At 63.0% G+C, this 41384-nt stretch carries 35 protein-coding genes (1 of these 35 only partly in view); 20 read left to right on the forward strand and 15 right to left on the reverse strand.

Annotated features, from left to right (window positions below):
• The 3 genes from gap to QZ190_RS00380 all read left to right on the forward strand — a co-directional run.
• A protein-coding gene (gene gap / locus QZ190_RS00370) for a type I glyceraldehyde-3-phosphate dehydrogenase (protein ID WP_291912194.1) crosses the window boundary here: on the forward strand, positions 1-917 show its 3' portion. It extends 82 nt beyond the left edge of the window; the window shows 917 of its 999 coding nt (coding positions 83-999); its start codon lies beyond the left edge, outside the window; it ends in the stop codon at positions 915-917.
• Between the two features lie 101 nt (positions 918-1018).
• Positions 1019-2953 (forward strand): sigma-54-dependent Fis family transcriptional regulator, encoded by a 1935-nt coding sequence (locus QZ190_RS00375; protein ID WP_291912196.1) that lies wholly within the window; start codon positions 1019-1021, stop codon positions 2951-2953.
• 177 nt (positions 2954-3130) lie between these two features.
• Positions 3131-4939 (forward strand): NAD(P)/FAD-dependent oxidoreductase, encoded by a 1809-nt coding sequence (locus QZ190_RS00380; protein ID WP_291912198.1) that lies wholly within the window; start codon positions 3131-3133, stop codon positions 4937-4939.
• Positions 4940-5029: 90 nt separating this feature from the next.
• Here QZ190_RS00380 and QZ190_RS00385 read toward each other — a convergent pair whose 3' ends face one another.
• From QZ190_RS00385 to QZ190_RS00395, 3 genes are read right to left on the reverse strand one after another with little or no spacing between them, the layout of a single operon-like run.
• A complete protein-coding gene (locus tag QZ190_RS00385; RefSeq protein WP_291912200.1) occupies positions 5030-6442 on the reverse strand; it encodes an amidase family protein in 1413 nt (470 codons plus the stop codon).
• Between the two features lie 5 nt (positions 6443-6447).
• Positions 6448-7650 (reverse strand): M20 aminoacylase family protein, encoded by a 1203-nt coding sequence (locus tag QZ190_RS00390; RefSeq protein ID WP_291912202.1) that lies wholly within the window; start codon positions 7648-7650, stop codon positions 6448-6450.
• Entirely contained in the window at positions 7647-8633 is a 987-nt protein-coding gene (locus QZ190_RS00395; RefSeq protein WP_291912205.1) for a tripartite tricarboxylate transporter substrate binding protein, read from the reverse strand. The genes QZ190_RS00390 and QZ190_RS00395 overlap by 4 nt, the downstream gene beginning before the upstream one ends.
• A gap of 116 nt (positions 8634-8749) precedes the next feature.
• Here QZ190_RS00395 and QZ190_RS00400 point away from each other — a divergent pair, with 116 nt between their 5' ends.
• Positions 8750-9673 carry a LysR substrate-binding domain-containing protein gene (locus QZ190_RS00400; protein ID WP_291912207.1) on the forward strand — a complete coding sequence of 308 codons (924 nt, stop codon included), beginning with the start codon at positions 8750-8752 and terminating at the stop codon, positions 9671-9673.
• A gap of 96 nt (positions 9674-9769) precedes the next feature.
• On the opposite strand, the gene ctlX is transcribed toward QZ190_RS00400, so the two are convergent.
• A complete protein-coding gene (gene ctlX / locus QZ190_RS00405; RefSeq protein ID WP_291912209.1) occupies positions 9770-10741 on the reverse strand; it encodes a citrulline utilization hydrolase CtlX in 972 nt (323 codons plus the stop codon).
• 29 nt (positions 10742-10770) lie between these two features.
• Positions 10771-11853, reverse strand: coding sequence for an ornithine cyclodeaminase (locus tag QZ190_RS00410; protein WP_291912211.1), 1083 nt, complete (start codon positions 11851-11853; stop codon positions 10771-10773).
• Positions 11854-12027: 174 nt separating this feature from the next.
• Between QZ190_RS00410 and QZ190_RS00415 the strand changes: the two genes are divergently transcribed.
• The 6 genes from QZ190_RS00415 (at position 12028) to QZ190_RS00440 (ending at position 17031) form a co-directional block, all read left to right on the forward strand.
• Positions 12028-12447, forward strand: a complete 420-nt coding sequence (locus QZ190_RS00415; protein ID WP_291912212.1) for an Lrp/AsnC family transcriptional regulator — start codon at positions 12028-12030, stop codon at positions 12445-12447.
• Positions 12448-12459: 12 nt separating this feature from the next.
• Complete coding sequence (locus tag QZ190_RS00420; RefSeq protein WP_291912214.1) at positions 12460-13803, forward strand: leucine-rich repeat-containing protein kinase family protein; 1344 nt, start codon at positions 12460-12462, stop codon at positions 13801-13803.
• 215 nt (positions 13804-14018) lie between these two features.
• The gene (locus tag QZ190_RS00425) at positions 14019-14801 is read left to right on the forward strand and encodes an ABC transporter substrate-binding protein (RefSeq protein WP_291912216.1); all 783 of its coding nucleotides are present in this window, start codon (positions 14019-14021) and stop codon (positions 14799-14801) included.
• Between the two features lie 27 nt (positions 14802-14828).
• The gene (locus QZ190_RS00430) at positions 14829-15527 is read left to right on the forward strand and encodes an ABC transporter permease subunit (RefSeq protein ID WP_291912218.1); all 699 of its coding nucleotides are present in this window, start codon (positions 14829-14831) and stop codon (positions 15525-15527) included.
• Positions 15528-16244, forward strand: a complete 717-nt coding sequence (locus QZ190_RS00435) for an ABC transporter permease (RefSeq protein ID WP_291912220.1) — start codon at positions 15528-15530, stop codon at positions 16242-16244. It begins immediately after the preceding gene.
• 16 nt (positions 16245-16260) lie between these two features.
• Positions 16261-17031: an ABC transporter ATP-binding protein gene (locus QZ190_RS00440; RefSeq protein ID WP_291912222.1), complete on the forward strand. Its 771-nt coding sequence runs from the start codon at positions 16261-16263 to the stop codon at positions 17029-17031.
• 39 nt (positions 17032-17070) lie between these two features.
• On the opposite strand, the gene QZ190_RS00445 is transcribed toward QZ190_RS00440, so the two are convergent.
• Together QZ190_RS00445 and QZ190_RS00450 are read right to left on the reverse strand one after the other, a co-directional pair.
• Positions 17071-17964 carry an NAD(P)-dependent oxidoreductase gene (locus tag QZ190_RS00445; protein ID WP_291912225.1) on the reverse strand — a complete coding sequence of 298 codons (894 nt, stop codon included), beginning with the start codon at positions 17962-17964 and terminating at the stop codon, positions 17071-17073.
• Between the two features lie 149 nt (positions 17965-18113).
• Positions 18114-18587 carry an Lrp/AsnC ligand binding domain-containing protein gene (locus QZ190_RS00450; protein ID WP_291912227.1) on the reverse strand — a complete coding sequence of 158 codons (474 nt, stop codon included), beginning with the start codon at positions 18585-18587 and terminating at the stop codon, positions 18114-18116.
• A 198-nt stretch (positions 18588-18785) separates the two neighbouring features.
• Here QZ190_RS00450 and putA point away from each other — a divergent pair, with 198 nt between their 5' ends.
• On the forward strand, positions 18786-22529 hold the full coding sequence (gene putA, locus QZ190_RS00455) for a trifunctional transcriptional regulator/proline dehydrogenase/L-glutamate gamma-semialdehyde dehydrogenase (RefSeq protein ID WP_291912229.1): 3744 nt from the start codon (positions 18786-18788) through the stop codon (positions 22527-22529).
• 84 nt (positions 22530-22613) lie between these two features.
• Here the strand turns inward: putA and QZ190_RS00460 are convergent, their stop codons facing one another.
• Positions 22614-23588 carry a threo-3-hydroxy-L-aspartate ammonia-lyase gene (locus QZ190_RS00460; protein ID WP_291912231.1) on the reverse strand — a complete coding sequence of 325 codons (975 nt, stop codon included), beginning with the start codon at positions 23586-23588 and terminating at the stop codon, positions 22614-22616.
• A gap of 114 nt (positions 23589-23702) precedes the next feature.
• Here QZ190_RS00460 and QZ190_RS00465 point away from each other — a divergent pair, with 114 nt between their 5' ends.
• Positions 23703-25598 carry an acyl-CoA synthetase gene (locus tag QZ190_RS00465; RefSeq protein ID WP_291912232.1) on the forward strand — a complete coding sequence of 632 codons (1896 nt, stop codon included), beginning with the start codon at positions 23703-23705 and terminating at the stop codon, positions 25596-25598.
• Positions 25599-25674: 76 nt separating this feature from the next.
• Here QZ190_RS00465 and QZ190_RS00470 read toward each other — a convergent pair whose 3' ends face one another.
• Positions 25675-28614, reverse strand: coding sequence for a DNA topoisomerase III (locus QZ190_RS00470; protein ID WP_291912234.1), 2940 nt, complete (start codon positions 28612-28614; stop codon positions 25675-25677).
• Positions 28615-28709: 95 nt separating this feature from the next.
• On the opposite strand from QZ190_RS00470, the gene QZ190_RS00475 reads away from it, so the two are divergent.
• The 4 genes from QZ190_RS00475 (at position 28710) to QZ190_RS00490 (ending at position 31183) form a co-directional block, all read left to right on the forward strand.
• Positions 28710-29243, forward strand: coding sequence for an SET domain-containing protein-lysine N-methyltransferase (locus QZ190_RS00475; RefSeq protein ID WP_291912236.1), 534 nt, complete (start codon positions 28710-28712; stop codon positions 29241-29243).
• A gap of 159 nt (positions 29244-29402) precedes the next feature.
• Positions 29403-30164, forward strand: a complete 762-nt coding sequence (locus tag QZ190_RS00480) for a biotin--[acetyl-CoA-carboxylase] ligase (protein WP_291912237.1) — start codon at positions 29403-29405, stop codon at positions 30162-30164.
• A gap of 14 nt (positions 30165-30178) precedes the next feature.
• Positions 30179-30499, forward strand: a complete 321-nt coding sequence (locus tag QZ190_RS00485) for a hypothetical protein (protein WP_291912238.1) — start codon at positions 30179-30181, stop codon at positions 30497-30499.
• A 24-nt stretch (positions 30500-30523) separates the two neighbouring features.
• The gene (locus QZ190_RS00490) at positions 30524-31183 is read left to right on the forward strand and encodes a glutathione S-transferase N-terminal domain-containing protein (RefSeq protein ID WP_291912241.1); all 660 of its coding nucleotides are present in this window, start codon (positions 30524-30526) and stop codon (positions 31181-31183) included.
• A 25-nt stretch (positions 31184-31208) separates the two neighbouring features.
• Here QZ190_RS00490 and QZ190_RS00495 read toward each other — a convergent pair whose 3' ends face one another.
• From QZ190_RS00495 to QZ190_RS00505, 3 genes are all read right to left on the reverse strand, one after another.
• Positions 31209-32648: a sensor histidine kinase gene (locus QZ190_RS00495; RefSeq protein WP_291912268.1), complete on the reverse strand. Its 1440-nt coding sequence runs from the start codon at positions 32646-32648 to the stop codon at positions 31209-31211.
• A gap of 56 nt (positions 32649-32704) precedes the next feature.
• On the reverse strand, positions 32705-33379 hold the full coding sequence (locus QZ190_RS00500) for a response regulator transcription factor (protein ID WP_291912243.1): 675 nt from the start codon (positions 33377-33379) through the stop codon (positions 32705-32707).
• 138 nt (positions 33380-33517) lie between these two features.
• The gene (locus tag QZ190_RS00505) at positions 33518-34021 is read right to left on the reverse strand and encodes a MarR family winged helix-turn-helix transcriptional regulator (RefSeq protein WP_291912245.1); all 504 of its coding nucleotides are present in this window, start codon (positions 34019-34021) and stop codon (positions 33518-33520) included.
• A gap of 141 nt (positions 34022-34162) precedes the next feature.
• On the opposite strand from QZ190_RS00505, the gene recA reads away from it, so the two are divergent.
• Positions 34163-35200 (forward strand): recombinase RecA, encoded by a 1038-nt coding sequence (gene recA, locus QZ190_RS00510; RefSeq protein WP_291912247.1) that lies wholly within the window; start codon positions 34163-34165, stop codon positions 35198-35200.
• Positions 35201-35224: 24 nt separating this feature from the next.
• Complete coding sequence (gene recX / locus QZ190_RS00515) at positions 35225-35695, forward strand: recombination regulator RecX (RefSeq protein ID WP_291912249.1); 471 nt, start codon at positions 35225-35227, stop codon at positions 35693-35695.
• A 73-nt stretch (positions 35696-35768) separates the two neighbouring features.
• On the opposite strand, the gene QZ190_RS00520 is transcribed toward recX, so the two are convergent.
• Both QZ190_RS00520 and moaC read right to left on the reverse strand, forming a co-directional pair.
• Positions 35769-37163: an ATP-binding protein gene (locus QZ190_RS00520; RefSeq protein WP_291912251.1), complete on the reverse strand. Its 1395-nt coding sequence runs from the start codon at positions 37161-37163 to the stop codon at positions 35769-35771.
• Positions 37164-37209: 46 nt separating this feature from the next.
• Positions 37210-37707, reverse strand: coding sequence for a cyclic pyranopterin monophosphate synthase MoaC (moaC, locus tag QZ190_RS00525; RefSeq protein ID WP_291912253.1), 498 nt, complete (start codon positions 37705-37707; stop codon positions 37210-37212).
• A gap of 80 nt (positions 37708-37787) precedes the next feature.
• Here moaC and QZ190_RS00530 point away from each other — a divergent pair, with 80 nt between their 5' ends.
• The gene (locus tag QZ190_RS00530) at positions 37788-39374 is read left to right on the forward strand and encodes a M48 family metalloprotease (protein ID WP_291912255.1); all 1587 of its coding nucleotides are present in this window, start codon (positions 37788-37790) and stop codon (positions 39372-39374) included.
• A 71-nt stretch (positions 39375-39445) separates the two neighbouring features.
• Positions 39446-39907 (forward strand): DUF3717 domain-containing protein, encoded by a 462-nt coding sequence (locus tag QZ190_RS00535; protein ID WP_291912257.1) that lies wholly within the window; start codon positions 39446-39448, stop codon positions 39905-39907.
• A gap of 43 nt (positions 39908-39950) precedes the next feature.
• On the opposite strand, the gene QZ190_RS00540 is transcribed toward QZ190_RS00535, so the two are convergent.
• A partial coding sequence (locus tag QZ190_RS00540; protein WP_291912260.1) for a YDG domain-containing protein occupies positions 39951-41384 on the reverse strand: 1434 nt, incomplete at its 5' end.

Here is a 41384-nt window from a genome sequence, read left to right on the forward strand (position 1 = left end):
TCGAGATCGTCGGCATCAACGACCTGCTGGAGCCCGAGTACCTGGCCTATATGCTGGAGTACGACAGCGTGCATGGCCGCTTCCAGGGCACGCTGTCGGTCGAGGGCAGCACCCTGATCGTGAACGGCCAACGCATTCGCCTCACACAAGAGCGCGACCCGGCCAACCTGAAGTGGAACGAGGTGGGCGCGGACGTGGTGATCGAAGCGACAGGCTTGTTTCTGGACAAGGACAGCGCGGGCAAACACCTGAGCGCAGGCGCCAAAAAGGTGGTGATGTCGGCGCCGTCGAAAGACGACACGCCGATGTTTGTGTATGGGGTGAACCATGCGTCCTACGCGGGCCAGGCCATCATCAGCAACGCCAGCTGCACCACCAACGCGCTGGCCCCCATCACCAAAGTACTGAACGACAAATGGGGCATCAAGCGCGGCCTGATGACCACCGTGCACGCCACCACCGCGACCCAAAAAACCGTGGACGGCCCGAGCAACAAAGACTGGCGCGGGGGGCGCGGCATTCTGGAAAACATCATCCCCAGCAGCACGGGCGCAGCCAAGGCGGTGGGCGTGGTGATCCCCGAGATCAAGGGCCGGCTCACAGGCGTGGCGGTGCGCGTGCCCACCAGCGATGTGTCGCTGGTGGATTTGACGGCCGAACTGAACAACCCAGCCACCTATGCCGAAATCTGCGCCGAGATGAAGGCGCAAAGTCAAGGGGCGCTCAAGGGGGTGTTGGGCTACACCGAGGCCAAGGTGGTGTCGACCGATTTCCGGGGCGAGGTGTGTACCAGCGTGTTCGACGCAGAGGCAGGCATGGCCCTCGACAGCACCTTCGTCAAGGTGATGGCTTGGTACGACAACGAGTGGGGCTACTCGAACAAGTGCCTGGAGATGGCGCGGGTGGTGGGGCGCTGAGCAAGCTCATGGGCATGGAGGCAAGCGGGTAAATGCTGTCTTGACAGCTTGGTGCGCCCCGCACAAAGTGGGCGGCTGTTCTTTTGAAGGCTCGCCTGCCCATGAACACCTCTCAGCACGAACACATTGCCCAAGTGGTCCATGTCGCCACCTACGGCACAAACGCTGCGGCACCGCGCCATGAGCAGCTGATACGCGACTCCTGGTTTCGCTGTGTGCACGAGCACCAGCTGGACCCCACCCGCATGCAGGAAGCCATCATCTTGCCGCACACGCGCTTGCGTGAGCACCAGGACCAGATGGAAGCGTTTTTGCACATCGCGCGGCATGGCCTGGAGTCGCTCTATGCCAAAGTCGCGGGCCTCGGTTATGTGGTGTTGCTCACCGATGCCAAGGGCGTGACGGTGGATTTTCTGGGCGATCTGGTGTTCGAGCCCAGCTTGCGCAAGGCGGGGCTGTACCTGGGGGCCGACTGGAGCGAGCAGCATGCAGGCACTTGTGGCGTGGGCACTTGCATCAACACCGGGCAGGCGCTCACGGTGCATTTGGACGACCACTTCGATGCCACGCACATTCCACTGACCTGCACCTCGGCGCCCGTGTATGACAGCCGCGGCCAGCTCAGCGCCGTGCTGGACATCTCGCAACTGAGCTCGGCCCAGCCCAAGGCGAGCCAGCACCTGGCCTTGCAGCTGGTGCAGATGTACGCGCACGACATCGAGAACGCCGCTTTTTTGTACCGACATCGCCGCGACTGGATTTTGCGCTTGTCCAGTGCGCCGCAGTTTCTGGATGTGCAGCCCGAGTACCTGCTGGCGCTGGACACGCAGGGCCGCGTGGTGGGTCACAACCGCCGCGCTCAGCTGGGTTTGCAAACTGACCCGATGCAGCCCCTGCTCGGGACGCGTTTTGAGCGATTGTTTGAATTGCCCTTTGCCGATTTGGGGCGTTATGTGCAAACGCGCCCCTCGGACCAGCGCGCGGTATTGCACGCTGGCGGGCGGCAATTGCTGTTTTTGTCAGCCACCCCGCCGCCCAAACAGCCCGCCAGCCAGAGCCTGCGCGAGACAGCGGTACCACCCGCCTTGGCGGCCCTGTCTGCAGGAGACCCGTCCTTGGATCGGCAAATCGAGCGCGTGGCGCGGCTGGTCAACTCGCCCATCAGCTTGCTGATCACGGGTGAGACCGGCTCGGGCAAGGAATACTTTGCCAAGGCCGTGCATGCCAGCAGCGAGCGCAGGCAGCGGCCCTTTGTGGCGGTCAACTGCGCCGCGATTCCCGAGACCCTGATCGAGAGCGAGCTGTTCGGGCATTTGCCCGGCAGCTTCTCGGGCGCTTCGCCCAAGGGCAAACGGGGGCTCATTCCAGAGGCCGATGGGGGCACCTTGTTTCTGGACGAAATCGGGGACATGCCGCTGGCCTTGCAGGCCCGGCTGCTGCGTGTGCTGTCCGAGCGCGAAGTCTTGCCCGTGGGGGCCACGCGGGCGGTGCCGGTCAATGTGCGGGTGATCGCGGCCACCCATGCGCCTCTGGAGACCTGGGTGCGGGCCGGGCGTTTTCGGGACGACCTGTATTACCGCCTGAATGGGGCGCACATCACGCTGCCGCCCTTGCGTGAGCGATCCGATCTGAGCGCCATGATTGACCGTCTGCTGCAGGGGCGAACGCTGGCCCCCGAAGCTCGGCAGCGCCTCTTGCAGCACCGCTGGCCAGGCAACCTGCGTGAACTGCGCAATGTGCTCGATTACGCCAGCAGCATGGGGCGTCATGACCCGATCGGGCTGGAGGACTTGCCGGAGCTGCTGGGCAGCGAAGTGATCAAGCCGGTTGTGTCCCTTGGTACCGCGCAGCCTTTGCCAGCAGGCGATGACGCCGCTTTGTTGCACGCGCTGCGCCAAGCGCAGTGGAACGTGAGCGCCGTGGCCCGCGAGTTGAAGCTGTCGCGCATGACGCTGTACCGGCGCATGAAGCGTTCAGGCATCGTGGCACCGCATCGGCAAGCTGACGGATCGGTGGGTGATGGGGCGAGTCTGTGACACCTGTCACAGGGTGGGTGTGACACCTGACGCGCTGTGACATCCGGGAAGACCCCCGTGCCATCTGGGATTGTTGAGCTCTGACAAGGACTTGCGTGTGCTGAACGGGCTGGCACGGCACTTGATTGACCCACAGACCGCGCCATGTCGTGTGCGGCACAACCAGGAGAGAAACCCATGAGTGACAAGACCCCCTCGCAGAGGGCGCAAGATTGGCTGTCGGGCTTTGAGAATGCCCTGAGCCAAGGCCAGACGGCGCAAGCCACCGCCCTGTTTGACACCGACTGCTACTGGCGGGATTTGGTGTCGTTCACTTGGAACATTTGCACCCAGGAAGGCCAAGATGCCATTGAGGCCATGCTGCAAGCGCGGCTGGCCGATGTGCAGCCCTCGAACTTTGCGCTCGAAGGCGAGGCCACCGAGGCCGATGGCGTGGTCGATGCCTGGTTCACCTTTGAAACCGGTGTCTCGCGCGGGCGTGGTCACCTGAGGCTCAAGGCCACGGCCCAAGGCGATCGGGCCTGGACGCTGTTGACCACCATGACCGAGCTCAAAGGCTTTGAAGAAAAAAAGGGCAGCCGCCGCATCAAAGGGGCCGAACACGGCGCACAAGTGGGCCGCAAAAGCTGGCTGGAGCGACGCCAGGATGAAGAGGCCCGCTTGGGCTACGACGAGCAGCCGCATGTGTTGATCGTCGGGGGCGGGCAGGGGGGCATCATGCTGGCGGCCCGGCTGCGGCGTCTGGGTGTGCCGACCATCGTGGTCGAGCGCAATGAAAAAGCCGGTGACAGCTGGCGCAAGCGCTACAAAACCCTGTGCCTGCACGACCCGGTCTGGTATGACCACCTGCCCTACATGCCTTTCCCCGACGACTGGCCGGTGTTTGCCCCCAAGGACAAGGTCGGTGACTGGCTGGAGATGTACACCAAGGTCATGGAGATCAACTACTGGGGATCGACCACGGCCAAAAAGGCCACCTTCAACGAGGCCCAAGGCGAATGGGAAGTCGTGGTGGACCGCGCTGGCCAAGAGGTGGTGCTGCGCCCCAAAGAGTTGGTGTTTGCGCTGGGCGTGTCGGGTTATGCCAACGTGCCCAAGATTGCGGGCGCTGACAGCTTTTTGGGCGACCAGCACCATTCCAGCAAGCACCCTGGCCCAGAAGACTACAAAGGCAAAAAAGCGGTGGTGTTGGGCTCCAACAACTCGGCCCACGACATCTGCGCCGCCCTGTGGGAGAACGGCGTTGATGTGACCATGGTGCAGCGCAGCAGCACACACATCGCGCCTTCGGAGTCCCTCATGGAGCTGGCCCTGGGCGGGCTCTACAGCGAAGAGGCGGTGCAAAGCGGCATCGATCACCACAAGGCCGATTTGGTGTTTGCCAGCGTGCCCTATCAGATCATGCACACCTTCCACATTCCGGTGTACGACGAGATGAAAAAGCGCGATGCCGACCTGTATGGACGGCTGGAGAAGGCGGGCTTCATGCTGGACTTTGGCGACGATGGCTCAGGCTTGTTCATGAAGTACCTGCGCCGGGGCTCGGGTTATTACATCGACGTGGGCGCGAGCGAGCTGGTGGCCAACGGCAGTGTGAAGCTCAAAAGCCACAACAACATCGAGCGCATCAACCCCAAGAGCGTGACCCTGACCGATGGCACCGAGCTGGAGGCCGATTTGCTGGTGTACGCCACGGGTTATGGCTCGATGAACCACTGGCTGGCCGACCTGATCTCTCCAGAGGTGGCTGACCGCGTGGGCAAGGTCTGGGGCTTGGGTTCGGGCACCACCAAAGATCCTGGCCCTTGGGAAGGCGAGTTGCGCAACATGTGGAAACCCACGCAGCAAAAGCAGCTGTGGATCCATGGCGGCAACCTGCACCAAAGCCGCCACTACTCGCAGTTCCTGTCGCTGCAACTGAAAGCGCGTTACGAAGGCCTGGACACGCCGGTGTACAAGCCTGCGCCCGTGCACCACTTGCGCTGAAACGGGCTCTGACCTGGCGCTGATGCTGCGCTGATCGGCACCACTGCCTGCACATTGTCCGGTGTGCGGGTGGGGTGCCGATCCCTTTTCTCAGCCCCGGCCCCTCAAATAAGCCAGCGCCGAAAAATGTGCGGCCCGCTCGATTACCTCGCCCGCCGCCAACATGCGGTCTTCGCGGAATTTGGTGCTGACGATTTGTACGCCCACAGGTAAGCCATTCACCACGCCTGTGGGCACCGACAGGCCGGGCAAACCGAGGGTTGCAGTGCTGAGCATAGGGGCTTGTGCCAGCAGGATTTGTGCAGTGCGCTCAGGTGATTGCTGGTCGTCGTCGATCGGGAACTGCCGCTCCCACGAGTTGGGCATGAGCAGCACCGGGTAACGCTCCAAAAACACCGCCCAGTCGCGGGCGATGTTGAAGCGCCGGGTCATCGCTTCCAGATATTGATCGCGGTCCCACACCGGGTTGATGGCCATGTAGTGGCTCAATGCGGTGCGCAAAGCGTCGTCGCCATGCTCCCGCATGAAGGGCTCGCCGCCCCGGCGCATGTCGTTCATGACCATGTGGAACTGCATGGCCGAAACCTCGGCAAAGTGGGGTGGCTCGGCTTCTTCGACGGTGTAGCCCGCCGCTTCCAGCCAGTGTGCCGCTTGGTCCACCGCTGCGCTCACAGTCGGGTCGACGGCCGAATGCGCCCAGCTGCGAAACACCGCCACGCGGGTGGGTTGCTTGGCATCGGCAAATTCAAGCGGGGCGGGCACCCATTGTGGGTCCAGCGGTGTGCCTTTCGACATCACCTGCAGCGCCAGCCGCGCATCGGACACCGTGCGGGTGAGCGGGCCTTGCACCGACATTTGCTGGTTGCTGATGATGCGGTTGGGGGCGCTGGCCTTGTAAGACGGCACCCGGCCCACGGTGGTGCGTAAGCCCACCACGCCACAGGCCCAAGCCGGGTAGCGGATCGAGCCGCCGTAGTCGTTGCCGTGCGCGATCGCGCCCATGCCCAAAGCGGTGGCCACGGCTGCACCGCCGCTGGAGCCGCCGGGGGTGACGCCCACGTCAAACGGGTTGAGCGTGCGGCCATGCAAGGCGTTGTCGGTGAACCAGCGCAGCGAAAAGGCGGGCGCGTTGTTGCGGCCCACCACAATGGCTCCCGCCTCGCGCATGGACTGCACCAGGGGTGAGTCGCTGCTGGCGATGTTGTGCTTGAAGTCGTGCACGCCTTCGTCGGTGGCCTCGCCCTGCACGTCGATGTTGATCTTGATGGTGACCGGCACGCCGTGCAGTGGCCCCAGAGCATCGCCCCGGGCCTGCGCGGCGTCGGCTGCATCGGCGGCTTGCAAAGCTTTCTCGGGCGTGACGCTGGCCAAGGCGTTGACCTGCGGGTTGGCCTCGGCAATGCGGGCCAACACGCTTTCGGTGGCGGCGCGTGCGGTGGTTTCGCGGCGGGCGATGCGAGCAGCCAATTCGGTGGCGCTCAGTTGCCAAAGTTCGGTGGCCATGGTGTTCAGTCTTTCAAATAGCGTTGTGTGAGCAAGGCCCAGAAGGCCGCGCCCACGGGCAGGATGTCGTCGTTGAAGTCGTAACCCGGGTTGTGCACCATGCAGGCTTGGGCGGCCGCGCTGTCACCTGTGCCTTCACCCGTGCCTTCGCCCGCACCGTTGCCAATCATGAAATAACTGCCCGGGCAGTGCTCCAGCATGAAGGCAAAGTCTTCGCTGCCCGTGAGGGGTCGGCCTTGGCGCGTGACGCGTTCTGCCCCCAGCAGCTCGGTGCCCACTTGGCGGGCCAGCTCGGTCTCAGCGGCGGTGTTCACCAACACGGGGTAGTCGCGCTTGTAGTCGATTTGCGCTTGCACGCCCAGGCTTTGGGCTTGCGCTGTGACCAGCTGGGTGATTCGTTCTTGCAGCAGGTCGCGCACCTCGCGGTCGAGCGAGCGCACGCTCAGCTCCAAGCGGGCGCTGGCGGGGATCACGTTGTTGGCCTTGCCTGCCACGAGCGATCCCACGGTGATCACGGCGGTGTGCTGCGGGTCCACATTGCGCGACACGATGGTTTGCAGCGTCATGACGATGGCGGCTGCCGCCACGATCGGGTCTTGTGCGCGGTGCGGCATGGCGCCATGCCCACCCACACCCGTCAGCGTGATGGTCACATCGTCGCTGGAGGCCATGGCCGGGCCCTCGATGAACACCAGCTGCCCGGCAGGCACGCCGGGCATGTTGTGCGCAGCAAAAATCGCATCACATGGAAAGCGCTCAAACAGGCCTTCCTCGATCATGATCTTCGCGCCGCCCGGGTGCTCTTCGGCGGGCTGAAAAATCAGGTTCAGCGTGCCCGAAAACTCGACCTCTTGTGCAAGGTATTGCGCCGCCGCCATCAGCATGGCGGTGTGCCCGTCGTGGCCACAGGCGTGCATCACGCCTTCGTGAACGCTGCGGTGCTCAAACGCATTGACTTCGTGGATCGGCAGTGCGTCCATGTCGGCCCGCAGGCCCAGGCGTTTGCTCCCGCTGCCGCGCCGCAGTTGCGCCACCAACCCGGTAGTAGCCAGGCCGCGTGTGACGTTGTAGCCCCAGCTTTGCAACTGCTGGGCCAACAACTCAGAGGTGCGGAACTCTTTCAGGCCTAGCTCGGGGTGGCGGTGCAAATCGTGGCGCAGCGCCACAAAGGGCGCGGCGCGCGTTTGCAGGGCATGCAGCACGCTCATTGGGCTTCGAGCTTGATCGATTTGGCGATGCCCTGGTACAGCTTGACCTCATCGGCATAGACCTGCTCGGTTTGGTCCAGACGCAAAGCTTCACCCACTTCCTGGCCCATGGCGGTCATGGTGTTGCGGAAGTCGGCGTCGAACATGACCTTGGTCAGCGCGCGGTGCAAGGCTTCGACGACGGGCTCAGGCGTGCCTTTTTTCACGTAGTAGCCGCTGCCAATCGTGTAATGAAAGCCCTTCAACTCTTTGGCCTGGTCGATCGAAGGCACATCCGGAATCAGGCGCTGCGGCTGGGTTGACAAGGCGGCAATGAATTTGATCTTGCCTTCTTTGGCCATGTGCACATGCGGTGCGCCGTAAGGGGTGATGAACAGGTCAATCTGGCCACCCATCAAATCCTGCGTGATGGGGCCACCGCCTTTGTAGGGCACATGCAGCATTTCAGCGCCGATCTTCTTGGCCATTTCTTCACCCAGCAAATGGTAGAAGCTGCCGATGCCCACACTGGCGTAATTGACCGGTTTGCCCGCTTTGGCGCGTTTGACGATCTCGGCCACCATCTCTTGTGGGGTGTTGCCCGGGAAGTTCTTGCTGGCGACGATGGCCATGGGGGCCATGGCCATGCGCTGGATCAGGCGAAAGTCATCGGGCTTGTGCTTGACGGCCTTCATGGCCAAGGGGGCGAGGATGAGTTCGTTGGGCGAACCCTGGAACAGGTAGTAGCCGTCTGCGGGGGCGTTGAGCACTTTTTGCGCCGCGATGGCCCCGCCTGCGCCGCCCAGGTTTTCGATGATGACGGGCTGCTTGAGCTCGGCCGCCAGGGGCACGTTGATTTTGCGCGCGATGATGTCCGACAGGCCACCAGCCGGGTAGGGCACCATCAGGTTGATGGGCTTGTTGGGATAGCTTTGCGCTTGCACGGGGGCATGCACGGCCAGGGCAGCGCCCAGCAACAGGCCCAAGGTGTTGATCAGTTTCATGGGGTTCTCCATCGTCAAAAAGATGGCCCCATGCTAGTCCTGCGAGGGGACAACTGAAAGACTGTCAATTTTCTTCATGACAACTTTGGGTAGTCACTGCTTTACACTGCTTCAGCATGAAACTGCACCAACTCCAGGCCCTGGTGGCCGCCGTCGAGCACGGCAGCATCCGCGCCGCTGCCCGAGAACTGCACCTGACCCAGGCGGCCCTGACCAAGTCCTTGCGCCAACTGGAAGAGGAGGCGGGGGTGGCCCTGCTGGTGCGCAAATCGCGTGGGGTGGGACTGACCGAGGCAGGCCTACGCTTGCACGCCCGGGCGCTGCTGGTGATGCGCCAACTGGCGCTGGCACAAGACGAGTTGCAGCAAGCCCAGGGCGACGAGGCCGGAACGGTGCGTGTGGCGCTCACGCCCTACCTGATGCTCACCGTGCTGGGTGAGGCGTTTTTGTGGTTTCGCAAACGCTACCCGCGCATCGAGTTGCGCCTGATTGAAGGCCTGGTGGCCCGTGTGTTGCCGGGCTTGCGCGATGGCACGGTGGACTTTGCCATCGTGGCCGACAGCGGCGATGTCACGCCCCAGGAGTTTCAGTGCACACGGCTGCAAAAAGACGAGCAAAAACTGGTGGTGCGCGCCGGGCACCCAGTGCTGCGCCAGCCCACTGCGGCCAAGCTGGCCGCGCTGGAGTGGGTCATGCCCGGGCCTTTTTCACAAGGGCTGGACGAGGGCTTGCTGGCCATGTTTGCGCAGGCGGGCGTACCACCACCGCAGCAGATCACACGTTGCGACGCGATGGCCGCGATGGCCTTGATTCGGCAAACCGATGCCATGAGCGTGATGCCCGCGCCTTTGCTGGCCCAGCCCGAGGGGCATGGTCTGGTGGAGTTGTCGCTGCGCAGCATGCGCCCGCCCGACATCGAGCTGGTGTTGTTGTCTCCACCCGAGGTCCCGCTCACGCCTGCGGCGGCCTATCTGGCGCGCTGCCTGACCGATGCCATTGCGGCGCGGGGCCGGTCGGATTCAGTCAATCGGGCACTCTGATGGCCCCAACCGGGATGGCATGCAGGCGGGCCCCTGTCCCTGAGCCTAGGTTCATGGCCCCTGTAAAGTCTGATATGACTGCGCTCGGCATGGGCTTCATTCTCCGAGGCTGACGGCATTTTTTGTGAGATGGTTCGTCGGCCACCTCGCTGAAAGATGCACCCCCGCCAACATGCAGCGCACCGAGCCTCCCGCCAGCTCAATGGTCGGAATGTGCAGTGGCAACAGACGGGCGCTGCGCTCGATGGCTTCGATCTGCCACGGCTGCAAAGCGGCCATGGCCCGAGTTGACAAGGCCACCACCCGACCTGTTGGGGTTTGCAGCTCGATGGCGTTGCCACAAAACTCAGCAATTTGGGCGGCGGTCAAGGCGATCACTTCGCGTCCGGTTTCGGCCAGGCGATCTTGCACTTGGGCGCGTCGTTTCACGTCCGGGATCAGGTCCAGCCCCACCAGCGCGAAATCGGTTCCGATGCACATCAGCACATTGGTGTGGTAAATCGCCCGGCCGTGCAGATCCACCGCATCAAAGGCCATGGGCTCAAAATTGAAATGGGTGGCAAACCGCTCCAGCACGATCGGGTGCGCCCGCTGCGACTGGCAGACATAGGCCACGCGGCTGATGTGATCCAGCACCATCGCCCCGGTCCCTTCGAGAAACAAGCCGTCGGGCTCCAGGCCGGAGTAATCAATGACGTCTTGCACCCGGTAATCGGCTTTGAGCGCATCGATCACGTCCTGACGCCGTTCGCGGCGGCGGTTGGGCGAATACATCGGGTACACCGCAAGGTGCCCACCGGCATGCGTAGAAAACCAGTTGTTCGGAAAGACCGAATCGGGCGTTTTTTGTTGGCCATCGTCTTCAAAAAGGTGCACCCGGACACCCGCCTGCACCAAGCTTTGGGCCGCCTGCGTGACTTCTTCAAAAGCCTGCTTGGCCACGATGGTCCGGTCTGTGGCCTCGCTGGATTTTTGAAACGCGTTGTCTGCTTGCGTCTCGGGGTTGGATTCAAAAGCATGTGGACGAATCATGACCACTGCACTTGGGGCTTGAACGGCATATCGCATAGGGGTTTCTTTCAAGGTCATATTCAATTTCAGGCGGTCATGCATTCGAGCGGTTCGATGGCTGCAAGATGTGCACCACCGAGCAAGGTGCCAAACAGGTTCTTGGGGTCGGCCATGTGCGGGATCAGCGCCAGGCGCTGGCCCAAACCCAATGTCAGCGCCGCTTCATGCATGAAGCGCAGGGCTGCAAAGTCTTCCAAGGCAAAGCCCACCGAATCAAACACCGTGATCTGGTCGTTGTGGTCGCGGCCGGTGCGGGTGCCACGGAGCACCTCCCACAACTCGGTCACAGCAAAGTCAGCGGGCATCTGCTGGATGTCGCCTTCGATGCGGGTTTGGGGTGTGAACTCCACAAACACCTTGGCCCTGTCCAAAACGGCAGCGGCCAATTCGGTCTTGCCGGGGCAGTCGCCGCCCACGGCATTGATGTGCATGCCGGGCACCAACATGTCGGCTGTGACGATGGTGGCACAGGCCTTGTCCGCCGTGACGGTGGTCACGATGTCAGCGCCTTGCACAGCCTCTGCGGTGCTGGTGCAGACCTGCAGCGTCAGGCCGCTGCCACTCAGGTTGGCCACCAGTTTGGCGGTGGCATGTGGGTCGATGTCAAACAGACGCAGGGTGTCGATGCCCAGCAGATGCTGGAAGGCGATGGCCTGGAACTCGCTCTGAGCGCCGTTGCCGATCAGCGCCATCACGCGGCTGTTCGGGCGGGCCAGGGTTTGGGCGGCCAGCGCCGAGGTGGCAGCGGTGCGCAAGGCGGTGGTCAGCGTCAGCTCGCTCACCAAAGTGGGCAAGCCTGTGGCCACATCGGCCAGCACGCCAAAGGCCATCACCGTGGGCAAACCGATGGCGGTGTTTTGGGGGTGGCCGTTGACGTATTTGAAGCTGTACGCCGTGTCGTCCGAAATCGGCATCAACTCGATTACGCCGTTTGGCGAGTGGTTGGCCACACGGGCCGATTTGTCAAAGTCCGGCCAGCGCAAAAAGTCGGCACGGATGTGCTGGGCGATGCCTGCGATGCAATGTTGAAGGCCCAGGCGGCGCACCAGGGTCACGGCATCGGGGGCGCTGAGGTACAGGGGTTGGGTGGCCAAAGGGGCCGTTGTCATGGGGGAGTGGAGGGCTTTGCTCAGTCGGTTCATCTGCAGGCTGTTTCTGGTCGTTCAGACCGGGTTGTTGATGCCTGCAGTCTCCCGGAGGCGACTGTCAATGTAAATCGGCAAAAATATACTGTTTTGCTGTATTGGTTGCCATAATGGCAGCCTTGACTGACAATTTGACGCATGGATGACATCGACCAAGGCCTGATTGGCCTGCTGCGGCAAAACGCCCGCCTGAACATCGCCGACTTGGCCCACAAGCTGGGCGTCTCGCGTGGCACCGTGAACAACCGCCTGCGCAAGCTCGAAGACAGCCAAGTCATCGTGGGCTTCACCGTCAAGCTGCGGCCCGAAGCCGAGCCCGAGCGCATCAAGGCCTGGATGGGCGTGCTGGTGGAGGGCAACACCACCCGGCAGGTGATTGCGAGTTTGTTGGGCGAGCCGGGTGTGGTGACGCTGCACGACACCAATGGCCGCTGGGATCTGCTGGCCGAAATCGAGGCCTCGTCGATGAAAGAGCTGTCTGAGGTGCTGGAGCGCATCCGCCTGATCAGCGGCATCCGCAGCACCGAAACCAACATCCATTTGACGTCCTACCGCTGAGCGCAAGGCCCCATGCACACCCTTGAACAACTGCGCAGCGGCGCACTGGCGGGCACGCGTCGCCTGGACCTGGCCTGCGGCCTGACCGAACTGCCGCACGAAATTTTTGACCTGGCCGACACGCTGGAAGTGCTCAATCTGAGTGGCAACCGCCTGCGCGATTTGCCACACCAACTGGGCCGTCTGCACAAGTTGCAGGTGCTGTTTGCCTCGGACAACGACTTCTCCGCGGTGCCCGAAGTGCTGGGTGAATGTCCTGCTTTGCAAATGGTCGGCTTCAAGGCCAATCGCATTGCGGATGTTCCCGCTGCCGCGCTGCCGCCCGCCTTGCGCTGGCTGACCTTGACGGACAACGCCATCGGCCATTTGCCCTCCGAACTGGGCCAACGCCCCGCTTTGCAAAAGCTGATGCTGGCAGGCAACCGGCTGCAGGCCTTGCCCGAGAGCCTGCAAAACGCTCAGCGCTTGGAACTGCTGCGCGTGTCGGCCAACCGCATGGAGCGCGTGCCCGGCTGGCTGACCGAACTGCCGCGCCTGGCTTGGTTGGCACTGGCGGGCAATGCCATGGGCTGGGTTTGTCCCGCAGGGCCCGAGCTGCCGGGCATGGCTTGGTCCGATTTGTCGCACGGTCCGCTGCTGGGCGAAGGGGCTTCGGGTCATATCTACCAAGTCCAAGCCTCGGCTTGGCCGCAGCCCTTGGCGCTCAAGCTGTTCAAAGGCGAGGTGACCAGCGACGGCCTGCCCGAAGACGAACTGGCGGCGTGTTTGGCAGCGGGGCAACACCCGGCACTCACCACGCCCGTGGCGCGGCTCACAGGCCACCCCGGACAGGCGCAGGGTTTGCTCATGCCGCTGATCCCGGCTGCACATGTCAATCTGGCGGGGCCGCCCAGCCTGCAAAGCTGCACCCGTGACGTGTACCCACCGGGCTTTCAGCTCTCAGCCGCTTTGGCCTTGCGCATCGCCAGTGATGTGGCCGGTGCCGTGGCACACCTGCACCAGCGCGGCGTGATGCACGGCGACTTGTACGCGCACAATATCCTGATCGACCCGGTGCACGGTCAGGCCCAGCTGGGCGATTTTGGAGCGGCCACGCGGCTGCCGACCGATCAGCCCGAACTGTGCCAAAGCCTGTTGGCGCTGGAGGTGCGTGCCTTGGGGTGTTTGCTGCAAGAGTTGGGTACTGCCGTGCAGGCACCCGCGGCCCACCCGGCAGTCCAGGCCCTACAGGCATTGGCCCGTGACTGCCTGTCAGCGCAGCCGAGTCTGAGGCCGTGCGCCATCGAAGTGGCTCAGGCCCTCCAAAGCCTCAGGTCCGGGAGAGACGCAACGGGCTGGGTTGGGCCAGGGCTTTGATCCGCTTCGTCTTGCTCGTCAAAGCCTGATCCAGGATGGAGATCAGGACGACCAAGACGTCGGCAAAGGACTGACGGCCGCTTTGGACGTTGTGGTGTTTTTCCCGGCAAGCTGATGCTATGCTTGTAGTCATTTCTAAAGTATTTAAAAAATACAAATTTGTGTTCTTTAATATCTTTTAAAGAACTTGAGTCACCACAATGGAGATTGTTTTCATGTTCAAAAAATCCTTGCTTTGGGGTGCCATGCTCATGGCCGTTAGCGGGTCTGTGTCAGCCAAAGAGTGGAAGGAAATCCGCGTCGCTATTGACCCGACCTACAAGCCCTTTACCTTCAAGACGCCCGATGGCAAGCCCACGGGCTTTGACGTGAAGATTGCACAGGCCTTGTGTGACAAGGTCAAAGCCAAGTGCGTGTTTGTCGAGCAACAATGGGACGCGATGATTCCGGGCCTGATGGCCAAGAAATACGACACCATCATTTCCTCGATGTCGGTGACACAGGAGCGCTTGCGTCAGGTAGCGTTCACGGGCAAGTACTACAACACACCCTCCAAAATTGTGGTGCGCAAGGACATCAAGACCGATGGCACCCCTGCCAGCCTGAAAGGCAAGAAGATTGGCGTGCTCAAGGGTTCGACCCAGGAAAAGTACGCCAAGGGCGAACTCGCCCCAGCGGGCGTGAGTGTGGTCGCTTATGACGCGCAGGATCAGGTTTACCTCGACATCAAAGCTGGTCGCCTCGACGGCACCGTGGCCGATGTGGTCGAAGTCCAAGGCGGATTTTTGAGCACACCCGATGGCAAAAACCATGTGTTTGTGGGCCCCTCGCTCAGGATGAGCAAGTATTTTGGCGAAGGCGTGGGCGTGGCCATGCGCAAGGGGGACAAAGAGCTCAAAAGCGCTTTGGACAAAGCCATCACGGACATCCGGGCCGATGGCACCTGGAAAAAGATCGCCGATGAATTTGTGCCAGGCGTTGACCTTTGGGGCGAATGACCCCGCATCGGCAGCACAGTCGCTGGCATGACCCCTTACCTCCTGAGCATCCTTGAAGGCTCGCTGCTCGTCCTTCAGGTCGGGCTGGCGTCCTTGTTGGTGGCAATGGTGCTCGGCATGGCCGGGGCCGTGGCCAAAATTTCAGGCCGACCAATGGCAGTCTGGGTCGCCAATGTCTATGCCACCGTGATCCGGGGCATCCCCGATCTGGTGCTGATGCTGCTGCTGTTTTACGGGGGGCAGATCGGGCTGAACGCGCTGCTGGAAGTGGTCGATTGGGACCCCATCGAGATCGACCCCTTCACCGCAGGCGTGCTGACCATCGGCTTCATTTATGGCGCCTACATGACAGAGACCTTTCGTGGGGCCATTTTGGCCATCCCCAAAGGCCAGATGGAAGCGGGCATGGCCTTTGGCATGCGGCCTTGGCTGGTGTTCTGGCGCATCACCTTGCCGCAAATGGTCCGACTGGCCTTGCCCGGTTTCACCAACAACTGGTTGGTGCTGATGAAGTCCACCGCCTTGGTGTCTTTGCTGGGTTTGCATGACATGACCTATCTGGCCAAACAAGCTGGGGCCGCAGCGCGTGGAGAAATCGCCAACGCGCCACTGCTGTTTCTGGCCTTTGCCGCCTTGCTGTATCTGGCCATGACCTCGGTCTCGATGCTCGTGCTGGGTTGGCTGGAGAAAAAATACAGCATGGGCGTTCGGCAGGAGCAAGGCTAGATGGAATTTGATGTCATCTTGCGCCCGGAAAACTTGCGTTTGTTCTGGGAGGGCAGCCTCAACACGCTGTCGCTGCTGCTGGTGTCATTGCTCGTGGGCGGCTTGCTGTCCTTGCCCATGGCGCTGGCCCGGGTGTCCAAGCGAGTCTGGTTGCGCGGGCCCGCCTGGCTATTCACCTATGTGGTGCGCGGCACACCCTTGCTGATTCAGGTGTACCTGATTTATTACGGCCTGGGGCAGATGGAATACATCCAGGCACGCTGGGACGATTCGTTTTTCTGGCGCGGCTTCAAAGAGCCTTTTTTCTGCGCCGCGCTGGCGTTTTCCCTGAACACCTGCGCCTACACCACCGAGCTGCTGGCCGGGGCCATGCGCCATGTGCCACCGGGTGAAATCGAGGCCGCACGCGCGTGCGGCCTGAGCGAATGGGCTTGTTTGCGCCGCATTGTCTTGCCATCGGCCCTGCGCCGCAGTTTGCCCGGCTACGCCAATGAAGTGATCATGATGCTGCACAGCACATCGCTGGCCAGCGCTGTACCGGCTTTGCTCGACATCACGGGCGCGGCACGCTCGATCTATGCCGATTTTTACCTGCCGTTTGAGGCCTTCATCAGCGCAGGCCTGATCTATTTGTCACTCACTCTGGTCTTGGTTCAGTTGTTCCGTCTTGCCGAAAAGCGCTGGCTGGCCCATCTGCGGCCACGACCATCCGATTAGTTCTGGAGCACACCCCATGAGCACCAAGCTCCAAGTCCATGACATCCACAAACGCTTTGGCACGCACGAGGTGCTCAAAGGCGTCTCGCTCACGGCCCAAGCTGGCGATGTCATCAGCATCATTGGCTCCAGTGGTTCGGGCAAAAGCACTTTTTTGCGCTGCATCAACCTGCTCGAGCGCCCCAACAGTGGCAGCATCAGTGTGGCTGGCGAAGCGCTGTCACTCAGCCAAGGTGCCGATGGCCTGCTGCAAGCCACACAGCCACGCCAGCTGGAACGTTTGCGCACCCGCTTGGGCATGGTGTTTCAGCATTTCAATTTGTGGAGCCACATGACGGTGCTGGAAAACGTCATGGAGGCACCCATACAAGTGCTGGGTTTGAGCCGCGCCCAGGCCCGTGAGCGAGCCCAGAACTACCTGGATAAAGTGGGCCTGAAGCCGCAAGCCATGCAGCTTTATCCAGCCCACATTTCGGGCGGCATGCAGCAGCGTGTGGCCATTGCCCGTGCCTTGGCCATGGAGCCGGAGGTGATGTTGTTTGACGAACCCACTTCGGCCCTCGACCCTGAATTGGTGGGTGAAGTGCTGCGCGTGATGCAAGCCCTCGCCCAAGAAGGCCGGACCATGGTGGTGGTGACCCACGAAATGGGCTTTGCCCGCGAGGTCTCCAGCGAGGTGATGTTTTTGCACCAAGGCCGTGTCGAGGAGCAAGGTGCACCCCGCGACATCCTGCTGCAGCCCAGCAGCGAACGCCTGCAGCAATTTCTGTCGGGCCATCTGAAGTGAATCGACAGCGGCGTCCTTCAACGCCGGGTGGACAAACCTTCAAGCCTTGACGATCGTGACCTGGTTGAGCTGGGCCTGCGCCTTGACCAGCGAGGGCACCATCTCACTGCCGTAGCCCAAAGCCACGGCCGTGTTCAGGGCTTGGTGCACGCTGGTGCCGATGATGGAGGGCACCTTCACGCTCTCGGTCAGGTGTGAGTAATAACGCAAATCCTTGGCCGCGTTGTTCAGCTCGAACTTCATCGCGCCGTAGTCGCCCTGCAGGGTTTTGCTCATCAGCTGGAACAGGCCCGAATTGACGCCCCCGGCCGAGATGACCTGCACCAGTTGGTCAAGGTCCACGCCCGCCTTGGCCCCCACCGCAAAGGCCTCTGCTGTGGCGGTGCAAATGGCCTGCGCCACAAAATTGTTGAGCAATTTGATGACGTGGCCTGCGCCCATCTCGCCCACATGGAACACGTTTTCGCTGTAGGCCCGAATCACTGGCTCGATGCGGGCGAACACCCCAGGCGTTGCGCCCACCATGGAGTTGAGCTTGCCCGCCTCGGCCTCAATGGGCGTGCGTGTGAGCGGCGCGTCCACATAAATCACGCCCTGCTCGGCGCACAACGCGGCCAAGCGGCGGGTGGATTCGGGCTCGCTGGTGGAGGTGTCGATGACGATCAGGCCCGCGCGTGCCTGGGACAAAATGCCGCCCGGCCCGGCCACCACCGCCTCGACCTGGGGCGAGCCGGTCACACAAATGAGCACCGCGTCGCATGCCGCCAAGTCGGCATAACTGTCCACCTGGCGGGCACCTGCGGCCAACAGGTCCTGCACGGGCGCGGTGCGCTGGTGCACCGAAATCGACAAGTCAAACCCCTTGGCCCGGATGTTCTTGGCCATGCCATGGCCCATCAAACCCGAAGCGCCGACAAATCCGATGTGTTGCATGTGAGTCTCTGGTATGGGGTGAAAGGAGGTGTCCATTCTGGAATGGGCTGCAGTCAGGCGCTGTCGCCTGTGTGAACCCCAAGCACCGAATTGCGGGGAGGGCGAGACTGTTGAGGTTGCCTTGGTGTGCACAGCCTTTGGGGCCATCTCTATAAAGCCAGCGCTGTCGTGTTCTTGACCTCTTCCATCACCGCGTAGGTGCGCGTCTCGCGCACGCCGGGCAGTTGCCACAGCACGGTGCCCGCAAATTCGCGGTAGGCGTTCATGTCGGCAGCGCGGGTCTTGAGCAGGTAGTCAAAACCCCCGGCCACCATGTGGCACTCCAGGATCTCTGGGCGCACCTGCACCGCCGCCTTGAACTGTTCAAACACATTGGGGCTGGTGCGGTCGAGCAGGATTTCCACAAACACCATCATCCCCGCGCCCAGTTTGAGCGGGTTCAGCCGCGCCTCGTAGCCCAGGATGAAGCCCTCGCGCGTGAGGCGCTGCACCCGCGCCAACACCGCCGTGGGCGACAGCGCCACGCCTTCGGCGAGCTTGAGGTTGCTGATGCGGCCATCGCGTTGCAGCAGGTCTAGGATGCGGCGGTCGGTGCGGTCAATGTCTGGGCTTGAGGGGTTCATCTGGATTTTTATTCGTTACATGTCGTGAATTTTGGTGAAACATTCATGCGCATATCCGGATGATAGCGATTCATGTCGCTTAAAGGTCATTGTCGGGGCTGAAGCCACCGACCTACAAGAACCTGTCTCTGTAGGTCGGCGGCTTCAGCCCCGACATGACCGCAGAACCACACCAATGGCATTTGCAAGGCCACCACCATGAACGCACCCATGACCCCAAACACCCTGCCCACGGGCGCCCACTTCACCCCCGGCGGCCCCTTGCCCGAGCGCAGCGCCCTGCGCGAAGCCATCGCCCGCGCCACCCGCCTGCCTGAAGCGCAGGCCCTGGCCCCCTTGCTGGCCGCCGCCCGCGTGAGCGGCCCCCAAGCCGAACGCACCGACGCGCTGGCCCGCCAACTGGTGACGGGCATGCGCGAAGGCCCACAGCAGGGCGGTCGTGCCGGTCGCGTGCAAAGTCTGATGCAGGAATATGCGCTGTCGAGCGAAGAGGGCGTGGCCCTGATGTGCCTAGCCGAGGCGCTGCTGCGCATCCCCGATGCGGCCACACGCGACGCGCTGATCCGCGACAAGATCGGCCAGGGCGACTGGCACCAGCATGTGGGCCGCAGCCCCTCGCTGTTTGTGAATGCGGCGTCGTGGGGCCTGCTGCTCACAGGCAAACTGGTGGCCACGCACAGCGAGGGCGCGATGCTGGCCTCGCTCACCCGGCTGATCGGCAAGAGCGGCCAACCGCTGATCCGCCAGGGCGTGCAACTGGCCATGCAGATGCTGGGCGAACAGTTCGTCACAGGCGAGACGATTGACGAGGCACTGCACCGCGCCCGCACCCTGGAGGCGCAAGGCTTTTGCTACTCCTACGACATGCTGGGCGAAGCCGCGCTCACCGAAGCCGATGCGCAGCGCTATTTCCGCTCTTATGAAAACGCCATCCACGCCATTGGCAAAGCATCGAACGGGCAGGGCGTCATTCAAGGCCCGGGCATCTCGATCAAGCTGTCGGCCCTGCACCCACGCTACAGCCGCGCCCAGCACCAGCGCGTGATGGATGAACTGTTGCCGCGTGTGTTGAAGCTCACCGAGTTGGCGAAACATTACGATATTGGCCTGAACATCGACGCCGAAGAGGTGGACCGCCTGGACATCTCGCTCGACCTGCTCGAGGCCCTGTGCCTGGCCCCCAGCCTGCAAGGCTGGCACGGCATCGGCTTTGTGATCCAGGCCTACCAAAAGCGCTGCCCCTTGGTGATCGATTTTGTGGTGGACTTGGCACGCCGCACAGGCCACCGGCTGATGGTGCGCCTGGTCAAAGGCGCGTATTGGGACAGCGAAATCAAACGCGCCCAGCTCGACGGGCAAAGTGACTACCCGGTCTTCACCCGCAAACACCACACCGACGTGTCTTACCTGGCCTGCGCCCAAAAACTGCTGGCCGCGCCGGATGCGGTGTACCCGCAATTCGCCACCCACAACGCGCACACGCTGGCGGCCATCGTGCACATGGCACAGGACATGCACGGCGACTACGCGCCGGGCCAATACGAGTTCCAGTGCCTGCACGGCATGGGCGAGCCGCTGTTCCGGCAGGTGGTGGGTCCACTGCAGCGGCCCTGCCGCATCTACGCGCCCGTGGGCACGCACGAAACCCTGCTGGCCTACCTGGTGCGCCGCCTGCTCGAAAACGGGGCCAACAGCTCGTTCGTCAACCGTATGGCCGACGCCAGTGTGTCGGTTGACGATCTGGTGCAGGACCCGGTGGTGCGCACCGAAGAAGATGCCCAGCGTGAAGACAGCAGCCCTGGGCAGCCTCATCCGCAAATCGCGCTGCCCGCGCAGCTGTATGGCGCGGCCCGCCGCAACTCCAGCGGCCCGGATCTGGCGCACGAACCCACACTGCGCCAGCTGGCCGCCGACATGCAAGCGCAGGTGCAAACGGTGGCGGTGACACCTCTGATGGCCACGCCTTTTGTGGGCGCTGAACGCATCAACCTGCGCAACCCCGCCGACCACAGCGATGTGCTGGGCACAGTGCAATACGCCAGTGCGGCCGATGTGGAGGCTGCCCTGCAAACGGCCAGCGAAGCCGCACTCAGTTGGGCCGCCACGCCACCCGCACAACGCGCTGCGATGCTGGAGCAGGCCGCCGATCTGCTGCAAGCCGATGCGCCCCGCGTGATGGCCCTGCTGGTGCGCGAAGCGGGCAAGACCTGGGGCCACGCCGTGGCCGAACTGCGTGAGGCGGTGGACTTTTTGCGTTATTACGCCGCACAGGTGCGCCGCGACTTTGACAACAACACCCACATGCCGCTGGGCCCGGTGGTCTGCATCAGCCCGTGGAATTTTCCGTTGGCGATTTTTGTGGGGCAGGTGGCCGCCGCGCTGGCTTCAGGCAACACGGTGCTGGGCAAACCGGCCGAGTCCACGCCCGCCATTGCCGCGCTGGCCGTGCAGACCTTGTGGCAAGCCGGCGTGCCCCAGGCTGCTGTGCAACTGCTGCAAGGCCAGGGCCGCGAGGTGGGCATGCAGCTGGTGCGCGATGCCCGCGTGCAAGGCGTACTGTTCACCGGCTCCACCGAGACCGCCCGCGTACTGCAAGCCGCGCTGGCCGAGCGTCTGAACGCGCATGGTCAGCCCGTGCCGCTGATCGCCGAGACCGGCGGGCAAAACTGCATGGTGGTGGATTCGTCGGCCTTGCTGGAGCAGGTGGTGACCGATGCCGTGGCCTCGGCCTTTGAGGCGGCCGGTCAGCGCTGCTCGGCCCTGCGCGTGCTGTGTGTGCAGGACGATGTGGCCGACCGCCTGATCGAAATGCTGCAAGGCGCGATGGCCGAAATCCGCATGGGTGCGCCCGCGCATCTGGCCGTGGACGTGGGGCCGGTGATCGACGAGCGGGCACGCACAGGCATCGAGGCGCATGTGAGCGCCATGGCGCAACGCGGCTGCCAAATCCACCGCGCCAAAGCGCCAGACACCTTGCCCGCAGGCACCTATGTGCAAGCCACGCTGATCCAGATCGACAGCATCGCCCAACTGAAGCGAGAAGTGTTCGGCCCGGTGCTGCACATCGTGCGCTATGCCCGCAGTGAATTGCCTCAGCTGCTGCAAAGCATCCACGCCACCGGCTACGCCCTCACGCTGGGCGTGCATTCGCGCATCGAAGAGACCATCGCGCAGGTCATTGACCACAGCCACGCGGGCAACGTCTATGTGAACCGCAACATGGTGGGCGCGGTGGTGGGCGTGCAGCCCTTTGGTGGTGAAGGCCTCTCGGGCACCGGCCCCAAAGCGGGTGGTCCGCTTTACCTTTTGCGATTGTTGGCACGTTGCCCGCAGGACGCCGCCTTGCGCAGCGTGCAGGCCAGCGGTGCGGCAGCGCTGCCTCAGGCCACCCCTGCGCTGCAAGCCCTGCACGAATGGGCGGTGGCCCAAGGCCGTTTGCCGCTCGCGCATGTGTGTGCGCAATTTGCCGCGGCCAGCCCGGCAGGTCTGCAAGCCACCCTGAGCGGGCCCACCGGCGAGCGCAACGTCTACCGTGTGCAAGCCCGTGCAAGGGTGCTGTGCCTGACGGGCGAGCAGCCCGGTGCCAATGCCGATCGCCTGACCCAACTGGCTGCCGTGCTGGCCGTGGGCAGCCACGCCGTGTGGCCGCTGTCTGCGCAGGCGCAGCACGCGCAGCTGCCTGCTGCGGTGCAAAGCCAGGTGATGCTGGAAGAGATTGCCAACGGCCACCCGGTAGACGCAGCCTTGCTGCACGGCGACGCAGCCACCACTTTGCTCTGGCAAGCGCAGCTGGCGCAGGGGCCGGGGGCCATCGTCACGCTCACGGCCTTGCGCCCGGGCGATGCCGCCGTGCCGCTGACACGCCTGGTGAGCGAGCGCAGCATCAGCACCAACACCGCCGCTGCGGGGGGCAACGCCAGTTTGATGACACTGGAGGCTTGAGCCGAACAGGCTTGTCGCAGTGCCATAGCAGTCTTTGGCTGTGGTGGTGTGGCTGTGGTGCGGAGCGGCCCGATGGCCCCGATTTCAGCCCTGTCCCAGCAGCTGCGCAAAGCGGGCCAGGTCCACATTGCCGCCGCTGACAATGATGCCCACGCGCTGGCCTTGCAATTGCCCGGTCGCTTGAAGGGCGGCCGCCAGCGACAAACAACCCGTGGGCTCGACCACCATCTTCATGCGTTCGACGTAAAAGCGCATTGCCTCAATCAGTTGCGCATCGGTCACGGTGTGCACGTCGTCCACCAGGCGACGGATGATCTCGAAGGTGATTTCGCCGACCATGGGCGTTTGCGCACCGTCGGCAATCGTCACCGGGGTGGCAATGCGCACCCGCTGGCCCTGTTGCAAGGACTGCTGCACATCGTTGCCCGCTTCGGGCTCGACGCCGTAAATTTTGCAGTTTGGCGACAGCGCCTTGGCCGCCAAGGCGCTGCCGCTGAGCAGGCCGCCGCCGCCCAGGCACACGAACAAGGCGTCGAGCTCGCCCACTTCCTGAAACAACTCCAGCGCGGCTGTGCCCTGGCCACTGAGCACATCCGGGTGGTCAAACGGTGGAATGAAGCGCCTGCCCTGTGCGGCGGCAATGCCCTGCGCAATGGCCAGTGCATCGTCCTTGTAACGGTCATAGCCCACCACCTGCGCGCCGTAGCCCCGGGTAGCGGCCAACTTGGCAGGCGAGGCGTCGTGCGGCATGACGATGGTGGCCGGGATGTCCAGAATCTGCGCCGACAAAGCCACGGCCTGTGCGTGGTTGCCCGACGAGTAAGCCACCACCCCGGCGCGGCGCTCGGCAGGTGTCAGCCGCGACAGGGCATTGAAGCCGCCGCGGAACTTGAAGGCCCCCATTCGCTGGAAGTTTTCGCATTTGATAAACGCCTGCGCGCCCAACTGCGCGTTGAGCGTGCGCGACTGCAGCACCGGCGTGCGGTGGGCATGCCCTTGCAGCCGCGCGGCAGCGGCCAGGACGTCGTCAAAAGTGGGTAGGGTGCTGGCATCGTGCATGGGGGATCCCTGAAAGCTTGCAAAGTGGACATGGTGACATGACTGGCGGATTGAAAAGCACCCGCTTGCCACTTGCGAGACAAAGTCAGCCTCAGGTGCTGGCTAACATGGGTCATGCACCTGACTGTTTCATCCCCCGTTCAAAGCCTGGCCGACATCCACCGCATCGAGGCCACGCCACTGGCCGAGGCCGCGCCTTGGACCAACACCTATGCGCTGATCCGAGCCAGCGCCTTGGTTCATGCCGAGCAGCCTGCGCTGAGCTTTTTGCACACGGGCCTGCCCGGCGGTACGGTCACCACCTGGACCTACCGCCGCTTGCTGCAAGGCATCCACCAAACCGCCAATTTGTTGCACCAGCTGGGTGTAGGTCCTCAAGACGCCATGGGGGTTTTGTTGCCCGGCGGCCTGGCTTACCACCTGGCGCTGTGGGGCGGCGAGGCGGCGGGCATTGTGCAGCCGCTCAACCCGCTGCTCAGCGATGAAAAACTGCTGTCGCTGCTGCGGGCCAGCAACGCCAAAGTGCTGATCGCGCATGGCGCTGAAGACGACAGCCAGTTGCGGTCCAAAGCCTTGCGGCTGCAAGCGCAATTGCCCAGTTTGAAGACGGTGTTGCTGGTCAATCCAGATGGAGGCCCACTTCAAGATGGTGACGCGCTGCCTGCAGGTGCGCAAGACTTCCACGCCTTGCGGGCTACGCAAGTGGCCGACCACCTGCTCAGCCAACGGACTTTTCAGCCCACGGACATCGCGGCTTACTTTCACACAGGCGGCACCACCGGCGCGCCCAAACTGGCGCGGCACAGCCATGGCGCGCAGGTCTTCACCGCTTGGGCCAATGCCACGATGCAGGGCTTTCAGGCCAGCGATGTGACGATCAATGGCTACCCGCTGTTCCATGTGGCGGGCGTGTTGCCCGGGGCTTTGTGCTCGCTGGCGGTGGGCATGCATGTGATCATTCCGACCGAGGCCTTGTTTCGCAACCGCGAGGTGGTGAAAAACTATTGGCGGCTGGTGGCGCACCACCGCTGCACGCTGATGTCGGGCGTGCCCACGGTGCTGGCTGCATTGGCGGGCGTGCCGCTGCAGGGGGCCGACATCTCCACCCTGCGTGCCGTGCGCACGGGCGCAGCGCCGCTGCCGCCTGAGCTGGCGCAGCGCTTTGAACAAGCCTTCGGTTTGCACATCAACGAGAGCCTGGGCATGACCGAAACCGCCGGTCTGAGCACCGTGGCCCCGCCGGGCTTGAGTGCGCCCGCAGGCTGCGTCGGTTGGCCATTGCCGCATGCGCGTGTGCGCATCGTCGCGCTGAACAGCGATGACCAGGCCACAACGCACGCCCTGCCCGCAGGCGACAAAGGCATGGTGCTCTACCAAGGGCCGAATTTGTTTTCTGGCTACCTGGATGCCGCGGAGACAGCGCGCAGTTTCACGCCCGACGGCTGGCTCATCACGGGCGATGTGGGCTTCATCGACACACAAGGCCGCCTGCACCTGTCGGGCCGGGCCAAGGACCTGATCATCCGCAGCGGCCACAACATCGACCCCAAAGTGATCGAAGACGCACTGGGCGCGCATCCGGCGGTGGCCTTGTGCGCGGCAGTCGGTGCGCCAGACGCCTACGCGGGCGAATTGCCTGTGGCCTTTGCCACCCTCAAACCCGGCAGCCAGGTGACCGAAGCCGAGTTGCTTGCCTTCACGGCCGAGGGTGTGGACGAAGGCCCTGCCAAACCCAAATCGGTCACGGTGCTGAGCGCCATGCCGGTGACCAACGTGGGCAAAATTTACAAACCCGAATTGCGCACCCTGGCCACTGCGGCGGTGGTGCAGAAACTGATCCACAACGCGATGTCACCCTTGCCGCTTGAGCCCGCGCAATGGCCACAGGTGCTGGCCACAGGCGATGCCATGGTGGCGGTGGACGCCCGCGCCACGCCTGCCGCTGCTTGGAACACGCTCAAACCCCTGCTGGACGCTTTGCCCGTGAAGCTGGTGTTGCACGCACCTTGAGGGTCTGAGCGGCTTGCGCATGGCCCACAAAAACGCCACGACGGGCGTGGCGTTTTTTGGGGTTCGGCTTGCGGACTCAGCTCAGGTGCTTGCCAATGATCCCTGCCAGCTCGAACATGGTGGCCTGGTCTTTGCCAAACACCGCTTGCAACTTGCCATCGGCTTTGATGGAGCGCTTGTCTGCCGGGTCCTGCAGGTTGTTGGCCTTGATGTAGTCCCAGATTTTTTTGACCACTTCGGTGCGCGCAAAGGTGCCGTCGCCAATCACGGCCATCAGGGCCGGGCTGGGTTTGAGGGTGCCCACGGCGGCTTTGCGCGGGGCTTTTTCGGCGGCAGGTTTGGCGGCTTTTTTGGCGGCTGGGGCCTTGGCGGTTTTGGCGGCCGCCGTCTTGGCTGTGGTTTTCTTGGCCGCCGCTTTGCCAAACGGTGTTTTGGTCGCAGCCGTTTTGCGCGGTGGGTATTTCTTGCCGCCTTCACGCGGCTCGAATTCGAACGTCACCTTGCCCTCTTCGGGGTTCCAGGCCAGCATGGCCTTGAAGCTGCGGCGGGTGCGGTTGCTGACGAACTTGTCGAGCACATCGGTTTTGCCGTTGGTCAGCAGTTTGACGACCTGCTCACGCTCGATGGGTTGCTGCAAGATGAGTTTGCCGGTCTTGAAGTCGCAACTCGGTGTGGGCTGTGAGTGGGTGGGCACGGCTTTGCTGCACAGGTAGTTGCTGCCGTGCTCGTGCACCGGGCTGCCGCACTTAGGGCATGAGCCCAGAGACTCGTCGGTGAACTCGACGATCTCGCCACTCTCTTCGTTCTTCTTGTCGTCACCAAAGTCGAATTCGAGCTTCCAGTTCTTTTCTTCTTCGTTGTATTTGAGCGCCATCTCGGCCACAAAAGGCCAACCCGCCTTGGAGCGGAAGCCGTCCAGCGGGCCGATTTTTTTGTCGCGCATGAACTGCTCGACTTCGGCTTGTTCAAAGGTGCGGCCCGCAGGCGACTTGCCAAACGAGAAGCCACAGCCGTCGCTCGCGCCATCGGCCCCGGTGCAGGTGTACCTGCGGTAGTTTTCTTTGACCACACCGCCGCAATTGGGGCAAGGCGTGCTCAGTGTGGTGTAGTCACCCGGCACGGTGTCGCGGTCGTACTCTTTGGCTTTTTTGACGATGTGCTCGGTCATGGCCGCGATCTCGGCCATGAAGGTGGCGCGGCTCAATTTGCCTTGCTCCATTTGCGCGAGCTTGTATTCCCACTCGCCCGTGAGTTCGGGGCGCGAGAGTTCTTCGACCTGCAAGCCGCGCAGCAGCGTCATGAGCTGGAAGGCCTTGGCCGTGGGGATGATCTCGCGGCCTTCGCGCAGCATGTATTTTTCGTTCAGCAGGCCCTCGATGATGGCCGCACGCGTGGCGGGTGTGCCCAGGCCTTTTTCCTGCATGGCTTCGCGCAGTTCGTCGTCGTCCACCAATTTGCCTGCGCCTTCCATGGCACCCAGCAGGGTGGCTTCTGAATAGCGGGCGGGCGGCCGGGTCTTCAGGCCCTTGGCCTCGACCGACTCGACACCGACTTGCTCGCCAGGCTGCACCGGCACCAGGTTCTGGCCTTTGTCACCGTCTTTGGCGTCTTCCACTTCGGCGGCGGCTTCCTTGCCGTAAATCGCCAGCCAACCCGGCTTGACCAGCACCTTGCCCACGGTCTTGAAGCTGTGGCCTGCGGCCACGCTGATGCGGGTGGTGACTTGGTACTCGGCGCTGGGGAAGAACACCGCCATGAAGCGGCGCACCACCAAGTCGTACAGCTTTTGTTCCGCCTCAGACAAGCCGCTGGGCGCTTGCAGCGTGGGGATGATGGCGAAGTGGTCCGAGACCTTTTTGTTGTCAAACACCCGTGGGATCTTGCGCACGTAGTTGTTGTTCAGGGCCGTGAGCGCGTGCGGGGCCAGGTGGCGCATGCCACTGTCGGCCAGCATTTCAAAGGTTTGTTTGGCCACGGGCACGTAGTCCTCGGGCAGGTGGCGCGAGTCGGTACGGGGGTAGGTCAGGGCCTTGTGGCGCTCGTAGAGGCTTTGGGCCAGCGCCAGCGTCGTCTTGGCCGAGAAGCCGAACTTGCCGTTGGCCTCGCGCTGCAAACTCGTCAGGTCAAACAAACCGGGGCTCGCTTGTGTGGTGGGTGTGGCCTCTTCGGTCACGTTGGCCGTCTTGCCGCGCACAGCCTCAACAATGGCTTGGGCTTCGGCAGCCGTCCACTTGCGGTCGGCTTTCTTTTCGGCGTCCTCGTCCTTTTTCCATGCGGGGTCAAACCACTTGCCCGGGTAGGTGCCTGCAGCGGCGGCGAACTCGGCGTGGATTTCCCAATAGTCACGGCTGATGAATTTGCGGATCTGCTCCTCGCGCTCGACCACCACGGCCAGCGTGGGTGTTTGCACCCGGCCCACGGTGGTCAAAAAGAAGCCGCCATCGCGCGAATTGAACGCGGTCATGGCGCGGGTGCCGTTGATGCCCACCAGCCAATCGGCCTCCGAGCGGCTGCGGGCGGCGTCGGCCAGGCCCTGCATCTGGGTGTTGGTGCGCAGGTTGTCAAAGCCATCGCGGATGGCTTGGGGCGTCATGGACTGCAGCCACAGGCGTTGCACTGGCTTGTCCAGCGCCTTGGTGCCGCCTGCGTACTGCTCGATCAGGCGGAAGATCAACTCGCCCTCGCGGCCGGCGTCGCAGGCGTTGATGAGGGCGTTCACGTCCTTGCGCTTGGCTTGCCTGACCACGGCCGTCAAGCGGCTCTTGGTTTTGTCCACCGGCTTCAAGTCAAAGTGCGGCGGAATCACCGGCAAATTGGCAAAGCTCCACTTGCCGCGTTTGACGTCGTATTGCTCGGGGGCCTGGATCTCCACCAAGTGGCCCACGGCGCTGGTGACCACATAGCGGTCGTTTTCGAAATGGTCGTCGTGTTTCTCGAACTTGCCCGAGGTCGGCGTCAAGGCTTTGACGATGTCTTGAGCCACCGAAGGCTTCTCTGCAATTACCAGTGTCTTCATGTCATTACAATCCGTTGTCTCGCGTGTGCGCACGCGCCCGGGCACACGCTCACGCGCACGCCCACATGGATTCACCATAACAAATTTTTAACGCCGTGGCCAAAACACCTGTTTCATCCCCCAGCCGCGCCAAGCCGAGCGCATCCGGCAAACGCATCCAGGTTCGCCGCTCCGGCGTGCACGGCAAGGGCGTGTTCGCGCTGCAAGACATCGCCGAAGGCGAGACCCTGATTGAGTACGTGGGCGAGGTCATCAGCTGGGACGAGGCACAAGACCGCCACCCGCACGACCCCGAAGATCCGAACCACACGTTTTACTTCCATGTGAACGAAGACCGGGTGATCGATGCCTTGTACGGCGGCAATTCTTCGCGTTGGATCAACCACAGCTGCGACCCCAACTGCGAGGCCGACGAAGACAATGACCGCATCTTCATCAAAGCCATCCGCAACATTGCAGCAGGTGAAGAGCTCAATTACGACTACGGCCTGATCATCGATGAGCCCTACACCAAGAAGCTCAAGGCCGAATACCCCTGCTGGTGCGGCAGTGCCAATTGCCGGGGCACCCTGCTGGCTCCCAAGCGCCGCCCGGCGACGCCCAAAATCCCTGGTCAGAAAAGACGCTGAACCCCGACGGCGGCTGGCGTACCCCCAGTGGGTTTCGCCTCTTTGTAGGAGCCCATCCCTGTGGGCGATGGAAGTCACGACGACAGGAGTCATCTCCCCAAAGCTGGGGTCCATACAAAGACCCGCCTCAACCACGCATGTTTGCATCCACCTTGCCCCATGATCACGCCTACCGCCTGGCCCGCTGAAACGATATGGGAGCAGGTCTACTCCCTGTTGCCCGATTTCACCGTCGAGGTGTTGCCCGAGATCGACTCGAGCAACAGCGAGCTGATGCGCCGCGCCCGCGCAGGCCAGCACGAGCCGACCTTGTTGGTGGCCGAGCGCCAAACGGCAGGCCGGGGCCGCATGGGGCGTGTCTGGCAAAGCCAGCCCGGCGACTCCCTCACGTTTTCGCTCAGCCTCCCGCTGACGCCGCAAGACTGGTCGGGTCTGTCGCTGGCCGTGGGCCTGAGCCTGGCCGAAAGTCTGCACCCCGACGTGGGCCTGAAGTGGCCCAACGATCTGTGGTTTCAGGACCGCAAGCTCGGTGGCATCCTGGTCGAGGCGGCCAGCATGGGCGGGCGCAGCCAGGTGGTGGTGGGCGTGGGCCTGAACATTCGCCCCCGGGCCTCAGACGGGCTGAATACGCCGCCAGCGGCCCTGACCGAGTTGTTGCCCGAGCTCACGGCCCCCGCTGCCTTGGGGGCAGTGGCATGGCCTCTGATCCAGACCCTGAAGGCTTTTGAAGCCCAGGGTTTCGCGCCGCTGCAAAAGCGCTTTGCCGCGCGTGACGTGCTGCAAGGCCGTGCCGTTTACACCAGCGATGGGCAGCAAGGCGTGTCGCTGGGGGTGGGCCCTGGGGGTGCGTTACGATTGCAGACAGAGCTTGGCGTGCAGGACATCCACAGCGCCGAGATCAGCGTACGCCCCAAGACCTGACGGAACTGTGCAAGATGAAATACTGGTTGGCCATTTTGCTGGTGCTCAATGCCGCTGTGCTGGCGTGGCAATGGGACGCTTTTGCGCGCTGGGGCCATGGCCCCAACCAAGAGCGCGAACCCGAGCGCTTGCAGCAGCAGGTGAGCCCCGAAGCCCTGAAGTTCGTGGTCATGCCGCCCGCTTCAAGCACGGCCGAGCCCGCCGCCGTGCAGGCCAGTGACCCAGCCAGCGCCTTGCCTCCGGATGCCAGTGCCCCGGATGGAGCCGCCCAGGACCCAACCTCGGTCGCACCCTCCGCTCCCACCTCAGCAGCCCCGCCCGCTGCGCCTCGATGATTTTTTGCCACGGAGATGATCCCTATGAGTCTGAAACTTTACTTTGCCCCAGGTGCTTGCTCCTTTGTGCCCCATGTGCTGCTGGAGATGAGCGGTGCCGTGTTCGAGCCCAGCATGGTCAAGCTGCACAAGGGCGAGCAAAACAGCGCCGAATACCAGGCCATCAACCCGCGCGCTCAGGTGCCAGTGTTGGTCAATGCCGGTCAGCCGATTACGCAAATTTTGGCCATCGTGCTGCACCTTGATCAAATCTTCCCGCAGATGGGCTTTTTGCCCACCGAGCCCTTGGCCCGCGCCCAGGCGCTGTCCACCCTGGCCTGGATGAACAACACGGTGCACCCCACCTTCACGCACATCTTCATGCCGCAAAAGTTCTCGGACCAGCCCGAGGTTCAAGCAGCGCTCAAGCCCTACAACACGCAGCTGTTTCGCGGCATGCTGGGCGAGTTGCAAGGCTTGGTCCAGGCGGCCGCGACCCAAGGCCGACCCTGGCTCAGCGGTGAACGCTTTGGCCCGCTTGACGCCTACAGCCTCACGCTCACCCGCTGGGGCACCATCGCGGGCATCACGCCCGAGGCTCACCCTGACTTGTGGGACTTTGTGCAGAAGGTGGCTGCCGAGCCTGCCGTGGCCCGCGTGATGGCGCGTGAGCGCTTGCAGCTGAACATGGGCGCGCCAGCCTGATCGAGGGGCCTGGGTGCAGGGTGACTCAGCTCACCCGAAAGCGCAAAGTGAAGCAGGCCCCCGGTGGTGTCTGGCCCGGGTGGGTGGCATCGATGCTGACTGTGGCTCTGTGCTGTTGCGCGATTTCCTTGACGATGGGCAGGCCCAGGCCGGAGCCATCCACGTTGGTGCCCAGCGCGCGGTAAAAGGGCTGGAACACCAGCTCGCGCTCGGGCAAAGGGATGCCAGGGCCGTTGTCTTCCACCTGGATGACCAAGGCCCGGCTGTAGGGGTCCACCAGCACCCGCAGCGTGATCACACCCTGGCGCTCGGGGGTGCTGGGCGTGTAGTGGATCGCGTTTTCCACCAGGTTGCGCAGCATCTCCTTGAGCAGCGTGGGGTTGCCTTGCACCTGCGCTCCGGGTGTGCCAGCGTCCACGCCCTCAAAGCCCAGGTCCAGCCCTTTGTCCATGGCGCGTGGCAGGCTGTCTTGCAGCACTTCGCTCGCCAGCGTCACCATGTTGCACGACTGCAAGGGCAAGTTGGCCCCACCGCCCTCGGCGCGTGCCAGTGACAGCAGCTGGTTGACAGTGTGTGTGGCCTGCACGCTGGCGCGGCCAATTTGCTGCAAGGACTTTTTCAGGTCTTCTTCGCTGGAGCCCGAGCGCTGCGCCAGATCGGCCTGCATGCGCAAGCCCGCCAAGGGGGTTTTGAGCTGGTGCGCGGCATCGGCCAGAAAGCGCTTTTGCGTGACGATGGAGTCTTTCAGGCGCTCGAGCAAGTCGTTCACCGACACCACCAAGGGGGCCACCTCCATGGGCACCGCCTTGTCGTCCAGGGGGCTCAGATCATCGGGTTTGCGCTCGCGGATGCGCTCTTCCAGTTGCGACAGTGGTTTGATGCCACGCACCAGCGCCAGCCACACCAGCAGCACCGCCAGCGGAAGCAAGGCAAACTGGGGCAGCATCACGCCCTTGATGATTTCGGCGGCCAGCACCGAGCGCTTTTCGCGGGTCTCGGCCACCTGCACCAGGGCGGGGCGCTTGCCCTCAGCATCGAGCCGGATCCAGGTGTAGGCCACCCGCACTTCCAGGCCGCGCATTTCATCGTCGCGGATGTGTACTTCGTAACTGCTGCCGTGGGGCTCATTGGCTTGTGGCAAGGGCAGCTCGCGGTCACCGCTCAGGTGCTCGCCCAGACTGCCGGTCACCTGGTAATACACCAGATCAGCTTCGTCGGCGCGCAGCAGTTCGCTGGCTGGCTGTGGCAGGCTGAACTGAACCAGTTTGTCAGGCCCCAACCTGACCTGTTGAGCCAAGGCTTGCACGTTGTAGACCAGCGCCCGGTCAAAAGGCTTGTTGGCCAAACCTTGCGCCACCAGCCAAGTCAGCGCCAGACTGATGGGCCACAGCAAGAGCAGTGGCGTGAGCATCCAGTCCAGAATTTCGCCAAACAACGAACGCTGTTCGCGTTTGAAAACCCGCATGTTCCAGCCCTTGGATTTCATGGCTTAAGGGGACTGCAGCATGGGGTGCGCGGCCTTTAGCCCGGGATTTTTTCGAGGCAGTAACCCAGGCCCCGCACGGTGGCAATGCGGATCGGGCCTTTTTCGATCTTTTTGCGCAAGCGGTGGATGTACACCTCGATCGCGTTGTTGCTGACCTCTTCGCCCCATTCGCACAGGCGTTCGACCAGCTGGTCCTTGCTGACCAGGCGGCCGGCGCGCTGCAGCAGCACCTCGAGCAAGCCCAACTCACGGGCCGACAACTCGACCATCTTGCCGTCGATCGTGGCCACGCGGCCGGACTGGTCGTACACCAAGGGGCCGTGCTTGATCTGCGAAGTGGCACCGCCCATGCCCCGGCGGGTGAGGGCGCGCACGCGGGCTTCGAGCTCCTGCAAGCTGAAGGGCTTGGCCATGTAGTCGTCTGCGCCGTAATCCAGGCCTTTGACGCGTTCTTCCACGCTGTCGGCCGCCGTGAGGATCAGCACGGGCAAAGTCGAGCCGCGCGCGCGCAAGCGCTTGAGCACGTCCAGGCCATGCATTCTGGGCAGGCCCAGGTCCAGGATCAGCAAATCGAACTCGTTGTTCGTCATCAGGGCCGCATCGGCCTCGCTGCCGCTGGCCACATGGTCCACGGCTGCCCCCGCGCTGCGCAAGGTGCGCAACAAACCATCGGCAAGCACTTGGTCATCTTCGGCTATCAGAATGCGCATGGCTGTCTCCTGTTGTTTTTGGGGGCGTCTGAGCGGGCTGGCGCTGCAGACCTTGGTCGATTCTAGTGTCTACAGGGCCTGTAACAGGCCGCTTGCAGGGGGGTGCATGGTTTTCTGACCGACTCAAGGCGTCCTGGCTCAATGGGCATAAGCCTCCAGCCCCAAGGCCACCACGGTGGCTACATCCTTGCCCACCGCCTCGCGAAACTCGGCCTCGGCCTGGGCCACGGCGTCCTGGAAGGCCTGCAACCAGGCCAGGCCCACTGGCGTGAACACCACGCGCCGGGCGCGGGCGTCCAGCGGGTCGGCCTCGCGCTGGACCAGGCCCCACGCAGCGCATTGGTCGACCAGGTCGCCCATGGCCTGTTTGCTCATGCCCGCAGCCCGCGCCAGATCCGTCAGGCGCGAGCCCTCCAGCGCCAGATGCCGCGTGATGTGCACATGCGCGGCGCTGATCTGGTCGCGCGCCGCCAGATTGGCCAAAGCCAGCGGCACGCCCTCATTGCCCGCCATCAGGTGCAACACGCGCTCGTCAAAACGCCGCATCGCGTGGCCCAGCAAACGGCCCAAATGGGTCTCTCGCCAGCGATCGTCTTGCAACAGGGGGCTGGCCTGGGGGCTGAAATCGTGGAGATCGGACATGGCCAAATGATAAGGCAAACTGACCAAAAATATCGTTTACAGCTTTGTACAGCTCGTTTACAGTACTGTTCAAGCATCCAGTCAACAGCACGGCGCTGCAGAACCCGGTGCCCCAACCCATTGATATTCAAGGAGATTCCCATGAGCGACGACAACAGCGAAAAGTCCAAAGCCCTGCAAGCCGCCCTGGCCCAGATTGAAAAACAATTCGGCAAAGGCACCATCATGCGCTTGGGTGAAGGCGAAGTGATCGCCGACATCCAGGTGGTCTCCACCGGCTCTTTGGGCCTGGACATCGCGTTGGGCGTGGGCGGTCTGCCCCGTGGCCGCGTGATTGAAATTTACGGCCCAGAGTCTTCGGGCAAAACCACCCTCACTTTGCAAGTCATCTCCGAAATGCAGCGCCTGGGCGGCACCTGCGCCTTTGTGGACGCCGAGCACGCCCTGGACGTGCAATACGCCCAGAACCTGGGCGTCAACCTGCAAGAGCTGCTGGTCAGCCAGCCCGACACCGGCGAGCAGGCTCTGGAAATTGTGGACAGCTTGGTGCGCTCCGGCGCGGTCGATCTGGTCGTCATCGACTCGGTCGCCGCCCTCACGCCCAAGGCCGAAATTGAAGGCGACATGGGCGACAGCCTGCCCGGCCTGCAAGCGCGTTTGATGAGCCAGGCCCTGCGCAAGCTGACCGCCACCATCAAAAAGACCAACTGCACCGTCATCTTCATCAACCAGATCCGCATGAAGATCGGCGTCATGTTCGGCAGCCCCGAAACCACCACCGGCGGCAATGCGCTCAAGTTTTACGCCTCGGTGCGTCTGGACATCCGCCGCACCGGCACCATCAAGAAGGGTGACGACGCGATAGGCAACGAGACCAAAGTCAAAGTGGTCAAGAACAAAGTCGCGCCGCCCTTCAAGACGGCCGAGTTCGACATCCTGTTTGGCGAGGGCATCAGCCGAGAAGGCGAGGTCATCGACATGGGCGTGACCGCCAAGATCGTCGACAAATCGGGCGCGTGGTACGCCTACCAGGGCGAAAAAATCGGCCAAGGCCGCGACAACGCCCGGGAGTTTTTGCGCGAAAACCCGGCCCTGGCCCGCGAGATCGAAAACAAGGTGCGCGAATCGCTGGGCATCCGCTTGCTGGAATCGGCCATTGCCGTGCCCAAAGGCGAATAAAAGTCCACTGGGAGGCGGCAAAGCGTGAACAAGCCCGGCTTTCAGCCCTCGCTCAAAGGCCGCGCCCTGCGGCTCTTGAGCCAGCGTGAACACTCGCGTGCCGAGCTGGAGCGCAAGCTGGCCGCACACGAGGAAGTGCCTGGCGAGCTGGCCAAGGCGCTCGACGAGCTGCAGGCGCGGGACTTCATCAACGACGGCCGGGCAGTGGATTCACTGGTCAACCGCCGTGCGGGCAAGCTCGGCAGTGCCAGGATTAAACAAGAGCTGGCCACCAAGGGCTTGTCGGGCGAGGCGGTGGCCGAGGCGCTGGAGAGCCTCAAAGACACCGAGTTCAGCCGGGCGCAAGAGGTCTGGCGCAAGAAGTTCGGCACCCCCGCGCAAGACCCACAGGCGCGCGCCAAGCACATGCGTTTCCTGATCACCCGGGGTTTCAACGCCGAGGTGGTGCGGCGTGTGGTCAAAGGCGATGGCCTGGATGAGGACCCGTCAGATTGAGACCTGGCTCAGAGGCTTGTGGGTGCGAGGCCGCAAGGCCTACGCCACCCATTTAGCCATTAGTCCATAAGCTTCAGTCCACCACCGGCAACTGCAATTCGACCACGGCACCGCCCGAGGGGCTGTTGCCAATGCTCAGGCTGCCCCCGTGCTGCTGGGCAATCGATTTGGAAATGGACAAGCCCACGCCCAAGCCTTCTGTTTTGGTGGTGAAAAAAGCGGTGCCCACCTGGCTCAAGGCTTCAGCAGGCAGGCCCGGCCCGTTGTCGGTGAGGGTGATGTGCGCCATCTCCCCTTCGCGCCAGACGCGAATCAGCAAGCGCCGTGATGCCTGACCCTGAGTGGCCTGGATGGCGTTGCGCAGCACGTTCATGAAAATTTGCGACAGCTGAACCGGGTCGGCCCATACGGCCAAGCCCTGAGGTGGCAAGGAGACTTGGAGGTCCACCGATTCGTTGTAAGCCAGGTCGTGGATCAGGGCGCTCACATCAGTGATCACCTGGCTGAGTTCAACACGCTCAAAAAGGGTGTTCTTGGACTGGATGAAGGTGCGTATGCGTCCCAGGATGTCGCCTGCTTTTTGGGTGTTGCGGTTGAGGTCTGCAAAGTACTTGTTGAGCGATTCGTCCTGGCGCTGCTGAAGTGTCAGCTCCATTCGGTCTGCGATCAGGTAAATGTTGGTCAGCGGCTGGCTCAATTCGTGCGCCAAAGAAGCCGCAATTTCTCCCACACTGCGGCGGCGGTCGAGTTGGGCGATTTGATCACTCAAACGCGTCGCCTCTTCCTGACGGGCCTGCACTTTGGCAGATTCCAAGGCCTCGCGGTTCATCCGCTCAATGAACATGCCCAAGAAGCCGATGTTCCCCACGATGGAGGTGACCACACCCATAAAAATCAGCAAGGTCGACAAGGGGTCCGAGGTCATGGCTGTGGGCTCGCTCAAGCCCAGCAAAACGCTGGGGACGCGCAGGGCCAGCACCACCGCCAAAGCCAGGTAAAACATGAAAATCCACCGTGCGCTGATGCTTTGGTCGCGACGGTAGACCTCTCTGGCCAAAAAAGCGAGCCACCCGAAAGCTGCTGCTGCTCCTAAGGATGACCAGATGAAACGCATACTGGCGTTGTTCAACACCCCATGGAACACACCATACACCGCGATGAACACCAAAGACAGGATCAACAACCAAGTCAAAGGGATCGGCTTTTGTAATTCGTGGCGCAAAGCATTCACGCGCAACAAGGGCCCCAAGACCAGCAACCAAATGGCGACACCGTAGGTCAAGGCTTCAGGCCATGTGTCTCGCATGCCCAAAAAGATCAGACTCAGGCCAAAGGACAGGCCACCCAGGCACCACAGCGTGTTGCTGGGCGCGTGCTGCTTGCGCAGCATCAGCCACACCGCCACCGGCATGGTCAGGTACAAAATGCCGGCGATGAAATAGGCCGTGGGCAAATGCAAGGGCGTCATGGCTTGACTGTGTCCTGGTGTGCGCGGGGGTCAGCAGACCATCACATCAGGCGACTGCGACAAAGCTGCCCGATTTGCCGCCATGCTTTTCCAGCAGCTTGACGCCGTTGATGGTCATGCCCCGGTCCACCGCTTTGCACATGTCGTAGATGGTGAGCAAGGCCACCTGTACGGCCGTGAGGGCTTCCATTTCGACGCCCGTTTGGCCATGCACTTCGGCAGTGGCGGTGCACACCACACAAGAGAGGTCCGTTTGCACCTCAAACTCGACCGCCACCCGCGTCAAGGCAATCGGGTGGCACAAAGGGATCAGGTCGCTCGTTTTTTTGGCCCCCTGAATGCCCGCAATGCGGGCAATGCCCAAGACATCGCCTTTTTTGGCTGTGCCTGAGGCGATCAAAGCCAAGGTGGTGGGCAGCATCTCGATGCGGCCGGTGGCCACCGCCACGCGCCGGGTGCTGGCCTTGCCACCCACGTCAACCATGTGGGCCTGGCCTTGGGCGTCAAAGTGGGTCAGTGTGGCTGGGTTCTGGCTCTGGCTCATGGCAGTCAGGATCAAAAGGGTTTACAGAAAGTTCACAAGATGCGGGCATCATACGAGGCTTGAACCGGGCAAGGACAGCTTTGAAACACAAATACCGTGATCGCCTTTTACCTTGGCTGCTGGCTGCGGCGCTGGTTTGTCCGCCTGTGCAGGCGCAGCCTGCGGGTTTACCCGGACTGGGGGATGGCGAGAGCATTTCGCTCAGCGCCGAGCGGCAACTGGGCGACCGCATCGCCCGCGAACTTTACCGCGACCCCGACTACATTGAAGACCCGGTGCTCGACGAGTACATCCAGCTGCTGTGGGCCCCCTTGGTGCGGGCAGCAGCGGCCCGGGGCGAATTGTCGGCCGAATTGCAAGAGCGTTTTGCCTGGCGCATCCTGCTCGGGCGCGACCGGTCGGTCAACGCCTTTGCCTTGCCGGGGGGATACCTGGGGGTGCACCTTGGCCTGATCGCGGTGGTGGGCTCGCACGACGAGTTGGCCTCGGTGCTGGCCCACGAATTGAGCCACGTCAGCCAGCGCCACATTGCCCGCGGCATGAGCGAGCAAAGTCGCATGACACCCTGGTTGGTTGGGGCCATGATTTTGGGGGCCTTGGCCGCCAGCAAAAGTCCGCAAAGCGCGCAGGCCCTGATCGTGGGCGGGCAGGCCGCAGCTTTGCAGTCCCAGCTGAGCTATTCGCGCGACATGGAGCGCGAAGCCGATCGTGTGGGCTACGGCATTTTGGTCGACGCAGGCTACGACCCCCGAGGCTTTGTGGGCATGTTCGGCAAGCTGCAGCAAGCGGCGGGCTTGAACGACAACGGCGCCTTTCCGTATTTGCGCAGCCACCCCCTGACCAGCGAGCGCATCGCCGACATGCAGGCCCGCCAGCAGCTGAACACGCCCGCCGCCGTGCCTGTTGCCGACATGGCCCAAGCCCTGATGTCGGGGCGGGCGCGGGTCTTGTCACAAAACACCCCCGATGCGCTCAAGGCCTGGACCCTGGAAGCCGAGCAGCCATCGCCGCAGGACGGCCCGGCCCAACGTGCGGGCAAGCTTTATGCTGGCACCTTGGCTCATTTGCAGCAAAGAAACATGCTTGCAGCCGAGCAAAGTCTCCAGAAATTGCAAGAGTTGGTGAAAAAGTCAGTGCCCACAGACTCCAAAGTTACCCAGGCGTTGGCTTCACCGGTGGCGCTGTCGGTGGATCGTTGGCTGCGCCTGTTGTCGGCCGAAGTGGCCATGAAGCAAGACCGATTTGAAGCCGCACTGCAGCAGCTGCTGCCCGGTGGGGCTGTGCCTGACTTGGCGCGTCCCGAGCTGATGGCCGCTGCGCAAGCCGTGCAGCGCTTGCCTGGCCATGCGCTGCAGGCCGAGATCACCCGGCAATTGCGCCAGCGGGTGTTTGTCGCCCCCCATGATGCCCAGGCCTGGAACCTGCTGGCAGGTTTGCTGGCTGCGCAGGGGCAAGCCTTGGCGGGTTTGCGGGCCGAAGCCGAGGCCCAGGTGGCCCGACTCGACTGGGAAGGCGCACTCGACCGCTTTCGGGCGGCACAAGATCTGGCCAAGCGCAGCCGCCTGCAAGCGGGTGAGCACATTGAAGCCTCGATCGTGGACACCCGCTTGCGCGAAGTGCAGGCCCAGTTGCGGGCCTTGCAGCAGCCATCAACCGTGCCCCGCTGAGCCTGTTGCGGGTGGGTCTCGCGCCAGCAGCATTCAGGGGCTATGATCGCCCTCCCTGCACCACACACACCATGGCCGGAATCCACATCACCGACATCGAAGCCGCCATCAACCACTGGCGCGCCAAGAGCCCCTCGCCCGACGGCGTCTCGCTCACGCCGCCACTGCGTGCGTTGGCCGAGGTGTATGGGCTCATGGTGTATTACAAACAGGACTTGGCCGACGAATTCAGCCTGCCCCTGGCTGCGGCCGAGGCCTGGCAAGACTGGTACGCCACCACCCCCGACACGCCATGCATTGCCATCTGTTCCACCAGCCAAGGCGACGAAACCTGCAAAGGCTGCGGGCGCAGTTTTGAAGAGGTGCAGTTGTGGATTGAGATGAGCCCCGGCGAAAAACGCAGCATCTGGCACCGCATCACCATGGAGGGCAACTCCTGGCGCTTCAACCGCTACGCCGAACGCGCCGCCGAAGACCGGCGCTGGGCCAAAGCTGCCGCCGACGCGCAGGTGCCACTGGACCTCCAACCCTGAACCCTTGGCCGACGCGCAGGACGGCGAGGGGGCAGGGGTTGGTTCAGGGCAACTGGACCGCTTGTTGCGCCATCTCGGCGGGGTAGCAAACTTCCAGCGACTGCCCTTTGGGTTGCTCACAGATGCAGCCTTCGAGTTGCAAGGGTGAGCAGGTGCGGGTGTCCTTGGCTTGGAGCGCATAAAACAACTGCCCGGTGGTGGCACCCATGCGCACCAAGCCGCCAAATCCGAGGAAAGACAAGCGGCTGATGGGTTTGGCATCCCGAATCACTTCAGGGGAAGGTGCTTGCACTGAGGTGTCGCCAGTGATGCTGGCTTTGACGGTGACAGGTGACCATTGGTAATTGGCCACCAGTCCGCCGTTGGCCCCATCGCTCAGGCCGTAGACCACCGTCACCGGTTTGGCCGTGCCCATCTCTGCGCTGTCAAATTGGCCCTGCACCGTGTCAATGTTCAGCGTCTCCGAGCCCACCAGGCCCGTGATGGTGCCAGCTGTCACACTCGCCAGGGTGTTGCCGTCATACACCTTGTTGGCCGCCGACGTGCCCACAAACTGCAGCGGGGCCTTGTCGATGGTCAACGCGCCTTGCTGGTACGTGATGCTGTAGTTGCCCGCGTCCTGGCCCGAGGCCAGCACGTTCGAGCCGTACACCCCCGCATTGCGCCCCGAGGCCAGGCCCGAGACCCGGATGTCGTCACCGGCCACAAAGCCCTCCAGCACCGCAGCCGATTGCTGCTGCGTTTGGCCGTTGTAGGTCACGCGCTCGGGCCGGGCGGTGACGCTGGCGCTCTTGGGCGTGATGGTCAAGGTCGCATTGCCCAGGGTGATGTCGTAGTTGGCAGCGTCCGCCCCCGAGACCGTCATGGCCGAGGTGTATTGGCCCACATTGCGTCCGCTGGGCAGGCCGCCAAAGCTCAAGGCGTCGCCTGCCACAAAGCCCGTGCCTTGTGTGCCATTGAGGCTTTGGGTCTGGCCGTTGTAAACCACGGTTTGCCCCAGCGCAGACAAGCTGGCCGGGCGTCTGCTGATGTTCAGAGATGCGTTGTTGAAAGTGATGTTGTAGTTGCCAGCATCAGCGCCTGACGCGCTCAGGCTGGAGAGGTAGCTGCCCGCATTGCGCCCGCTGGCCAGACCTGTGGCCTGCACATCGTCGCCCGCCACAAAGCCGCTGTACGTCAAGCCCGTTTGCGTCTGGACAGCGCCGTTGTAGACCGTGTTGTTGTCCTGCGCCGCGATGCTGGCGTTGGCCCGGTCGATGGTGCCGTTTTGGCTGTTGACGTAGGTGATGGCGTAATTGCCGCTCACATCGGTGTTGCTGGCGTCCACCAGGCGCACCCCGGTCACCGTGACGGTTTTGCCCGTGCCCGCGTTTTTGTCGGTGAAGGCCAGCGATCCGGCAAAGGCCACCGTGTCGCCCGCAGCGGCGCCAGCCAAGGCGCCCACCGAGCCGACGCCAGGCGCTGTGGTGTTGCCGTC

It is taken from the genome of Limnohabitans sp. (assembly GCF_017848645.1).
Lineage (GTDB): Bacteria > Pseudomonadota > Gammaproteobacteria > Burkholderiales > Burkholderiaceae_C > Limnohabitans_A.

What these genes read in the sequence shown, in the direction of transcription:
- QZ190_RS00375 (WP_291912196.1), top strand. Translation starts at nt 1,019, where the DNA reads ATGAACACCTCTCAGCACGAACACATTGCCCAAGTGGTCCATGTCGCC.
- QZ190_RS00380 (WP_291912198.1), top strand. Translation starts at nt 3,131, where the DNA reads ATGAGTGACAAGACCCCCTCGCAGAGGGCGCAAGATTGGCTGTCGGGC.
- QZ190_RS00385 (WP_291912200.1), bottom strand. Translation starts at nt 6,442, where the DNA reads ATGGCCACCGAACTTTGGCAACTGAGCGCCACCGAATTGGCTGCTCGC.
- QZ190_RS00390 (WP_291912202.1), bottom strand. Translation starts at nt 7,650, where the DNA reads ATGAGCGTGCTGCATGCCCTGCAAACGCGCGCCGCGCCCTTTGTGGCG.
- QZ190_RS00395 (WP_291912205.1), bottom strand. Translation starts at nt 8,633, where the DNA reads ATGAAACTGATCAACACCTTGGGCCTGTTGCTGGGCGCTGCCCTGGCC.
- QZ190_RS00400 (WP_291912207.1), top strand. Translation starts at nt 8,750, where the DNA reads ATGAAACTGCACCAACTCCAGGCCCTGGTGGCCGCCGTCGAGCACGGC.
- ctlX (WP_291912209.1), bottom strand. Translation starts at nt 10,741, where the DNA reads ATGCGATATGCCGTTCAAGCCCCAAGTGCAGTGGTCATGATTCGTCCA.
- QZ190_RS00410 (WP_291912211.1), bottom strand. Translation starts at nt 11,853, where the DNA reads ATGACAACGGCCCCTTTGGCCACCCAACCCCTGTACCTCAGCGCCCCC.
- QZ190_RS00415 (WP_291912212.1), top strand. Translation starts at nt 12,028, where the DNA reads ATGGATGACATCGACCAAGGCCTGATTGGCCTGCTGCGGCAAAACGCC.
- QZ190_RS00420 (WP_291912214.1), top strand. Translation starts at nt 12,460, where the DNA reads ATGCACACCCTTGAACAACTGCGCAGCGGCGCACTGGCGGGCACGCGT.
- QZ190_RS00425 (WP_291912216.1), top strand. Translation starts at nt 14,019, where the DNA reads ATGTTCAAAAAATCCTTGCTTTGGGGTGCCATGCTCATGGCCGTTAGC.
- QZ190_RS00430 (WP_291912218.1), top strand. Translation starts at nt 14,829, where the DNA reads ATGACCCCTTACCTCCTGAGCATCCTTGAAGGCTCGCTGCTCGTCCTT.
- QZ190_RS00435 (WP_291912220.1), top strand. Translation starts at nt 15,528, where the DNA reads ATGGAATTTGATGTCATCTTGCGCCCGGAAAACTTGCGTTTGTTCTGG.
- QZ190_RS00440 (WP_291912222.1), top strand. Translation starts at nt 16,261, where the DNA reads ATGAGCACCAAGCTCCAAGTCCATGACATCCACAAACGCTTTGGCACG.
- QZ190_RS00445 (WP_291912225.1), bottom strand. Translation starts at nt 17,964, where the DNA reads ATGCAACACATCGGATTTGTCGGCGCTTCGGGTTTGATGGGCCATGGC.
- QZ190_RS00450 (WP_291912227.1), bottom strand. Translation starts at nt 18,587, where the DNA reads ATGAACCCCTCAAGCCCAGACATTGACCGCACCGACCGCCGCATCCTA.
- putA (WP_291912229.1), top strand. Translation starts at nt 18,786, where the DNA reads ATGAACGCACCCATGACCCCAAACACCCTGCCCACGGGCGCCCACTTC.
- QZ190_RS00460 (WP_291912231.1), bottom strand. Translation starts at nt 23,588, where the DNA reads ATGCACGATGCCAGCACCCTACCCACTTTTGACGACGTCCTGGCCGCT.
- QZ190_RS00465 (WP_291912232.1), top strand. Translation starts at nt 23,703, where the DNA reads ATGCACCTGACTGTTTCATCCCCCGTTCAAAGCCTGGCCGACATCCAC.
- QZ190_RS00470 (WP_291912234.1), bottom strand. Translation starts at nt 28,614, where the DNA reads ATGAAGACACTGGTAATTGCAGAGAAGCCTTCGGTGGCTCAAGACATC.
- QZ190_RS00480 (WP_291912237.1), top strand. Translation starts at nt 29,403, where the DNA reads ATGATCACGCCTACCGCCTGGCCCGCTGAAACGATATGGGAGCAGGTC.
- QZ190_RS00485 (WP_291912238.1), top strand. Translation starts at nt 30,179, where the DNA reads ATGAAATACTGGTTGGCCATTTTGCTGGTGCTCAATGCCGCTGTGCTG.
- QZ190_RS00490 (WP_291912241.1), top strand. Translation starts at nt 30,524, where the DNA reads ATGAGTCTGAAACTTTACTTTGCCCCAGGTGCTTGCTCCTTTGTGCCC.
- QZ190_RS00495 (WP_291912268.1), bottom strand. Translation starts at nt 32,648, where the DNA reads ATGCGGGTTTTCAAACGCGAACAGCGTTCGTTGTTTGGCGAAATTCTG.
- QZ190_RS00500 (WP_291912243.1), bottom strand. Translation starts at nt 33,379, where the DNA reads ATGCGCATTCTGATAGCCGAAGATGACCAAGTGCTTGCCGATGGTTTG.
- QZ190_RS00505 (WP_291912245.1), bottom strand. Translation starts at nt 34,021, where the DNA reads ATGTCCGATCTCCACGATTTCAGCCCCCAGGCCAGCCCCCTGTTGCAA.
- recA (WP_291912247.1), top strand. Translation starts at nt 34,163, where the DNA reads ATGAGCGACGACAACAGCGAAAAGTCCAAAGCCCTGCAAGCCGCCCTG.
- QZ190_RS00520 (WP_291912251.1), bottom strand. Translation starts at nt 37,163, where the DNA reads ATGACGCCCTTGCATTTGCCCACGGCCTATTTCATCGCCGGCATTTTG.
- moaC (WP_291912253.1), bottom strand. Translation starts at nt 37,707, where the DNA reads ATGAGCCAGAGCCAGAACCCAGCCACACTGACCCACTTTGACGCCCAA.
- QZ190_RS00535 (WP_291912257.1), top strand. Translation starts at nt 39,446, where the DNA reads ATGGCCGGAATCCACATCACCGACATCGAAGCCGCCATCAACCACTGG.